Origin of the sequence: Rhizobium sp. NLR8a, from assembly GCF_019685235.1 — a bacterium.
Lineage (GTDB): Bacteria > Pseudomonadota > Alphaproteobacteria > Rhizobiales > Rhizobiaceae > Rhizobium.
In genome coordinates, this window is sequence record NZ_JABDWI010000005.1 from 342,311 (window position 1) to 398,865 (window position 56,555).

General features: G+C 61.0%; 56 protein-coding genes (2 of these 56 running past the window's edge). 27 read left to right on the plus strand and 29 right to left on the minus strand.

What is annotated here, in order from left to right; translation table 11 throughout:
• The 4 genes from mnmE to hemE all read right to left on the minus strand — a co-directional run.
• A protein-coding gene (mnmE, locus tag HJC04_RS12075) for a tRNA uridine-5-carboxymethylaminomethyl(34) synthesis GTPase MnmE (RefSeq protein WP_221146292.1) crosses the window boundary here: on the minus strand, positions 1-700 show its 5' portion. It extends 620 nt beyond the left edge of the window; 700 of the gene's 1,320 nt are visible here — the first part of the coding sequence; it begins with the start codon at positions 698-700; its stop codon lies beyond the left edge, outside the window.
• Between the two features lie 101 nt (positions 701-801).
• Positions 802-2,067, minus strand: a complete 1,266-nt coding sequence (rho, locus tag HJC04_RS12080; RefSeq protein ID WP_003589536.1) for a transcription termination factor Rho — start codon at positions 2,065-2,067, stop codon at positions 802-804.
• A 200-nt stretch (positions 2,068-2,267) separates the two neighbouring features.
• A complete protein-coding gene (gene hemJ / locus HJC04_RS12085; protein WP_210633054.1) occupies positions 2,268-2,804 on the minus strand; it encodes a protoporphyrinogen oxidase HemJ in 537 nt (178 codons plus the stop codon).
• 2 nt (positions 2,805-2,806) lie between these two features.
• Entirely contained in the window at positions 2,807-3,850 is a 1,044-nt protein-coding gene (gene hemE / locus HJC04_RS12090) for a uroporphyrinogen decarboxylase (RefSeq protein ID WP_221146294.1), read from the minus strand.
• 400 nt (positions 3,851-4,250) lie between these two features.
• Here hemE and HJC04_RS12095 point away from each other — a divergent pair, with 400 nt between their 5' ends.
• Genes HJC04_RS12095 through dnaQ form a run of 5 tightly spaced genes read left to right on the plus strand, consistent with a single transcriptional unit; the run spans position 4,251 to position 7,880 of the window.
• A complete protein-coding gene (locus tag HJC04_RS12095; RefSeq protein WP_210632793.1) occupies positions 4,251-5,072 on the plus strand; it encodes a pyruvate, water dikinase regulatory protein in 822 nt (273 codons plus the stop codon).
• A gap of 32 nt (positions 5,073-5,104) precedes the next feature.
• A complete protein-coding gene (locus HJC04_RS12100; RefSeq protein WP_221146296.1) occupies positions 5,105-5,704 on the plus strand; it encodes a Maf-like protein in 600 nt (199 codons plus the stop codon).
• On the plus strand, positions 5,697-6,554 hold the full coding sequence (locus HJC04_RS12105) for a shikimate dehydrogenase (RefSeq protein WP_210632795.1): 858 nt from the start codon (positions 5,697-5,699) through the stop codon (positions 6,552-6,554). The genes HJC04_RS12100 and HJC04_RS12105 overlap by 8 nt, the downstream gene beginning before the upstream one ends.
• The gene (coaE, locus tag HJC04_RS12110) at positions 6,554-7,165 is read left to right on the plus strand and encodes a dephospho-CoA kinase (RefSeq protein ID WP_210632796.1); all 612 of its coding nucleotides are present in this window, start codon (positions 6,554-6,556) and stop codon (positions 7,163-7,165) included. Before HJC04_RS12105 ends, coaE begins: the two co-directional genes overlap by 1 nt.
• Positions 7,158-7,880 carry a DNA polymerase III subunit epsilon gene (gene dnaQ / locus HJC04_RS12115; RefSeq protein WP_210632797.1) on the plus strand — a complete coding sequence of 241 codons (723 nt, stop codon included), beginning with the start codon at positions 7,158-7,160 and terminating at the stop codon, positions 7,878-7,880. The genes coaE and dnaQ overlap by 8 nt, the downstream gene beginning before the upstream one ends.
• 52 nt (positions 7,881-7,932) lie before the next feature.
• Here the strand turns inward: dnaQ and secB are convergent, their stop codons facing one another.
• Complete coding sequence (secB, locus tag HJC04_RS12120; RefSeq protein ID WP_011423412.1) at positions 7,933-8,415, minus strand: protein-export chaperone SecB; 483 nt, start codon at positions 8,413-8,415, stop codon at positions 7,933-7,935.
• 101 nt (positions 8,416-8,516) lie between these two features.
• Complete coding sequence (locus tag HJC04_RS12125) at positions 8,517-9,023, minus strand: FxsA family protein (RefSeq protein WP_311044464.1); 507 nt, start codon at positions 9,021-9,023, stop codon at positions 8,517-8,519.
• A gap of 131 nt (positions 9,024-9,154) precedes the next feature.
• Here HJC04_RS12125 and HJC04_RS12130 point away from each other — a divergent pair, with 131 nt between their 5' ends.
• From HJC04_RS12130 to gyrB, 5 genes are all read left to right on the plus strand, one after another.
• The gene (locus tag HJC04_RS12130) at positions 9,155-9,859 is read left to right on the plus strand and encodes a Tim44/TimA family putative adaptor protein (RefSeq protein ID WP_210632799.1); all 705 of its coding nucleotides are present in this window, start codon (positions 9,155-9,157) and stop codon (positions 9,857-9,859) included.
• Positions 9,852-10,994: a murein transglycosylase A gene (locus tag HJC04_RS12135; protein ID WP_210632800.1), complete on the plus strand. Its 1,143-nt coding sequence runs from the start codon at positions 9,852-9,854 to the stop codon at positions 10,992-10,994. Before HJC04_RS12130 ends, HJC04_RS12135 begins: the two co-directional genes overlap by 8 nt.
• The gene (locus HJC04_RS12140) at positions 10,994-11,563 is read left to right on the plus strand and encodes a Smr/MutS family protein (protein ID WP_221146300.1); all 570 of its coding nucleotides are present in this window, start codon (positions 10,994-10,996) and stop codon (positions 11,561-11,563) included. The genes HJC04_RS12135 and HJC04_RS12140 overlap by 1 nt, the downstream gene beginning before the upstream one ends.
• Positions 11,560-11,937 (plus strand): helix-turn-helix domain-containing protein, encoded by a 378-nt coding sequence (locus tag HJC04_RS12145; RefSeq protein ID WP_210632802.1) that lies wholly within the window; start codon positions 11,560-11,562, stop codon positions 11,935-11,937. Before HJC04_RS12140 ends, HJC04_RS12145 begins: the two co-directional genes overlap by 4 nt.
• A 135-nt stretch (positions 11,938-12,072) precedes the next feature.
• On the plus strand, positions 12,073-14,508 hold the full coding sequence (gyrB, locus tag HJC04_RS12150) for a DNA topoisomerase (ATP-hydrolyzing) subunit B (RefSeq protein WP_210632803.1): 2,436 nt from the start codon (positions 12,073-12,075) through the stop codon (positions 14,506-14,508).
• Positions 14,509-14,576: 68 nt separating this feature from the next.
• Here gyrB and HJC04_RS12155 read toward each other — a convergent pair whose 3' ends face one another.
• Both HJC04_RS12155 and HJC04_RS12160 read right to left on the minus strand, forming a co-directional pair.
• Positions 14,577-15,176: a nitroreductase family protein gene (locus tag HJC04_RS12155; RefSeq protein ID WP_210632804.1), complete on the minus strand. Its 600-nt coding sequence runs from the start codon at positions 15,174-15,176 to the stop codon at positions 14,577-14,579.
• 36 nt (positions 15,177-15,212) lie between these two features.
• A complete protein-coding gene (locus HJC04_RS12160; RefSeq protein ID WP_210632805.1) occupies positions 15,213-15,497 on the minus strand; it encodes a DUF2218 domain-containing protein in 285 nt (94 codons plus the stop codon).
• A gap of 278 nt (positions 15,498-15,775) precedes the next feature.
• Here HJC04_RS12160 and HJC04_RS12165 point away from each other — a divergent pair, with 278 nt between their 5' ends.
• From HJC04_RS12165 to HJC04_RS12210, 10 genes are all read left to right on the plus strand, one after another.
• Positions 15,776-16,729, plus strand: coding sequence for a glutathione S-transferase family protein (locus HJC04_RS12165; protein ID WP_210632806.1), 954 nt, complete (start codon positions 15,776-15,778; stop codon positions 16,727-16,729).
• Positions 16,730-16,824: 95 nt separating this feature from the next.
• Positions 16,825-17,667: a fumarylacetoacetate hydrolase family protein gene (locus HJC04_RS12170; protein ID WP_210632807.1), complete on the plus strand. Its 843-nt coding sequence runs from the start codon at positions 16,825-16,827 to the stop codon at positions 17,665-17,667.
• A gap of 203 nt (positions 17,668-17,870) precedes the next feature.
• Positions 17,871-19,148 (plus strand): polyhydroxyalkanoate depolymerase, encoded by a 1,278-nt coding sequence (locus tag HJC04_RS12175; protein WP_210632808.1) that lies wholly within the window; start codon positions 17,871-17,873, stop codon positions 19,146-19,148.
• Between the two features lie 144 nt (positions 19,149-19,292).
• On the plus strand, positions 19,293-19,727 hold the full coding sequence (locus HJC04_RS12180) for a DUF2852 domain-containing protein (RefSeq protein ID WP_064800136.1): 435 nt from the start codon (positions 19,293-19,295) through the stop codon (positions 19,725-19,727).
• Between the two features lie 211 nt (positions 19,728-19,938).
• Entirely contained in the window at positions 19,939-20,697 is a 759-nt protein-coding gene (locus tag HJC04_RS12185) for a M48 family metallopeptidase (RefSeq protein ID WP_210632809.1), read from the plus strand.
• Positions 20,698-20,772: 75 nt separating this feature from the next.
• Positions 20,773-21,441: a phosphoribosylanthranilate isomerase gene (locus tag HJC04_RS12190; RefSeq protein WP_210632810.1), complete on the plus strand. Its 669-nt coding sequence runs from the start codon at positions 20,773-20,775 to the stop codon at positions 21,439-21,441.
• 2 nt (positions 21,442-21,443) lie between these two features.
• A complete protein-coding gene (gene trpB, locus HJC04_RS12195; RefSeq protein ID WP_221146301.1) occupies positions 21,444-22,664 on the plus strand; it encodes a tryptophan synthase subunit beta in 1,221 nt (406 codons plus the stop codon).
• Between the two features lie 3 nt (positions 22,665-22,667).
• A complete protein-coding gene (gene trpA / locus HJC04_RS12200; protein ID WP_221122882.1) occupies positions 22,668-23,507 on the plus strand; it encodes a tryptophan synthase subunit alpha in 840 nt (279 codons plus the stop codon).
• Positions 23,508-23,546: 39 nt separating this feature from the next.
• Complete coding sequence (gene accD, locus HJC04_RS12205; protein WP_210632813.1) at positions 23,547-24,452, plus strand: acetyl-CoA carboxylase, carboxyltransferase subunit beta; 906 nt, start codon at positions 23,547-23,549, stop codon at positions 24,450-24,452.
• Between the two features lie 27 nt (positions 24,453-24,479).
• Positions 24,480-25,832, plus strand: a complete 1,353-nt coding sequence (locus HJC04_RS12210) for a folylpolyglutamate synthase/dihydrofolate synthase family protein (protein ID WP_221122881.1) — start codon at positions 24,480-24,482, stop codon at positions 25,830-25,832.
• 58 nt (positions 25,833-25,890) lie between these two features.
• Here HJC04_RS12210 and trxA read toward each other — a convergent pair whose 3' ends face one another.
• The 12 genes from trxA to HJC04_RS12270 all read right to left on the minus strand — a co-directional run bounded on the left by trxA (position 25,891) and on the right by HJC04_RS12270 (position 43,505).
• Positions 25,891-26,211 (minus strand): thioredoxin, encoded by a 321-nt coding sequence (gene trxA / locus HJC04_RS12215; protein ID WP_004672616.1) that lies wholly within the window; start codon positions 26,209-26,211, stop codon positions 25,891-25,893.
• A 75-nt stretch (positions 26,212-26,286) separates the two neighbouring features.
• Positions 26,287-29,832, minus strand: a complete 3,546-nt coding sequence (gene addA, locus HJC04_RS12220) for a double-strand break repair helicase AddA (protein ID WP_221122880.1) — start codon at positions 29,830-29,832, stop codon at positions 26,287-26,289.
• A complete protein-coding gene (gene addB / locus HJC04_RS12225; protein ID WP_210632816.1) occupies positions 29,825-33,019 on the minus strand; it encodes a double-strand break repair protein AddB in 3,195 nt (1,064 codons plus the stop codon). Before addB ends, addA begins: the two co-directional genes overlap by 8 nt.
• Positions 33,020-33,023: 4 nt before the next feature.
• A complete protein-coding gene (locus tag HJC04_RS12230; protein ID WP_210632817.1) occupies positions 33,024-33,755 on the minus strand; it encodes a nucleotidyltransferase family protein in 732 nt (243 codons plus the stop codon).
• A gap of 13 nt (positions 33,756-33,768) precedes the next feature.
• Complete coding sequence (tsaE, locus tag HJC04_RS12235; protein WP_210632818.1) at positions 33,769-35,283, minus strand: tRNA (adenosine(37)-N6)-threonylcarbamoyltransferase complex ATPase subunit type 1 TsaE; 1,515 nt, start codon at positions 35,281-35,283, stop codon at positions 33,769-33,771.
• Complete coding sequence (locus HJC04_RS12240; protein WP_210632819.1) at positions 35,280-37,865, minus strand: PAS domain-containing sensor histidine kinase; 2,586 nt, start codon at positions 37,863-37,865, stop codon at positions 35,280-35,282. The genes tsaE and HJC04_RS12240 overlap by 4 nt, the downstream gene beginning before the upstream one ends.
• A gap of 203 nt (positions 37,866-38,068) precedes the next feature.
• Positions 38,069-39,469 (minus strand): adenosylhomocysteinase, encoded by a 1,401-nt coding sequence (gene ahcY, locus HJC04_RS12245; protein ID WP_221146303.1) that lies wholly within the window; start codon positions 39,467-39,469, stop codon positions 38,069-38,071.
• A 144-nt stretch (positions 39,470-39,613) separates the two neighbouring features.
• Positions 39,614-39,889 (minus strand): HPr family phosphocarrier protein, encoded by a 276-nt coding sequence (locus HJC04_RS12250; protein ID WP_011423436.1) that lies wholly within the window; start codon positions 39,887-39,889, stop codon positions 39,614-39,616.
• A gap of 9 nt (positions 39,890-39,898) precedes the next feature.
• Positions 39,899-40,300, minus strand: a complete 402-nt coding sequence (locus HJC04_RS12255; protein WP_011423437.1) for a PTS sugar transporter subunit IIA — start codon at positions 40,298-40,300, stop codon at positions 39,899-39,901.
• Positions 40,301-40,451: 151 nt separating this feature from the next.
• Positions 40,452-40,904, minus strand: coding sequence for an HPr kinase/phosphorylase (locus HJC04_RS12260; protein ID WP_210632820.1), 453 nt, complete (start codon positions 40,902-40,904; stop codon positions 40,452-40,454).
• Positions 40,901-42,691, minus strand: coding sequence for a sensor histidine kinase (locus tag HJC04_RS12265; RefSeq protein WP_210632821.1), 1,791 nt, complete (start codon positions 42,689-42,691; stop codon positions 40,901-40,903). Before HJC04_RS12265 ends, HJC04_RS12260 begins: the two co-directional genes overlap by 4 nt.
• Positions 42,692-42,767: 76 nt before the next feature.
• Positions 42,768-43,505 (minus strand): response regulator transcription factor, encoded by a 738-nt coding sequence (locus HJC04_RS12270; protein ID WP_210633055.1) that lies wholly within the window; start codon positions 43,503-43,505, stop codon positions 42,768-42,770.
• Positions 43,506-43,844: 339 nt separating this feature from the next.
• Here HJC04_RS12270 and HJC04_RS12275 point away from each other — a divergent pair, with 339 nt between their 5' ends.
• The 3 genes from HJC04_RS12275 (at position 43,845) to HJC04_RS12285 (ending at position 46,666) form a co-directional block, all read left to right on the plus strand.
• The gene (locus HJC04_RS12275) at positions 43,845-45,455 is read left to right on the plus strand and encodes a phosphoenolpyruvate carboxykinase (RefSeq protein ID WP_210632822.1); all 1,611 of its coding nucleotides are present in this window, start codon (positions 43,845-43,847) and stop codon (positions 45,453-45,455) included.
• A gap of 160 nt (positions 45,456-45,615) precedes the next feature.
• Positions 45,616-46,053 carry an alternative ribosome rescue aminoacyl-tRNA hydrolase ArfB gene (arfB, locus tag HJC04_RS12280; protein ID WP_221146304.1) on the plus strand — a complete coding sequence of 146 codons (438 nt, stop codon included), beginning with the start codon at positions 45,616-45,618 and terminating at the stop codon, positions 46,051-46,053.
• 1 nt (position 46,054) lies between these two features.
• Positions 46,055-46,666 (plus strand): alpha-ketoglutarate-dependent dioxygenase AlkB, encoded by a 612-nt coding sequence (locus HJC04_RS12285; RefSeq protein ID WP_210632824.1) that lies wholly within the window; start codon positions 46,055-46,057, stop codon positions 46,664-46,666.
• 14 nt (positions 46,667-46,680) lie between these two features.
• Here HJC04_RS12285 and coaA read toward each other — a convergent pair whose 3' ends face one another.
• The 9 genes from coaA to hisB are packed head-to-tail and all read right to left on the minus strand — an operon-like array spanning position 46,681 to position 52,112.
• Positions 46,681-47,676: a type I pantothenate kinase gene (gene coaA, locus HJC04_RS12290; RefSeq protein ID WP_210632825.1), complete on the minus strand. Its 996-nt coding sequence runs from the start codon at positions 47,674-47,676 to the stop codon at positions 46,681-46,683.
• Positions 47,673-47,996: a phosphoribosyl-ATP diphosphatase gene (locus HJC04_RS12295; protein ID WP_085776452.1), complete on the minus strand. Its 324-nt coding sequence runs from the start codon at positions 47,994-47,996 to the stop codon at positions 47,673-47,675. The genes coaA and HJC04_RS12295 overlap by 4 nt, the downstream gene beginning before the upstream one ends.
• Positions 47,997-48,012: 16 nt before the next feature.
• A complete protein-coding gene (hisF, locus tag HJC04_RS12300; protein WP_184454375.1) occupies positions 48,013-48,801 on the minus strand; it encodes an imidazole glycerol phosphate synthase subunit HisF in 789 nt (262 codons plus the stop codon).
• Entirely contained in the window at positions 48,802-49,548 is a 747-nt protein-coding gene (gene hisA, locus HJC04_RS12305; RefSeq protein ID WP_221146306.1) for a 1-(5-phosphoribosyl)-5-[(5-phosphoribosylamino)methylideneamino]imidazole-4-carboxamide isomerase, read from the minus strand. It abuts the gene before it with no gap.
• A gap of 6 nt (positions 49,549-49,554) precedes the next feature.
• Complete coding sequence (locus tag HJC04_RS12310) at positions 49,555-50,112, minus strand: hypothetical protein (protein ID WP_210632827.1); 558 nt, start codon at positions 50,110-50,112, stop codon at positions 49,555-49,557.
• The gene (locus tag HJC04_RS12315; protein WP_210632828.1) at positions 50,109-50,291 is read right to left on the minus strand and encodes a hypothetical protein; all 183 of its coding nucleotides are present in this window, start codon (positions 50,289-50,291) and stop codon (positions 50,109-50,111) included. The genes HJC04_RS12310 and HJC04_RS12315 overlap by 4 nt, the downstream gene beginning before the upstream one ends.
• Positions 50,292-50,343: 52 nt before the next feature.
• Complete coding sequence (gene hisH / locus HJC04_RS12320; protein WP_221146308.1) at positions 50,344-50,994, minus strand: imidazole glycerol phosphate synthase subunit HisH; 651 nt, start codon at positions 50,992-50,994, stop codon at positions 50,344-50,346.
• 2 nt (positions 50,995-50,996) lie between these two features.
• Entirely contained in the window at positions 50,997-51,482 is a 486-nt protein-coding gene (locus HJC04_RS12325; RefSeq protein ID WP_221146310.1) for a DUF2628 domain-containing protein, read from the minus strand.
• A 21-nt stretch (positions 51,483-51,503) separates the two neighbouring features.
• Positions 51,504-52,112, minus strand: coding sequence for an imidazoleglycerol-phosphate dehydratase HisB (gene hisB, locus HJC04_RS12330; protein WP_210632831.1), 609 nt, complete (start codon positions 52,110-52,112; stop codon positions 51,504-51,506).
• Between the two features lie 175 nt (positions 52,113-52,287).
• On the opposite strand from hisB, the gene hslV reads away from it, so the two are divergent.
• The 4 genes from hslV to HJC04_RS12350 form a co-directional block, all read left to right on the plus strand.
• Positions 52,288-52,815, plus strand: coding sequence for an ATP-dependent protease subunit HslV (gene hslV, locus HJC04_RS12335; protein ID WP_210632832.1), 528 nt, complete (start codon positions 52,288-52,290; stop codon positions 52,813-52,815).
• 100 nt (positions 52,816-52,915) lie between these two features.
• The gene (hslU, locus tag HJC04_RS12340) at positions 52,916-54,223 is read left to right on the plus strand and encodes an ATP-dependent protease ATPase subunit HslU (RefSeq protein WP_210632833.1); all 1,308 of its coding nucleotides are present in this window, start codon (positions 52,916-52,918) and stop codon (positions 54,221-54,223) included.
• 188 nt (positions 54,224-54,411) lie between these two features.
• Entirely contained in the window at positions 54,412-55,359 is a 948-nt protein-coding gene (locus HJC04_RS12345) for a DUF1402 family protein (protein ID WP_221146312.1), read from the plus strand.
• A gap of 48 nt (positions 55,360-55,407) precedes the next feature.
• Positions 55,408-56,555, plus strand: partial view of a cytochrome P450 gene (locus HJC04_RS12350; RefSeq protein ID WP_210632835.1) — the 5' portion only. Its footprint extends 265 nt past the window's final position; 1,148 of the gene's 1,413 nt are visible here — the first part of the coding sequence; it begins with the start codon at positions 55,408-55,410; its stop codon lies off the right edge, out of view.

Here is a 56,555-nt window from a genome sequence, read left to right on the forward strand (position 1 = left end):
GGCTCGATTTTCCGGCATTCGGAGCGCCGGCGATCACCACTTTAAAGCCGTCCCTGATGATTTCGCCCGCCGAGGCCGATTTGAGATGAAGGCCAATATCGTCACGAAGCCGCTTCATGTCGGTCCAGACCATATCCGAGACGGAGCCTGGAACGTCGTCTTCGTCGGGGAAATCAAACTCAGCCTCGATCAAGGCCCGAGCCCGGGTTAATCGTTCCGCCCACGAATCGTAAATTGCCGAGACACCGCCGGCACTCTGCTCCACGGCAAGACGACGCTGCATTTCTGTTTCGGCGCCGATCAGGTCGGCGAGCCCCTCAACCTCGACAAGATCAAGCTTGCCGTTTTCAAAGGCCCGCCGCGAAAACTCGCCTTCGTTGGCCATACGAACACCTGGAATATCGCCGAGTTCGGAGAACAATGCCGCCAGCACGGCCTTACTGCCGTGGATCTGCAACTCGGCCACATCCTCGCCGGTGAAGGAGTGCGGGGCGGGAAAAAACAGCACCAAGCCGTTGTCGATCGGCTGGCTGTTACGAGTCCGAATCGTTCTGTAGGAAGCCGATCGGTCCGCCGGCACGGATCCCGCCAGCCGGGCCAATATATCTCTGGTCAGCGGACCGCTGACGCGGACGACTGAAACACCCGAGGGCGGAGCACCGCTCGAAAGCGCATAGATGGTATCATTCAACATGGCCATGCGTCCGGTTTTCAGTTCGAGTCCGAATCGATTCCCTCAAACAAAAAGCTGGCGACATCGAGACGATGCGCCAGCTCTCACAATCGGAATCCGGCTAAGGATTAGGTATTCATCGAATCGAAGAAGTCCGAATTGTTTTTCGTCTGTTTGAGTTTGTCGATCAGGAATTCGATCGCATCGGTGGTGCCCATAGGCGCAAGAATACGGCGTAGAACGAAGATCTTCTGCAGATCCTGGCGCGGAACAAGAAGGTCCTCCTTGCGTGTGCCGGACTTCAGAATATCCATCGCCGGGAAGATGCGCTTATCGGCAACCTTGCGGTCAAGGACGATTTCGGAGTTGCCGGTACCCTTGAACTCTTCAAAGATGACTTCGTCCATGCGGCTGCCCGTATCGATCAACGCGGTAGCGATGATCGTCAGAGAACCGCCTTCCTCGATGTTGCGCGCGGCGCCGAAGAAGCGCTTCGGCCGCTGCAGCGCGTTGGCATCGACGCCACCTGTCAGAACCTTGCCGGAGGAGGGAACGACCGTGTTATAGGCGCGGCCCAGACGTGTAATCGAATCGAGCAGGATGACGACATCGCGCCCGTGCTCAACCAGACGCTTTGCTTTTTCGATGACCATTTCGGCCACCTGGACGTGACGCACCGCCGGTTCGTCGAAGGTCGAGGAGATAACCTCGCCGCGGACCGAGCGCTGCATATCGGTCACTTCCTCGGGACGTTCGTCGATCAGGAGAACGATGAGATAACATTCCGGATGGTTGGCCGTGATCGAGTGCGCGATGTTCTGGAGAAGCACGGTCTTACCGGTCCGCGGCGGCGCGACGATCAGTCCGCGTTGGCCCTTGCCGAGCGGCGCCACGAGGTCGATCACACGCGGCGACAGATCCTTGGAGGTCGGGATCTCGAGTTCCATCTTGAAGCGCTCGTTCGGGTAGAGCGGCGTCAGGTTGTCGAAATGAACCTTGTGACGAATCTTTTCCGGATCGTCAAAATTGATGGTGTTGACCTTCAGCAGCGCGAAATAACGCTCGCCTTCCTTTGGCCCGCGGATCGGTCCCTCGACCGTGTCGCCGGTTTTCAGCGAGAAACGGCGGATCTGCGACGGCGAGATGTAGATGTCGTCGGGACCGGGCAGGTAGTTTGCGTTCGCCGAACGCAGAAAGCCGAAACCGTCCTGCAGCACCTCGACGACCCCTTCGCCGATGATTTCCACATCCTGGCTGGCAAGCATTTTGAGGATCGCAAACATCAGCTCCTGCTTACGCATCGTGCTTGCATTCTCGACCTCGAGCGATTCGGCGAAAGCCAGAAGATCCGTCGGGGATTTGCTCTTAAGTTCCTGAAGCTTCATTTCAGCCATGAAGTGACCAATACTCTTTTCAATTTCGAAGGGGAAAGGCGATGTTGGGTCGTATTCGGTACTGCGAAAGGGGCTCGCAGACGACTGAAATCTACACACATGCCACGTAGATGAGATGCGCGGAAAATAGCGACTCGTTATCGCCGCCGCAAGGGGGCTGCTTAAAATGAAGCAAATTTAACCTGAGAGAGGATTTCTCGTCAGAACGGCTTCACCACGACGAGGATCACGATCGCGATCATCAGCAATGTCGGCGCCTCGTTCATGAACCGCCAGTAGCGCGCAGAACGGCGATTTTCATCCCGCTCGAACGCCCGCACGGCGCTGCTGAAGAACATATGGATCGCGGTCAGCAGCACCACCAGACCGATCTTCGCATGCAGCCAGCCGCCCTGGAACCCGTAGACCGACCAGGCGAGATAGAGACCGAAGATCCAGGTCAGCATCATCGCCGGCGTCATGATGATGCGAAGCAGCCGGCGCTCCATCACCTTGAAGGTTTCCGACTGCACCGAGCCTGGTTCGGCCTCCGTATGATAGATGAACAACCGCGGCATATAGAACAGCCCTGCCATCCAGGAGATGACGGCGATGATATGAAGCGCCTTGATCCAGAGATAGAGGTTGTCGGGATTCCAGGCGAAAAGCCCGACCGCCATCAGCGCGAAGAAGGACAGGGCAAAATGCGCGCGGCGCCGGGCGTAAGCGCCAGCTCTGCGGTCCGTCTCTTTTTCCATCGTCACGCCCGGGGCATCCGTAAACCCCGCACGCGCTCGACCAGCAAACGCACCTGTTCGGGGTCGGCTTGCGGCGTGATGCCGTGGCCGAGATTGAAGATCAGCGGTCCATTGCCGAGATGATGAAGAATATCATCGATACCCTCTTCCAGCGCCAGGCCGCCGGCAACGACGCGCATCGGATCGAGATTGCCCTGAACCGGACCATCCTTCTGAAGATCGGCGGCAAAGGCCAACGGAACGGACCAGTCTAGACCGATCGCATCCGTTCCAGTCTTCTGGCGATAGGTCTTCAGCTGGTATCCCGCACCCTTGGCGAAGGCGATAATGCGCGCCTGCGGCCGTCGCGCCTTGATCGAGGCGATCATCCGTGCAACCGGCTTGACAGCGAAGGCGTCGAACTCTTTCTCACCGAGAACACCCGCCCAGGAATCGAAAATCTGCACGGCATCGGCGCCGGCATCGATCTGCGCCACCAGATAATCGGCCGAAACGTCGGCAAGCAGCATCAGCAGATGCTCGAAGGCGCGGGGATGTTTGTAGGCGAAGAGACGGGCAGGGGCCTGATCCGCGGTGCCATGGCCGGCGATCATGTACGTCGCAACCGTCCAAGGCGCGCCGCAGAAACCAAGCAGAGCCGTTTCTTCAGGCAATTCGTGCCGCAACCGCCGCACCGTTTCCAGAACCGGTCTGAGATAATCGACAACGTCGTCGCCGTTCAATCTGCCGATGCCCGCTTCATCGATTGGATCCATCTCCGGTCCGTGACCTTCAGTGAAACGAACATTCCGCTTCATCGCGTCGGGAATGACGAGGATGTCGGAAAATAGGATCGCTGCATCGAAGCCATAGCGGCGGATTGGCTGCAAGGTCACTTCGACGGCGTAATCGGGCGTGTAGCAGAGATCGAGGAAACTGCCGGCCTTTGCCCGAATCTCCCTGTATTCCGGCAGATAGCGTCCAGCCTGTCTCATCAGCCAGAGAGGAGGAGGGAAAACGCATTCGCCGTCGAGAACCCTCATGATCTTTCGCCGCGTATCGCTCAAGCGCGTCTTCCCTATAAAAAATCAAAGATATTTTAAAAGGTTTCTATTTCTTAGAGTCGGTGTCTATCAAGGATTAAAATCCATCCACTGCCGATGCCATTTGTCGCGTGTTCGAAGAGAAACTCGAAAGAATTTCTCCATTCCCGTCAATTTCCGGGGAGAATCTGAATCCGAAAGCGATTCCAGATCCTTGCCGGGAGACGTGTTTCTTCGCGCCTGTGGATAGGCTGTGGGTGGCTGGACGACAAGTTGATTTCATCCCCAGCCTCCACAGGAGCGATCGAAACCGGTTAGCAAAATTCGAAATGTGGATAAGCAGGCATGTTTTCCCTTGCTCGAGGCAGCCTAGCCGCCTTAGCTCTCCATCATCCAGTCTTTTCAACAGGCAGCGGAAAATAACGTGGAGAACAGAACGAACTTCTTTCATCTGCACCTGATTTCTGACTCGACCGGAGAGACTCTCATCTCCGCCGGCCGCGCCGCTTCGGCGCAGTTCAGATCCGCTCAGCCGATCGAGCATGTCTATCCGCTGATCCGCAATCGCAAACAACTGCTGCCGGTTCTTCAGGCGATCGATGATGCGCCCGGGATCGTGCTCTACACGATTGTCGACCGCGATCTGGCGAGCCTGATCGACGAACGCTGCGTCGAGATGGGGGTCGCTTCCGTCAATGTCTTGGAGCCGGTCATGAACGCGTTCCAGATCTATCTCGGCGCCCCGTCCCGCCGCCGGGTCGGCGCCCAGCATGTGATGAATGCCGGTTACTTCGCACGCATCGAGGCGTTGAACTTCACCATGGATCATGACGACGGCCAGATGCCGGATGACTACAATGATGCCGATGTCGTCATCATCGGGATTAGCCGGACATCGAAGACGCCGACCAGCATCTATCTCGCCAATCGCGGTATCAAGACCGCGAATATTCCGATCGTCTACGGCGTACCCTTGCCGGAGAGCCTGCTCGCAGCAACAAAACCGCTGATCGTCTGCCTGATCGCCACCACCGACCGCATTTCCCAGGTCCGGGAAAATCGCGTGCTCGGGACGACGCAAGGTTTCGACCGGGAGCACTATACCGATCGAGCCACGATCTCGGAGGAGCTGAAATATGCCCGCTCCCTCTGCGCCCGCCACGGATGGCCGCTGATCGACGTTACTCGCCGCTCAATCGAGGAAACGGCGGCCGCCATTGTTGCCCTCCGCCCGAAGCTGCGCTAAGCGCAGACGAAAAGCCGGGAGTGGGAGAATCCATGACACCGAAACTCATCCTTGCATCGTCAAGCCCTTTTCGGCGAATGCTGATGGAAAATGCCGGTCTCTCCTTTGAGGCACATCCCGCTGAGATCGACGAAAGGGCGGTTGAGGCGCCGCTGGAAAAAGCCGCTGCGAAGCCGGATACCGTCGCCTGCATCCTGGCCAAGGCTAAAGCCGAAGACGTCAGCACCCGTTTTCCCGAGAGCCTCGTCATCGGTTCGGATCAGACGATGTCGCTCGGCGACCGCGTTTTCCACAAACCGAAGGACATGGCCGACGCAGCGAACCATCTTCGCGCCCTGTCGGGCACGACCCATCGGCTGAACAGCGCCATCGCTATCGTCCGCGGCGGCGCCGTTTTGTGGGAGCATGTCGGCCATGCGGAACTGACGATGCGACCCTTGACGGAAGATTTCATCGCCAGGCACTTGGCGCGGGTCGGCGAACGCGCGCTCTCCAGCGTCGGCGCCTACCAGCTGGAAGGCGAGGGCATTCAACTCTTCGAGAAGATCGAGGGCGACTATTTCACCATACTGGGGTTGCCGATGCTTCCGCTCCTGAGAAAATTGCGAGAATTCGGAACGATCGATGGATGATTCACGTGAAACACTGGGGCCGAACGCGTTTGTCACGGGCTTTCCCGTCAAGCATTCACGCTCGCCGCTGATCCATGGATACTGGCTGAAGAGACTTGGCCTGCCGGGCAGCTACTGCGCCCACGAGGTGGCGCCGGATGCCTTTCCGTATTTCATTGCCTCGCTGAAGGACGGCAGTTCCGGTTTTATCGGAGGCAATGTCACCATCCCCCACAAGGAACTTGCCTTCCGGCTCGCCGACAAGCCGGACGATCTGGCGCATGAGCTCGGTGCCTCGAATACGCTCTGGTTGGAGAATGGCCTCCTGCACGCCACCAATACCGACGGCCGCGGCTTCACCGCCAATCTCGACGAGCGCCATCCCGGCTGGGACCGTCATGATACGGCCGTGGTCTTCGGCGCCGGCGGCGCAAGCCGGGCGATCATTCAGGCGGTCCGCGATCGTGGCTTCAGGGAAATCCATGTCGTCAACCGCACCGTCGAACGCGCGCGCGAACTGGCCGATCGCTTCGGCCCGAGAATTCGAGCCCATCCGGTGGGCGCGCTTGCCGACGTCATGCATGGCGCTGGCCTCTTCATCAACACGACCTCGCTCGGCATGGATGGCGAAGCGGCGCCGTTGATCGATTTTGCGCCGCTTGCAGCAGATGCCGTCGTCACCGATATCGTCTACGTCCCCTTGAAGACACCGATCCTGAGACAGGCGGAAGAGCAGGGACTGTCGGTCGTCGATGGTCTCGGCATGCTGCTGCACCAGGCTGTTCCCGGTTTCGAAAAATGGTTCGGCGAGCGCCCTGTGGTTGATGCGGCACTGCGAGCTCTGATCATTGCTGACATGGAAGCGCACTGATGCTGAAGATCGGACTCACGGGCTCAATCGGAATGGGCAAGTCGACGGTCGGCAAACTCTTTGCCGAAGCGGGAATCCCCTTGAACGATTCCGACGCTGTGGTCCACGATCTCTACTCCGGGGAGGCAGCGCCGTTGGTGAACGCCGCTTTTCCCGGCACGATGACGGATGGAGCAGTCGACCGGCATGAGCTAGGCCGCCAGCTCGCGCTTGATCCCGAAGGCTTTAAACGTCTCGAAGCGATCGTTCATCCGCTGGTTCGCAAACGGGAAACGGAATTTCTGGCGCGACAGCAGGCCGCCGGCGCTGAAATGGTGCTGCTCGATATTCCGCTGCTCTTCGAAACCGGCGCCTGGGAAAGAGTGGATGTCATCGTCGTCGTCAGCACCGATCCACAGATTCAGCGTCAGCGGGTGCTTGCACGCGACGACATGACCGAAGAAAAATTCGATATGATTCTCGCTCGCCAGACCCCGGATGCGGAAAAACGACGCCGCGCCGATTATCTGGTCGACACCAGCCACAGCATTGCCGAGACGCGGGCGCAGGTGCTTGAGATCATCGCCGAACTGAAAATGCGGATTGCCAAGGGAGATTTCCGGAATGCGTGAGATCATCTTCGATACGGAAACCACCGGCCTCGATAACCGCGCCGACCGTATCATCGAAATCGGCGGCATCGAGCTCTTCAACCATTTTCCGACCGGCAACACGCTGCATATCTACATCAATCCGGGAGACCAGAAGGTCCATCCGGATGCACTTGCGGTACACGGCATCACCGATGAATTCCTGAAGGACAAGAAGCCTTTCGCCGCGGTGGCCGACGAAATCCTCGCCTTCTTCGGCGACGGCAAGTGGATTGCTCATAACGCGACCTTCGATATGGGCTTCATCAACGCCGAATTCGCGCGCATTGGTTTGCCGCCAATCCTGCCGGACAAGGTGGTCGATACGCTGTCGATGGCGCGGCGCAAGCACCCGATGGGACCGAACTCGCTCGACGCCCTTTGCCGGCGTTACGGCATCGACAACTCGCACCGTACCAAACACGGCGCGCTGCTCGACTCCGAACTATTGGCCGAAGTCTATATCGAGATGATCGGCGGCAGACAGGCAGCGTTCGGCCTGAGCATATCGGGTCAACCAGGCCAGGCGGCCCGCGGTGAAATGGCGATGGAAGACGATATGGCGTTTGCTGCGGCACTCGAACGCCCTCGTCCGCTTGGCTCCCGCCTCAGTCAGTCCGAAGCACAGGCGCATGAGGCGCTGGTCGCCAAGCTCGGCGAAAAGGGCATCTGGGCGAAATACGCCAGCTCGAATTGAAAATGCCCGGGACCGGCCCGGGCATCCGCATGTCAGAATCATAAGAATTCGATCAGTTCGGAACGGCCTGAACCTTGGCGCGGGCCTGTTCTTCGGCAACGCGCTGAGCGAACATCTGCGTGAAGTCGATTGGGTCGATCATCAACGGCGGGAAGCCGCCATTGCGGGTCACGTCGGCGATGATCTGACGGGCGAAGGGGAAGAGCATGCGCGGGCACTCGATGAAGAGTACCGGCAGCATGTGCTCCTGCGGGAAGCCGGCAACGCGGAAGACGCCGCCATAGACGAGTTCGGTGTGGAACACCGTCTTGTCGCCGTCCTTGGCTTCGGCATTCAGCGACAGCACGACATCGAAATCCGTGTCGGAAAGCGGGTTGGCGTTGACGTTCACATTGATGTTGATCGTCGGCGCCTTGTCGCGGGCCTGCAGAGAACGCGGCGCACCCGGATTTTCGAAGGAGAGGTCCTTGGTATATTGCGCAAGGATCGAAAGAGTGGGGTTCGTCGCACCGTTGCTGTTGTTATCGTCTGCCATTGGCTTTTCCTCGAAGGGCATGGGAATGGTGCCGCCATCTAACATTTCGGGGAGGGGCTTACAACCCTGGGCGCAAGCCGCACCCTATCGCCGGCAAAGCCTCAGTCACCGAGATGTTTGCCGGACCATGGCGAGTTCCGGTTCGGCTCTCTATGATAGTCCTCCTCGTCGAGATCGACCACCTTTGAATTCGGGTTGCGATCGCGGAAACCAGGTTTCGGGCCAGCGCCAAAGCCGCCCTTGGCGTTGACGACGACGAAGCGTTTGGCGATCGATCGCCAGACGAAATCCCGCAGCGGCGGAATGAGAATGAGGATGGCGATGATATCCGTGAGGAAGCCGGGAATGATCAGGAGCAGCGCGGCAATGACCGTCATCGCCGGCTTCAGCAGATCGCGTCCGGGCATGACGCCGTTCCGTCCTTCGTTCGACATGCGCCGCAGGATACCGATCCCCTGCCGGCGCAGCAAGACCACGCCGAGGAGGAAGCTCGCCATGACGAGCGCAAGCGTCAGCGCCAGGCCGATCGCCCGACCGACGACGACGAAGCCGGCAATTTCGCCAAGCGGTAGCAACAGAATGAAAGCCGGCAGAATTGAAAAACGCATGGTCGTCATGTCCCGGGCTTACCGGTCTCCTCGTGGCGCCGGCGAAGATGCCAGCCATGATTTGAATCATCTGTATAGGCGGACTATATGGGAGTACAAATCAGAGATGTTAACGGCGGTTGCGACAGGATATGAGTTCGAACGACTTCATCACATTATTCTTCCTGGTGGCGGCGGTGCTGATTTTCTTTCAGCTCCGTTCCGTGCTCGGGCGCCGCACTGGCAATGAGAAGCCGCCGCGCGATCTCTATAGCCCGCGCGATGCGGCTCCGCCCGAGGCCGCTGATGCCGGTAAGGTCGTGACCCTCCCGCGCCGTGATGCGACAGCCGACGATGAGGATCGCTTCTCCGCCATCGACGCCTTTGCCGCACCGGGGACACCGCTCAACGAATCGCTGCGCGCCCTGAACAAGGCCGATCCTTCCTTCAGCCCGAAGGAGTTTCTGAACGGCGCCCGCATGGCCTACGAAATGGTCGTCATGGCCTATGCCGATGGTGACCGCAAAACGCTGAAGAGCCTTTTGTCCCGCGAGGTCTATGACGGGTTCGAGGCGGCCATCGCCGAGCGTGAAACCCGGGGCGAGAAGGTCAAGTCCACCTTCGTCGGTATCGACAAGGCCGAAATCACCCATGCCGAGACGAAGGGCAGCGAAGCACAGATCACCGTGCGCATCGTCAGCCAGCTGATATCGGCGACTTACGACAAGGCGGATGTCCTGATCGAGGGCGACGCCGAAAACGTCGCCGAGGTCAACGACCTCTGGACCTTCGCCCGCGACACCCGCTCGCGCGATCCGAACTGGAAACTTGTGGCGACCGAATCGGAACATGAGTGATCAGGCATCGGACTTCGTCCTGCAAGCCATCAGCTTCGATCGTTTGGAAGGCTGGAAGGATGATGATCCCTCCGGCCTTTTTGAAGTGATGCGACACTGCCGGCGGCAGATCACCGACGTCAAACCCTACCGCACCGGGTCGCTCGGCCTGAGCGCGGAGGACTTGCTTCCGCTTCTGATGGACGCTGAAAATTTTACGCCGTCGTCGCCGGCAGCGGCGCGCACTTTTTTCGAAACGCGTTGCCTGCCCTTTCTGATCCGCCGCAAGGACGGCAAGTCCGGTTTCGTCACCGCCTTTTACGAGCCGGAGATCGAGGTATCGGATCGGCCAAACGAGGTTTTCCGTTTTCCCTTCTACAGCCGTCCGAACGATCTGATCGATCTCGATGACGGCAATCGTCCGGCCGAATTGGATGGATCCTATGCTTTCGGCCGACTGCATGACGACGGCCGCATTGGCGCTTATCCGGATCGCCGCGAGATCGATCAGGGCTTTCTCGACGGCCGCGGCCTCGAAATCGCCTGGGCGAAATCGAAGGTCGATGTTTTCTTCGTCCACGTGCAGGGCGCCGCGCGCCTGCGTTATCGAGACGGGCGTATCGGCCGTATCACTTACGCGGCAAAAGCAGGGCATCCCTTCTCGGCAATCGGCAAGCTCTTGATCGACCGCGGTGAAATCGACCGTGGCGAGATTTCCATGCAGTCGATCCGCGCCTGGCTAGCCCGCAATTCCGAGCGGGTGGATGAGGTTCTATGGCATAACCGCTCTTATATTTTCTTCCGCGAAACGCCCTCGCGGGCTATCAGCCTGCGAACCGCTGATACTGAGGCCGGTCCGATCGCCGCCGCCAAGGTGCCGCTTCTCGCCGGGCGCTCGCTTGCGGTCGACCGGCTGATCCATACCTTCGGTTTCCCCTTTTTCATCCGCGCCGACAGCCTCACTCATCTTGATCATGGCCGCCCCTTCCGCCGGCTGATGCTGGCGCTCGATACAGGCTCGGCGATCGTCGGGCCTGCGCGCGGCGATATTTTTACCGGTTCGGGGGACTTGGCCGGAGAACGCGCCGGCACCGTCCGAAACGATGCCGATTTCGTCATCCTCATCCCCAACGCCGCCGCCGGACGTTTCAACTGATGGCCAGGGATCGCAAGCTCAGCGCCGATGAGAGGATTCTGTGGGGCAAGGTTGCCCGCAGCACGCGGCCGATGCCCGGCAAGGCGAACGAGTTGACCGAGCTTGACGCTTTTCTTGCCGAAACCGAAGCGGCAGCCGAACGGCAGACAGCCGAAAAGCAGACCTCCGTTTCGCCGACGGCGGCACAGCCGGCCCCACCGTCGACGCCGAGACAGCCGGCTAAGGTGCACCATCCGCTGGAAAGGCCGGTCAAGCGCAAGATCGCCAAGGGCCGTCTGGCGCTCGAGGCGCGCATCGATCTGCATGGCCTGGTGCAGAGCGAGGCCCATGTCATCCTCCTCGATTTTTTGATCCGCGCCCATGAGCGCGGCATGCGCCATGTGCTTGTCATCACCGGCAAGGGCAGCTCCCTGGGCAGCGAAGGTGCATTGAAGCGGGCCGTCCCCCTGTGGTTCGCGAAGCCCGAATTCCGCTACCTGATCTCCTCCTACGAGTCCGCCGCGCAGCATCATGGCGGCGACGGCGCGCTCTATATTCGCCTGTCGCGGCGGCATGGGGAAAAGCCATGACTCCCTTCGGAGAGGCGGTTCGCAGGCTGAGAGCCCGCAAGGGCGTCTCGCAGAAGGAGATGGCCGAAGCGCTGAACGTCTCCCCCGCCTATCTCTCGGCGCTCGAACATGGCAAGCGCGGCCTGCCGACATTCGACCTGCTGCAGCGCATCGCCGGCTATTTCAACATCATCTGGGACGAGGCCGAGGAACTGTTCCTGCTTGCCCGTTCCTCCAACCCCCGCGTCGTCATCGACACGTCGGGCCTGCCGCCGGAATATACCGAATTCGCCAACCGGCTGGCCCGGCGGATCCGCAGCCTTGACAGTGCAGAGATAGGCCGGCTATCGGCTGTTCTCGAAAATGACGGCAAAGGCGACGGAAAAGCGTCATAATCCCCTGTTTTATGGCTTGTTCAGGGGACTTGCCATTGGGAACCGGGCTCAAAAAACCTATATACGAGAGTGAAGAAAGCCGGTGATTCGCAGGGCGCGCCGCCGCTTTACGACAACAGGGAAAATCTCGACAGAATGAGCGATACATCCGCGACGGAAAACGGCGTAAGCAGCGAATATGGCGCAGATTCCATCAAGGTCCTGAAGGGCCTCGACGCCGTGCGCAAGCGCCCCGGCATGTATATCGGCGACACTGACGATGGCTCCGGCCTCCACCACATGGTCTATGAAGTTGTCGACAACGCGATCGACGAAGCGCTTGCCGGTCATGCCGACATCGTCACCGTCACTCTCAATCCGGATGGTTCGGTAACGGTCACCGACAACGGCCGCGGCATCCCGACCGACATCCATAGCGGCGAAGGCGTGTCGGCAGCGGAAGTCATCATGACGCAGCTGCATGCCGGCGGCAAATTCGACCAGAATTCCTACAAGGTCTCCGGCGGTCTGCACGGCGTCGGTGTTTCCGTCGTCAACGCGCTCTCGGTCTGGCTGAAGCTGAAGATCCGCCGCCATGGCAAGATCCATGAAATGAGCTTCACTCATGGCGTCGCCGATGCTCCGCTGAAGGTCACGGGCGATGCCCCCGATTCGACCGGTACGGAAGTCAGCTTCATGCCGAGCAGCGAAACCTTCACCATGACCGAATTCGATTACGGGACGCTGGAGCACCGCCTGCGTGAACTCGCATTTCTGAATTCCGGCGTCCGTATTCTCCTGGCCGACAAGCGTCATTCCGATATCAAGCAGGAGGAAATGCGCTATGACGGCGGCCTCGAGGCCTTCGTCTCTTATCTCGACCGCGCCAAGAAGCCGCTCGTCGACAAGCCGGTCGCCATCCGCGGCGAAAAGGACGGCATCACCGTCGAAGTGGCGATGTGGTGGAACGACAGCTATCACGAGAACGTGCTCTGCTTCACCAACAACATTCCCCAGCGCGACGGCGGCACCCATATGGCCGGTTTCCGCGCGGCCTTGACCCGTCAGGTGGTTTCCTATGCCGACAATTCCGGCATCACCAAAAAGGAAAAGGTGACGCTGCAGGGGGAAGACTGCCGCGAGGGTCTGACGGCAGTTCTGTCGGTCAAGGTGCCCGATCCGAAATTCTCGTCGCAGACGAAGGACAAGCTTGTTTCCTCGGAAGTCCGCCCTGTCGTCGAAAGCCTCGTCAACGAGGCGCTGAACACCTGGTTCGAAGAACATCCGAGCGAAGCCAAGATCCTCGTCGGCAAGGTCGTCGAGGCGGCAGCCGCGCGCGAAGCGGCCCGCAAGGCCCGTGAATTGACCCGCCGCAAGGGTGCGCTCGATATCGCCTCGCTACCGGGCAAGCTCGCCGACTGCTCCGAACGCGACCCGGCCAAATCCGAAGTCTTCCTGGTCGAGGGCGATTCCGCCGGCGGCTCGGCCAAGCAGGGCCGGTCGCGCGAAAACCAGGCGATCCTGCCGCTGCGCGGCAAGATCCTGAATGTGGAACGGGCCCGTTTCGACAAGATGCTCTCCAGCCAGGAAATCGGCACGCTGATTACCGCGCTCGGCACCGGTATCGGCAAGGACGAGTTCAACGCCGAAAAGCTGCGTTATCACAAGATCATCATCATGACGGACGCCGATGTCGACGGCGCCCACATCCGTACCCTGCTGCTCACCTTCTTCTTCCGCCAGATGCCGGAACTGATCGAGCGCGGCCATCTCTACATCGCCCAGCCACCGCTCTATAAGGTCGCACGCGGCAAATCGGTGCAGTATCTGAAGGATGAGAAGGCGCTCGAGGAATATCTCATCGCCCAGGGTCTCGAAGATGCAGCGTTGAGGCTCGGCAGCGGCGAGGTCCGCACCGGCCAGGACCTGCGCGAAGTTATCCTCGATGCGCTGCGCATGCGCGCTTTGCTCGACAATCTCCATTCGCGCTACAATCGCGCCGTCGTCGAACAGGCGGCGATCGCCGGCGCGCTCAATGCCGAGCTCGTCAGCGATCAGGCAAGAGCGCAGGCATTGGCGAGCGAGGTCGCAAGCCGCCTCGACATCATCGCCGAAGAGACTGAGCGCGGCTGGCAGGGCGACCTGGCGAGCGATGGCGGCCTGCGCCTCGAGCGCATGGTCCGCGGCGTCAAGGAAGTGGTCGTGCTCGACATGGCGTTGATCGGCTCCTCCGATGCCCGTCACATCGACCAGCTGACCGCGCGCCTCAAGGAAATCTACCAGACACCGCCGTCGCTGCACCGGCGCGAAGGCGACATCGAGATTTCAGGGCCGCGCGCCCTGCTCGACGCGATCTTCGCCAGCGGCCGCAAGGGTCTCAGCATGCAGCGCTACAAGGGTCTCGGTGAGATGAATGCCGAGCAACTCTGGGAAACGACGCTCGATCCGAATGTCCGTTCGCTGCTGCAGGTCAAGGTTGCCGACGCCACCGATGCCGATGGGCTCTTTGCCCGCCTGATGGGGGACGAAGTCGAGCCACGGCGCGAATTCATCCAGGACAATGCGCTAAGCGTCGCAAACCTCGATATCTGATCGATATGCCTTCAACAAAAAGCCCCGCCGTCGCAGGACGGCGGGGCTTTCGCTTATTCTGATGTCGCTCAGTTGGCTAGGAAATGGCCGTTAAAGGCGAGATCGGAGAGCGGCTTGCGCTGGCTCGGGATTTCGCGCGCCTGATTGCGTTCTGAAAGGACGCGCTTGTCGGCCAGACGGCCGACGGCAACGCCTGCTTCGACCCGGTAGCCCTCGGGGATATCGAACGTTTTTTTGATGTCCTCATGTTTGATGCCGCCCATGCCATGGGCATAGAAGCCGGAAAGGCGCGCCTGCAGCGCCAGATATCCCCAGGCTGCACCGGCGTCGAAGGAATGGGTGTAGCTCGGCTTTTCCTCGCCGGATCCGGCAACGCCGGTGAAGCTGCGTGAGACGACGAAGATCAGCGCCGATGCGTTCTTCGCCCATTCCTGATTGGCATCGACAAGCAGTGCGACGAATTTCTCCCAATGCTCCGAGCCCTTGAGGGCATAGATGAAGCGCCAGGGCTGCTGGTTGGACGAGGACGGCGCCCAATGGGCGGCTTCGAGCAGGCTGAGCAGCTGTGCCTCCTCGATGATTTCGCCGGTAAAGGCGCGCGGCGACCAACGGTCGAGAAACATCGGATCGATCGGATATTGGGATTCGCGGTTATTGCTCTGCGTCATGCTTGTTCCAGGGTTGGGACATAAAAATCGTTGAGGTCAATCGGTCCAGACGATGTCGAGTTCCTCGCGGAAGGCGAAACGCTTCAGATGAGCGTCGATCACGCTTTGCATCCCTGCCTGCTGGTCGGGATCGGCAACGGAAAGCGTCATGGTGAGCGCCGCATCGTCGGCGGCGAATATCACCTCGGCGCTATCGCTGAACGGCACCCGGCCCTTATGAGGATCGAAATCGACGCTGAACTTGTGGCTCCAGTGTTTGCAGAGCTGCTGCAGGTACCGGCTCGCATGTTCGGTGCGTACGACGGCCTTGGAGAGGTGCATGTCGAACTCCATCTCGTGTTGGACGACAGCATGTCGCACCAAAATGTGCAGCGGTTTTGCGATAACGACATGCGTAAAACAAGGACCTGAAGCGCGGGCCAAGCGAATCTGAAAGGTCGTGACGCGCTTTAGAGCCAAGTCATATTTCCTGCTTCGCCGGCTTGGCAAGCGCAGCATCGTCGCAGTTGCGTGGACGGACTGTCTCCATAAAAGCGGCCTTACGCGTGCGCCGAAGCAGGGTAATGGACTGCTTCAATCGATCGGTTGGAGAAGTGCGCATGCTGGTGAACGGAAAATGGACGGAAGACTGGCAGCCCGTTCAGGCGAAGGATGAAAAAGGCGGCTTCGTCAGGCAGGTTTCGAGTTTCCGCAATTGGGTGACGCCGGATGGCAGCGCCGGGCCGACAGGCGAGGGCGGTTTTGAAGCCAGCCTCGGCCGCTACCATCTCTATGTCGCCTATATCTGCCCCTGGGCCTCGCGCACCCTGGTCGGCCGTAAGCTCAAGGGCCTGGAAGAGGTCATTTCCGTCTCCGTCGTCGAACCGGTGCTGACGAAGCAGGGCTGGCGCTTCGGCGACTATCCCGGTGCAACGCGGGATCATGTCAATGGCATGAGCTACATGCATGAAATTTACACGAGGGCAGCGCCCGGTTTCACCGGCCGCGCCACCGTCCCGGTTCTCTGGGACAAGCAGAGGCAGACCATCGTCAACAATGAATCTGCCGATATCCTGCGCATGCTGAACAGCGGCTTCGGTGAACTGGCGAAAAATCCGATCGATCTTTATCCCATCGAAAGGCGCGCCGAGATCGACGCTTTCAACGAACGTATTTATCCCGCCCTCAACAACGGGGTCTATCGCGCCGGTTTTGCCACGACCCAGATCGCCTATGAGGAAGCCTTCGCCGATGTCTTCTCCTGCCTCGATTGGATCGAGCCGAAATTCGAATGCAGGTCTTTCCTCTTCGCGGATCACCCCACGGAAAGCGATATCCGCCTTTTCGTGACGCTGGTGCGCTTCGACGTCGCCTATCACGGCATCTTCAAATGCAATCTGCGCCGGCTTTCGGACTATGCCAATCTGCGCACCTTCTGCCGGCGCATGCTGGATTGGCCGGGCATTGCCGACACGGTGAATCTCGACCACATCAAGCGCGGGTACTACTCGGTCGAAAGCCTGAACCCGGCGAAAATCGTTCCTGCCGGTCCGGATCTCTCCGAAATTTTCTAGTAACGCCGTACCGCTTCCGGGCAAAGCCGTAATGACACCGATGAATAATTCGTTCATAGGTGGCTGCAAATTCGTTTTCGATGAGGAGGCATTCCATGAAGCTGATGCGTGTTGGCGAAGCAGGTCGGGAAAAACCGGCGCTTCTCGATGCCGATGGCAAGATCCGCGATCTCTCGGCGCATGTCGCCGACATCGGCGGCGAGGCAATCTCGCCGGCCGGCCTTGCAAGGATCGCCGCGCTCGATCCGAAGAGCCTGCCGGAACTTGCCTCCGGCCGGATCGGAGCCTGCGTAGCCGGCACGGGCAAATTCATCTGTATTGGCCTCAATTTCTCCGACCATGCCGCCGAAACCGGCGCCACCGTGCCGCCCGAGCCGGTCATCTTCATGAAGGCGACCTCGGCGATCGTTGGCCCGAACGACACCGTGCTGATCCCGCGCGGTTCCGAAAAGACCGATTGGGAAGTCGAGCTCGGCGTCGTCATCGGCAAAACGGCGAAATATGTCAGTGAAGCCGAGGCGCTCGACTACGTCGCCGGCTACTGTGTGTCCCACGACGTGTCCGAACGCGCCTTCCAGACCGAGCGCGCCGGCCAGTGGACCAAGGGCAAGTCCTGCGACACTTTCGGCCCGATCGGCCCCTGGCTGGTCACCAAGGATGAGATCGCCGATCCCCAGAACCTCGGCATGTGGTTGAAGGTTAACGGCCAGACGATGCAGAACGGTTCGTCCAAGACCATGGTTTATGGCGTCGCCCACGTCGTTTCCTATCTCAGCCAGTTCATGTCGCTGCATCCGGGCGATGTCATCTCGACGGGGACACCGCCCGGCGTCGGCATGGGCATGAAGCCGCCGCGCTTCCTCAGGGACGGCGATGTCGTCGAGCTTGGCATCGAAGGGCTCGGCAGTCAGAAGCAGAGCTTCGTTGCGGATCGTTAACGACGCTACTTCAGCGGAACCTTAAGTTTTCCGTCTACGTGATGCCGGAGATCAACTCTCCGGCATTTCCTGTGCAGCTTCGGGACGTCCATGTTGCTGTGCAACAGAAACCTGTTAGTCTGCGTTACGTGCCAGCGTGCGGAAAGAGCTCGATGTCTATCAACCGACGTCATCTTTTCGATAGATGAAAGGCAGCGCCTTCTATGTTCTATCAGCTTTATGAATTGAATCATGCCGCTATGGCGCCGTTTCGCGCCGCAGCGGACATCATGCGATTTGCCTATGCCAATCCGCTGAATCCGTTCTCTCACACACCCTTCGGCCGGGCGATGGCGGCAAGCCTCGAAATGTTCGAGCGCACGACGCGTCGCTACGGAAAGCCGGAATTCGGGTTGAAGCAGACGACGATCGGCGCGCAGACGGTTTCCGTCCGCGAAGAGGTCGTCTGGTCGAGATCCTTCTGCAATCTCCTGCATTTCGCACGGAACGTTCCGCCCGGCCGGGCCAGCGATCCCCGTATCCTGATCGTCGCGCCGATGTCCGGCCACTATGCGACGCTCTTGCGCGGTACGGTCGAGGCGCTGCTGCCGAGCGCCGATGTCTACATCACAGATTGGATCGACGCCCGCATGGTGCCGATGACGGAAGGCAGGTTCGATTTCGACGATTATGTCGATTACGTCATCGAGATGCTGCATTTCCTCGGTCACGACACCCATGTCATCGCCGTCTGTCAACCCTCCGTTCCGGTGCTCGCTGCAGCGGCGGTAATGGAGGAAGCCAACGATCCGCTCTCGCCGTCCTCGATGACGCTGATGGGCGGCCCGATCGACACGCGCATCAACCCGACGGCGGTGAACAAGCTCGCCCAGGAGCGGTCGCTGCAGTGGTTTTCCGACAATGTCATCATGGACGTTCCTTGGCCGCAGCCGGGCTTCATGCGCCCTGTCTATCCGGGCTTCCTGCAGCTGTCGGGCTTCATGTCGATGAACCTCGATCGCCACCTCGTCGCCCACAAGGAATTCTTCATGCATCTCGTGAAGAACGACGGCGAGCCGGAAAAACATCGCGATTTCTACGACGAATATCTCGCCGTCATGGATCTGACCGCCGAATTCTATCTGCAGACGGTCGAGCAGGTCTTTATGAAGCATTCGCTGCCGAAGGGCGAGTTGATGCATCGCGGCAAGCGCGTCGACCCGGCCGCGATCCGCAACGTCGCGCTGCTGACCGTCGAGGGCGAGAATGACGACATTTCAGGCGTCGGCCAGACCAGGGCGGCCCAGACCATCTGTGTCAACATTCCTGAAGACATGCGCATGCACTATCTTCAGCCGGATGTCGGCCATTACGGCGTTTTCAACGGCTCGCGCTTCCGTCGCGAGATCGCGCCGCGCATCGTCGATTTCGTCCGCCAGCATTCCCGCGCCGCCGTCAAGCCGCGGGTGCCGCGTGTGATCAAGGGCGGACGGACAGCGTGATTCAGCGACGTCTGAATTAGCAACGCCGATTCAAGGCTTTGTCCGATTTCGCCGGCAATCGTCTTGAAGGCGGTTCTTGCGGTTACCACATCGATTTCCAGCGTTCGGCATCTTGCCGGGCGCCGAAAGCGAGGATACCGCACGATGAACCAGTCAGCATTGCTTCGACCGGATTGGACTCCGGCTACCATTGCCCTGATGATTCTCGGCTTCATGGTTTTCTGGCCTCTGGGTCTGGCCATGCTTGCCTATATCATCTTCGGCGATCGTCTGCGCGGCTTCAAGCGCGACGTCAATCAGGCGACCGATGGTTTCTTTGCCTCCTGCCGCCGTTCGCATGGCCGCCACCGCCCGCATTTCTCGACCGGCAATGTCGCCTTCGACGACTGGCGTAAGGCCGAGCTCGACCGGATCGAGGAAGAGCGCCGCAAGCTCGACGAAATGCGCGAGGAATTCGACGAATATCTGCGTGAACTCCGCCGCGCCAAGGACCAGGAAGAGTTCGACCGCTTCATGCGTGACCGCAAGAACGCCAAGCGCGACGACAACGGCCCGGTCGCGGAGTTCCAGACGCCGTGAAGGCCTAAAGCATGTCGCGCAAAAGTGTGAAGCGGTTTTGCGGCAACGACATGCGTAAACGAAGACCTAAAGCGCAAGGAGCGAAGCTGGAAGATCGCGACCGCGCTTTAGGCAATGAAATGATGACCGGCATCTCGCGATGCCGGTTTTTCCATGTCCGCCTGCCCCGCAAATCGTTTAGATTCCCCGGCGAATCGTATAGAAAACCCCCATGTTTCCGCTTCTGAAGACACGGCCAAAGGCGCGAAAGCCAGCTCCGCCCGAAACGCGGACGCTCGATGTCGCCGGCCGGCTCATGCCGCTGACCATCAAGCAGCACGATCAGGCAACCCGGATCACGCTTCGCATCGAGCCGGGCGGGCGGGCCTTGAAGATGACGGTGCCGAGAGGTCTGGCGGCGCGTGAGGTGAACGCCTTCCTCGATCGGCACCAGGGATGGCTGCTCACCAAGCTTGCCAAGTTTTCGACCGATACCGGCTTACGCAACGGCGGCAAGATCCTCCTGCGCGGTGTTTCCCATCGCATCGAGCACACGGGCAGCCTGCGCGGCTTGACGGAGGTCGTCTCCGTGGATGGCAGTCCTGTGCTGCGCGTCAGCGGCATGCCCGAGCATGTCGGGCGGCGCATCGCGGCCTTCCTCAAGAAGGAGGCGCGCGCCGATCTTGAGAGGCTGGCGATGATGCATGCCGCGACAATCCGGGCGCCGATCCGCTCGATCTCGATGAAAGATACCCGCAGCCGATGGGGCTCCTGCTCGTCGGAGGGAAACTTGAGTTTCTCCTGGCGTATCGTCATGGCGCCGCCTTCGGTGATCGATTATCTCGCCGCCCATGAAGTCGCTCATCTCAAGGAGATGAATCACGGCCCCCGCTTCTGGGCGCTTTGCAAGACGCTTTGCCCCGGCATGGAGGAAGCGAAATCCTGGCTGAAGCGGCACGGCAGTCAGCTGCACGCCATCGATTTCGATTAGCCGCAAGCCCCGCTAAATACAGCTTTCCATGCAATTTGGCTCGACTCTTGCCGCATTTCGTGTCACTTCGCTGCCATGAAAACCGATATCAAGATCTGTGGCTTGAAGACGCCCGAAGCGATCGATCGTGCGCTGAAACGCGGCGCGACCCATATCGGTTTTATCTTCTTCGAAAAGAGCCCGCGTTATGTCGAGCCCGATGTGGCGGCAAAACTTGCCGAACCGGCGCGCGGCAAGGCGAAGATCGTCGCCGTCGTCGTTGATCCCACAAATGACGATCTCGACGAAATCGTGTCGCTGCTGAAGCCGGACATCCTCCAGCTCCATGGCAACGAGAGTCCCGAACATGTGCTGACCATCAAGGCGCTCTATGGTTTGCCTGTGATGAAAGTCTTTTCCGTGCGCACGGCCGACGATCTCAGGCGCGTCGAAGCCTATATCGGCATCGCCGACCGTTTTCTCTTCGATGCGAAAGCGCCGAAGGGTTCGGAACTGCCTGGCGGCAACGGGATTTCCTTCGACTGGAGCCTTCTCGGCTGGCTCGACGGCAGCATCGACTACATGCTGTCCGGCGGGCTGAACAAGGACAATGTCGCGGATGCGCTTGTGAAGACCAAGGCACGTGGTATCGACGTCTCCTCGGGTGTCGAAACCGAGCCCGGCGTAAAGAGCGTCGCGTTGATCGATGAATTTTTCGATGCGGTCGAAAAGGCGGATACGCCTGTCATGGCCTCAGGGAGTTGATAGTGAACGAAACGCCTAAACCGAATTCCTTCCGTTCCGGGCCAGATGAAGATGGCCGCTTCGGCATCTATGGGGGTCGTTTCGTTGCCGAAACGTTGATGCCTTTGATTCTCGATCTGCAGGACGAGTGGAACAAGGCGAAGAGCGATCCGGCCTTCCAGGCGGAACTGAAGCATCTTGGCGCCCACTATATCGGCCGGCCGAGCCCGCTCTATTTTGCCGAGCGGCTGACTGCCGAACTCGGCGGCGCGAAGATCTATTTCAAGCGCGAGGAACTGAACCACACCGGTTCGCACAAGATCAACAACTGCATCGGCCAGATCCTGCTCGCCAAGCGCATGGGCAAGACCCGTATCATCGCCGAAACCGGCGCCGGCCAGCACGGCGTCGCTTCGGCCACCGTTGCCGCCCGCTTCGGGCTTCCCTGCGTCGTTTACATGGGCGCCACCGACGTCGAGCGTCAGGCACCGAACGTTTTCCGCATGAAGCTGCTCGGCGCCGAAGTCAAGCCCGTGACGGCAGGCAGCGGCACGCTGAAGGACGCGATGAACGAGGCGCTCCGCGACTGGGTCACCAATGTCGAGGATACCTATTATCTGATCGGCACGGCGGCCGGCCCGCACCCCTATCCGGAGATGGTCCGGGACTTCCAGTCGGTGATCGGCGCGGAAGCGAAAGAGCAGATGCTGGCCGCCGAAGGCCGCCTGCCGGACCTCGTCGTCGCTGCCGTCGGCGGTGGCTCGAATGCGATCGGCATCTTCCACCCCTTCCTCGATGATCCCTCCGTGAAGATCGTCGGCGTCGAAGCCGGCGGCAAGGGCCTCCAGGGCGACGAACATTGCGCTTCGATCACCGCCGGGTCTCCCGGCGTGCTGCACGGCAACCGCACCTACCTGCTGCAGGATGGCGACGGCCAGATCAAGGAAGGTCATTCGATTTCGGCTGGTCTCGATTATCCCGGCATCGGCCCCGAACATTCCTGGCTGAGCGATATCGGCCGCGTCGACTACGTGCCGATCATGGACCACGAGGCGCTCGAGGCGTTCCAGACCCTGACCCGCCTCGAAGGCATCATCCCGGCGCTCGAGGCTGCGCATGCGATTGCCGAGGTCATCAAGCGCGCACCGACAATGAGCAAGGACGAGATCATCCTGATGAACCTCTCCGGCCGCGGCGACAAGGACATATTCACCGTCGGCAAGATTCTGGGAATGGGACTGTAAGACATGACTGCACGCATGGACAAACGCTTTGCCGCGCTCAAGGCCGAGGGCCGTCCGGCGCTTGTGACCTATTTCATGGGCGGTGATCCTGATTACGATACCTCTCTCGGCATCATGAAGGCACTGCCGGAAGCAGGTTCCGACATCATCGAGCTCGGCATGCCCTTTTCCGATCCGATGGCCGACGGCCCGGCCATCCAGCTGGCCGGCCAGCGGGCGCTGAAAGGCGGTCAGACGCTGAAGAAGACGCTGCAGCTGGCGGCAGACTTCCGCAAGAGCAACGACGCGACGCCGATCGTCATGATGGGCTATTACAATCCGATCTACATCTACGGCGTCGAGACGTTCCTGGACGATGCGCTGGCCGCCGGTATCGACGGCCTGATCGTCGTCGACCTGCCGCCGGAGATGGATGACGAACTCTGCATTCCGGCGATCCGCAAGGGGATCAACTTCATCCGCCTGGCGACGCCGACCACCGACGAAAAGCGCTTGCCCACCGTGTTGAAGAACACCTCCGGCTTCGTCTACTACGTCTCGATGAACGGCATCACCGGTTCGGCACTGCCCGATCCGGCGCTGGTTTCCGGCGCCGTCCAGCGTATCAAGCAGCATACGGAGCTGCCCGTCTGCGTCGGTTTTGGCGTCAAGACGGCGGAACATGCGAAGGTCATCGGCGGCTCGGCCGATGGCGTCGTCGTCGGTACCGCCATCGTCAACCAGGTCGCGACGAGCTTGACCAGCGATGGCAAGGCGACGGCGGACACGGTTCAGGCGGTCGCAACGCTGGTGCGCGGCCTTTCCTCGGGAACACGCTCGGCACGCCTTGTTGCTGCCGAATAGTTTTCCCACATTGGCGCTATTCAACCAGGAGAATTCGAGTTGAACTGGATCACCAACTACGTTCGCCCGCGGATCAATTCCATGCTGGGCCGTCGCGAAGTGCCGGAGAATCTCTGGATCAAGTGCCCGGAAACGGGCGAGATGGTCTTCCACAAGGACCTGGAAGGCAATAAGTGGGTGATCCCTGCTTCCGGCTATCACATGAAGATGCCGGCCAAGGCCCGGCTTGCCGACCTTTTCGACAATGGTGAATATGAATCGCTGCCGCAGCCGAAGGTCGCCCAGGACCCGCTGAAATTTCGCGATTCGAAGAAATACAGCGATCGTCTGCGTGACAGCCGCCTGAAGACCGAGCAGGAGGACACGATCCTCGCCGGCCTCGGAAAGGTGCAGGGTGTGAAACTCGTGGCCGTCGTGCACGAATTCAACTTCATCGGCGGTTCGCTCGGCATCGCCGCCGGCGAGGCGATCGTCAAGGCTTTCGAACGTGCGACGTCGGAAAAATGCCCGCTGGTGATGTTCCCGGCTTCCGGCGGTGCGCGCATGCAGGAAGGCATTCTCTCGCTGATGCAGCTGCCGCGCACGACCGTTGCCGTCGACTTGCTCAAGGAATCCGGCCAGCCCTACATTGTCGTGTTGACCAACCCGACAACAGGCGGCGTCACGGCCTCCTATGCCATGCTTGGCGATATTCACCTGGCCGAGCCCGGCGCCGAAATCGGCTTTGCCGGCAAGCGGGTGATCGAGCAGACGCTGCGTGAAAAGCTGCCGGAAGGCTTCCAGACCTCCGAATATCTGCTGGAACATGGTATGGTCGATATGGTTGTCAAACGTCATGACATTCCGGAAACGCTGGCGCGCATCCTGAAGATTCTGACGAAGAAGCCCGTCTCGGCAGCCAACGACGTGACTCGTGGAGCGATCGCCTTGGCGGCGAGCGCCTGATATCAGGCAAGCAGGCGGGGTGCCGAATTGATACCCAGAGGCCAAACCGCGGTGAGTGAGGCAGCGCAGGAGATCGAAAAACTCATGGGATTGCATCCCAAGGGCTTCGATCTGTCTCTCGATCGCATCACCCGTCTTCTCGACCAACTCGGCAATCCGCACCGGAAACTGCCGCCGGTCATCCATGTCGCTGGCACCAACGGCAAGGGTTCGGTCACTGCCTTCAGCCGGGCTCTGCTGGAAGCGGGGGGTTACAGCGCCCACGTCCACACCTCGCCGCATCTCGTCAATTGGCACGAGCGCTATCGCATTGGTGTCGCGGGCGGGCGCGGGCAGCTTGTCGATGACGCCGTCTTCGCCGATGCTCTGCGACGGGTGGCCGAGGCCAATGCCGGGCAGCATATCACCGTCTTCGAAATCCTGACGGCGGTCACCTTCATTCTGTTTTCCGAACACCCGGCCGATGCCGCGATCATCGAAGTCGGTCTCGGCGGCCGTTTCGACGCCACCAATGTCATTTCCGATCCGGCTGTGTCCGTCATCATGCCGATCTCGCTGGATCACCAGCCTTATCTCGGCGACAGGGTGGAACTGATCGCGGCTGAAAAGGCTGGCATCATGAAGCCCGGACGGCCCGTCGTCATCGGCCATCAGGAATATGATGCGGCGCTCGACGTGCTGATGTCGACGGCCGAGCGACTGCATTGCCCGAGCGCCGTCTTCGGGCAGGATTTCATGGCGCATGAGGAATATGGACGGCTGGTCTATCAGGACGAGTACGGGCTTGCCGACCTGCCGCTGCCGCGCCTTCCCGGTCGCCATCAATATGCCAATGCCGCCGCCGCCATCCGCGCTGTCAAGGCCGCCGGCTTCCCCGTCACCGAGACGATGATGGAAAAGGCGATGAATTTCGTGGAATGGCCGGGCCGGCTGCAGCGCCTCAGCGAGGGCCGGCTGCTATCGCATGCGCCCGCCGGCGCCGAGATCTGGGTCGATGGCGGGCACAATCCCGGAGCGGGTGAGGTGATCGCCGAAGCCATGGCTAATTTCGAGGAGCGCCAGCCGCGGCCGCTTTTCCTGATCATCGGCATGATCAACACCAAGGACCCGATCGGGTATTTCAAGGCCTTTACAGGCTTGGTCGAGAAGGTGTTCTGCGTGCCGATCCGCGGCAGCGAGGCGATGATCGACCCGGTGATATTGTCGAACGCCGCCTATGATGCCGGTTTGGTCGCCGAACCGATGTCGACGGTCGGCGAGGCGCTGGAAGCGATAAAATCGGCCCTCGACCCGACGGCACTGCCGCCCCGCATCCTCGTCGGCGGCTCTCTCTATCTCGTCGGCGATGTGCTTGCCGACAACGGCACGCCTCCGAAATAAGCAAATGAAAAAGCCCGGTCGAAGCCGGGCTTTTCATGCAATATAAAGACGATATCGATCAGGCGGCGTTCGAAATCCAGTTCGAAAGAGCTGTCTTCGGCTTGGCGCCGACCGAAATATCGGCCACTTCGCCGCCCTTGAAGATGGCGAGCGTCGGAATGGAGCGCACGCCGAACTGGGCGGCGAGTTCCGGGTTTTCATCGATATTGAGTTTGGCGACCTTTACCTTGCCTTCCATCTCGACGGAGATTTCCTCGAGGCTCGGAGCGATCATCTTGCACGGACCGCACCATTCAGCCCAGAAATCGACGACGACGGGTTCTGCGGATTCCAGAACTTCCGACTGGAAGTTATTGATATCGACTTTCACGGTAGCCATAGGCTGCTCCTTTGACCGAAGAAGATGTTGAACCACATGTGATGGTGCGGCGCCAAATTTTCAATGTCCGGTATTTCACTTTGTCTTGAGTCCTGCAAGCGCCAAACCGAGCGCCTTTTCGCTCAGCGTATAAAGCGACGCATTCTCGGTATAGACGAGCATGCAGTCGATGCGTTTGCCGGGATAGAGCGGCGCCAGGATCTCACGATAGATCGCGAGCTGAGCCTTATGTGCGAAAGGGATCGCCTCCTCGGTCGAAGGCGGCACCCGATTGGTCTTGTAATCGAGAATGACAACGCGATCGGCAAGCACGGCGAGCCGGTCGATACGGCCCGAGACCGCATAGCGGCTGTCTTCGAGCGTCAATGTTCCCATGATCGAAACTTCCGGCTGGGCCTCTGCCCCGAGAACCGGCTGCAAAGCCTGTTCGTCCATGAGTTTCAGAACCGAATCGACGAGCCGGCGGCGTTCCGCTTCCGGCCAGAACCGCGCCGCCCGTTCGGCATAACGGCATGCGGCATCGGGTCGTTCTCGAAGCGGAATTTCTGGAAGCGCCTGCAGCATGCGATGGATCAGTCTGCCCTTTTCCAGTGAACGATCGCTGCGCTCCTTCTCCCCGAACAGCGGCGAAGCGACAAACAAGCTGCCCTCGTCTTCGTCGATGATCGTCCCGATACCGGACGGGCTGAGGGGGCGGGGCAGCTCAGCCTGTGGTGGCAATGGCCGCAATAGGCCTTCCGGCAACGCCTGCTGACGGTCGCGCGCCTCGTTGCGTTCGATACGCTCGAAGCGCCGCTCCACCCGCGGCACGCGCCATCGGATACCCGGCCATTCCCCGTCAGGGCCGGAGAAGGTGGCCGCCTCCACATGCGGATGGCCTTCGCTGAGCGCAGTGGAGATCATCGTGTGCCAGGTATCGTTATTGACACGAACGCCACGATAGCCGCAGACGACCAGCCGGTCGGCAGCCCGCGTCATGGCGACATAAAGCAGCCGGCGATACTCCTCTTCCGCCAGCATCTGGATCCGCGTTGCATCGTTTTGCGTCAGCGAATTGGCGAGGTCCGAGACGGGAACCCAGGCCGGCAGCGGCGGCTCGTCGGGGTCGGTTTCGATCAGGCGAAGTTTCGGCAGATGCGTATGCGTGAAGGGCTTGGAGCCGCCGTCGACGAGGAAGACGATTGGTGCTTCAAGACCCTTGGAGGCATGCACGGTCATGATCCTGACCTCGTTGCGCCCCTTGTCCTGCTCACGCTTCACCTCCGGCGCTTCAAGCTCCAGCATTGAGATGAAGGATTGCAGCCCGGGTAGGCCGGAGTTCTCGTGGTCGAGGGTGAAGGTCAGGAATTCGTCGAGAATATCGCTGACCTCGGTGCCGAGACGGGCAAGGAATTGCCGCCGCCCGCCATGGCTGCCCAGCACCCGCGCATAGAAATCATGGACCGACAGATGTCGCGACTGCCGCAGAAACAGCTCCAGCCTTTCGACGGCGGCACGGAAACGTTCGGTGCCGTCGGCCGCAAACCTCTTGAGATGGCTCCAGACGCTCTCGTTGTCGCCCCGCAGGCCGGCGATTGCAAAGATATCGTCCTCGGAAAGATCGAAAAGCGGGCTCTTCAGCACCGCAGCGAGCGAAAGGTCGTCCTCCGGCAGAAGCAGGAAACGGCCGAGCGCCAGCAGATCCTGGACGGCGATATGGCTGGTCAGCGTCAGTCGGTCGGCGCCGGCCACGGGAATGTCGCCGCGGCGCTTCAAGGCGCGGGTCAAGGCATTGACGAAGGCGTCGCGCTTGCGCACCAGAACGAGGATGTCGCCGGCTTCGATGAGCCGCTCCCTGCCTTTGTCGACGATCGTTTCACGGCCGACGAGGGTGCCGATCGCATGGGCGATCCGCCGCGCGAGGATTGCGGCCGGCGCACTTTCCGGCGTCGCATCGAAGGGCGCCGTCCAATCCTCTTCCTTCACCACCGCCTCAGGCGCGACCATCTCCCAGAGGTCGACGGCGCCAGGATGTCCGATCCGGCTGGATCGATGCACGACCGGTTCGCCGACCGCGCTCAGACCCCGCGCATTATCCGATATCCTGAAGATCTGGTCGACGGCCTCGAGTACGTCGGCGGTTGAGCGAAAGGAGAGCGGCAGCCGTACGGAGGAAAAGCTCTGCCCGCTGTCGGAGACCCGCCGCCGCGTCCGGTCGCTCTCTTCGGAAAAACGCTCGGGCCGCGCCCCCTGAAAGGAGTAGATCGACTGCTTCTCGTCGCCGACGGCAAAGAGCGTGCGTACGACTGGCCGGGCGCTCTCGCCGGAAAAGAAATCCTCGGCGAGCGACTGGATGACGCTCCATTGGATCGGGCTGGTATCCTGTGCCTCGTCGACGAGGATATGATCGATACCCCGGTCGAGCTTGTAATGGATCCAGGGACCCACGCCACTCTTTGTCAGCAGGTCGGCGGTGCGGGTGATCAGGTCTTCGAAATCCAGTTGGCTGCGCTGCTTCTTCAACTCCTCGTAGTCATGGTTCAGCCGACCGGCGAGCACCAGCGCGGCCTGCGTGGCGCCGAACATTCGCATCGTTTTCAACCGATCACGGCTTGCCGCGACATGCGCACGGGCGACGGCGATGGCGCGCGTCAGTTGCGGTGCTTCCGCAAGCATGGCCTTGACCAGGAACTGTGAATCCGATTTCGGCTCGCCCTTCGCCGTCAGGAAGATTTTCTCCAGCATTTCGGCGCGCCTGGCGTCATCGCGCTCCCGGCCGGCGAGCCTGAGGCCATAAGCAACCTCCTGCGCCTTGGCGCCGCCTTTCTGGTCGGCAAGCGACAGATAAAGCTCCAGCATGCCGCCCGAAAGCTCCGGCAACGGCCAATATTGCGCCGCGATCCGGCTTTCCGTATCGCCGGCGGCAAGCCCGAGCCTGTTGCGCAGCACCGCCTCCACGCCGCCGCGTCGCTCGGCAGCCGCGGTGAAGCGGCGAATGGCATTGCGGTTGGCGATGATGTCGGCGAGCAGGTTCTCCAGCCCGGATTCGTCGCCGAGATTGAGCACATAGGCGAAAGCCTTGGCAAGGGCGCTGCCTTCTTCCGGCGCGGTCGCCGTCAGCAGCGCCCGGCGTGCATCGGAAAGCAGCGCCGCCGCCGCGCGATCGTCGAGGACCGAAAAATGCCCGGCAACATTGGCCTCCAGCGGGAATTGGTGCAGCAGCGCTTCGCAAAAGGCATGGATCGTCTGGATCTTCAACCCGCCCGGCGTTTCCAGCGCCTTGGCAAACAGCCGGCGCGCCTCGGCGAGCTTCAGCGCATCGGGCGCCGTCCCCTCGATCTGCATGATCCGCCGGCCGAGCTCTTCGTCGTCGAGCACCACCCAGTCCGCCAGCCGTTCGAAGACGCGATTCGACATTTCAGAGGCCGCGGCCTTGGTATAGGTCAGGCAGAGAATGGCGGAAGGCCGCGCGCCGGCAAGCAGCAGACGAATGACGCGCTGGGTCAGGACATGCGTCTTGCCGGAACCGGCATTGGCCGAAACCCATGCCGAGCGCTGGGGGTCGGAGGCGATCGCCTGTTGAATCGTGGTCCAGCCGATCCAGGCGCCGGGATCGTCGTCATTCGGAAGAGCGTCACTCATCGCCGCCGCCTTCCTCAGTCTCAGCCGTGGACCATTCGGAGACGCGGGCGAGATGATCGTAGTCGCCGCCGAAATCAAACTGCTGCGCCGGGATGAGCCGCGAGGTAAAGCCCTTTTCGCCGGACTGCAGCAAACTGACGAACTTGATCAGCTGGTCGATCGATTCTCCGGCAAGGTCCATCGCCGATTTCGCCTTGTCGCTGCGGGCCGCGTTTTCGTTGTTCACCGTATCGACCTGGAAGCGACGTCCCGGTCGCAGGCGAACATAGAGCAGATCCTGCGGCACAAGACTGCCGGCATCGCGGAAGGCGCCGGCGCTCAAAGCCGCCGCTTCCAGGGCGAGCTGCGGATCGAGAAGCGCGCGTGCCTGTGTCGGTGAGGGATTGTAGCCGGTCTTGTAGTCGATGATATCGGCCGCCCCCGGTCCTGTAATATCGATCCGGTCCGCAACGCCGTTCAGCCGGATATTGATCGCCTCCAGCTCCACGCCGCCGCGTACTTCCGTCAGCGTCCTGCGGATGCCGGGACGTCGTCCGGCCTCCCATTCGAGGAAGGCACGGGCCACTTCGCGAAAGCGCGGCCGCCAGACGGCATCGATATGCGGTGGCAGCTTCTCCATGTCGAAAAGCTCGTTAAGGATCCGCTCCATCGCCGCTGCCGCCGCCGGCGTGCCGGCCACATGGGCCCCGCGGACGAACCGGTCGATGATCGTGTGATAGAGCGTTCCGCGTTCGGCCGCTCCCGGGTCGCGGTTGAACGCGTCCACCGGATCGAGCCGCAGGATGCGGCGGGCATAGATCGCATAGGGATCGCGGCGCAGCCGTCCGACCTCGCTGAAGGAATAGGACTTCGGCTGCAGCGCCAGCGGCGGTGTCGGCGAGGGCCGCTGCGCCGGTGCCTGGGCGTCTCCCCGATCGATCAGACCAGCCCATTGCAGGTACCGGTTACCGCGCTCCCTCAATGCCGCTTGAAAGGTCCCTCCGCCGAGCGCCAGCAGCCGCTGCAGCCAGCGTGAGGCGACGGTCGGCGTCGAACCTTGGCGCAGCGCTCTCGAATAGATCAGGTGGCGGGTGCCGTTCGCCATCTCGAAATCATGCGCTAGCTGCCCGATGCGCCGCTCCGGCGGTTCGAGCCCGATCTCCGTCTTCATCATACGTGGAATGAAGGGATTGTTCGCGCTCTGCCCTGGCCAGGAGCCTTCGTTCAACCCGCCGAGAATGAGCGTGTCGACGCTCTGCAGGCGGGCTTCGAGCGTGCCGAAGATGAAGAGGCGGGGATGGCTGAGCGCCCGCGGCTTCACCGCATGGCCGGCGGCAAGTGCTGCCATGATGTCGATCCATTGCGGTCCGTCGGCCTCCATCTGGCCGTCCGTGTCTATGACTTCGCTGAGGAGTGAGGCGAGGGCGTCCCCTGCCTCGTGTGCCCAGAGATCGGCAAGATTGCCGTGCGGATCTGCCGCGACCGCTTCGAGCGAACGGCCGGTCCGCTCCGCCCATTCCGACAGCGTGAAACTTGCTGTCTTGCCGCGCTCCTCCGGCCGGTGCCGGACCAGCGCGGAAGCAAGAGGCTCGGTTGCGCGGGTGACCCGGCGCGCAAGTTCGGATGCGGTCTCGACGGCCTCGGCTGGCAGCGTCTTGCGCCATTGCGGCGCGTGTCGGTCGAGGACCTGTTCGCCGAGCTGCTGGCTCAGGAGCAATTCAAGTGCGTTGATATCCACCTCCGCCACCCCGCCGCGCAGCGCCAGCAGTTCGAGCGCTTCGGTCGCGGAAATCAAGGCGTCGCGTTCGAGGCCGAAGCGGGCCAGCGGATGTTTGAGCAGCGAAACGATCGCCACCGGATCACCCGGCCGAAGCGCCGCCTCCAGCAGCAGCTGTAGCAGCGTGCCCTGCGGGGTCGCCGAAAGCGGTGTGCCGGCCGAATCGTCGGCGAGAATCCCGAAGCGGGAGAGCTCGGCCATCACCCGACGGGCGAGATTGCGGTCTGGCGTAATCAGCGCAGCCCGGCTTTCGCCATCCTGTCCCTGCCTTTCCAGTGCAAGCCTGAGCGCGATGGCAATCGCGGTTGCTTCCTCGCGCTCATTGGCGGCTTCGATCAGCGAAACATCGCCGAAGGCCGAAGTCAGCGCTCCCTCGGGTAGCGAGCTCTTCCAGGCCCCCCAGTCGCTGGTCGCCTCTGCCGGGGCGAGCGCGCGCGACAGGATTTCGGCGCGCCGGTTAAGATCGGCCTCTGGTCTCCCCAGGAGGCTGACGTCGGCTCGTGTCAGCCTCAGCCTTTTCAGCAGCAAGGACAGGCCATATTGCGGATGGCTCCGGCTGGCCGGATTGGCATGCTGGCCTGGCGCCGGTTCCGGCGCCACCATTTGCCAGTGCCTGTCGGGCATGGACAGATCGAGGCCGGGAAGGACGATCACGCCTTCGGGCAGATTGGCAACGGCGGCGATGAGATCGGCCGTGGCAGGAACCGAACCCGTCGAACCGGCAATGATAATCGGCCCGGCCGGCTTCGCCGCCGAAATCCTGGCTGCTTCGGCCCGCAGAATTGCGTTCCTGTGCCGCGCCGGCGAGGACTTGCCGAGCTCGGAAAGCCGCTCCGGCCAAAAGGCGCTGGCGATCTGGAGGAACTCCGCCGTCAGCTGCCACCAGGCGGCGTAGTCGCCAGTGTCGAGTTTCGACAGTTCCGACCAGTCAAGATCCTCGGTTTCGATGGAATCGATCAGCTCCGCGAGGTTGCGGGCGAGCCAGATCGCATCTGCCGGGCTGGCCGGCGCAACGAGCGGCGAGTCGGAATGGATATGGCGGACGATCTCCGGCAGCTTGTTTCGCCAGGCAAGGATCAGCCGCGCCAGTTCCAGGAGCCGGGCGGTATTCGACAGCGGCTGGGCGAGATCGATCGTCGCCGGCAGCGCCTCTTCGAAATATCCGCTGTCGTCATCGGTTTCGCCGAGAGGACGGATCACCGGCAGGATCGCCGAGCGGCCGCCGAGCAGGTCGACGAATTCTGAGCGCAGCACGCGCACGGCGCGCCGGGTGGGCAGGTAGATCGTCACCCTGGCGAGCGACAGCGGATCATCGGATTCATGCCGAAAGAGCGGCGTCAGGCGTCCGTCGCAAAGCGTCGTCGCCAGCGTTTTCAGGAAGGGCAGGCCCGCCGGGATCGTCAGGATGCGTGGCTGGTGCCGGTCCGCCATGAGCTCACGCGAACGCCCGCAGTCGGCGGATTGTTTCCTCCGCTTCGCCGATCGCCTCTGGCGTTCCCACAGTCAGCCAATGGCCGTCGAGCACGATGCCGAACAGACGTCGGCGCGCGATCGCCTTGTCGAAATAGATATTGAGGTTGAAGGCATCCTTCGGCGCATCATCAAACAGCGTCGGGTTCATGGCGATCGCCCCGGCATAGACGACGGGATTGGACGGATCGTCGCGATACCGCGTCAGCCGGCCATCTGCAGCGAGGCTGAAATCATTCTTGCCGTTGTGACCGGTTGTATCTTCGATCCTGACGCAAAGCAGCGCCATGTCCATTTGCTCTGCATCGAAGAATCCAGCTAAGCGCTGCAGGTTCGTCGGCCGTCCCGGCTGTTCTCCGATCCAGAAGAGATCGGCATTCATGACGAAGATGTCGTCGCGTTCAAGCAGCGTCAGGCCCTTCGCCAGTCCTCCGCCGGAATTCATCAGTCCGTCCCGCTCGTCCGATATGATGATGTCGAGGCCGCGATATTTGCCGAGATGGTCGAGCATCTGCTCGGCATGATGATGAACGTTGACGACGGCCCGCTCGACGCCGGCCGAAACCAGCGCGTCCAGCGAATAGTCGATCATCGGCTTGCCGTCGATCTTCACCAGCGGCTTCGGAATCGTATCGGTGATCGGGCGCATGCGGGTCCCGAGACCCGCGGCCAGAACCATGGCTTGTCTGATGGTCATCTTGATCCAGAACTTATGATTCGCTCTGGCCTATTCCAGCCCTTGTGCACCAATCGCGCAAGGGGGCAAGCGCCTCGTGCTCGAGCGCGACATTCAGATAGGCAAGTGTGCGCGGCATATGTTTGAGATAGCCGGGCTTGCCGTCCCGCTGCAGCAGCCGCACCCAGAGACCGGCAAGCTTGCAATTGCGCTGCGCCGACATGATCGCCCATGCTTTCAGGAATCCGGCTTCGTCGAAGCCGCCCTGTGTGCGGCGAAGCGCCAGATAATCGTCCATCAGCTGCCGGAAAAGCTGCGGTTCGATCGTGACGCGCGCGTCCTGGACGAGCGAGGCAAGATCATAGGCTGTGGGCCCGATCATGGCGTCCTGGAAGTCGATGAGTCCGATCTTTTTGATGCCCGGCTCCTGCGGCCGCCAGATGATGTTCGGCGAGTGGAAATCGCGCAGCAGCAGGTTCTTTTCGGCCGTGGCAAGTTCATCGATCAGGGCGTCCCAGATCGCCAGATATTCCTTGCGTTCGGTATCCGAGGGGGCGGTGCCGCGCTTCCAGGCTATGTGCCAGTCGAGCACAAGCTGCACTTCCATCTTCATCGCCGTGCGATCGAAGTCCGGTATGTGATGCGTGTGCGTGGCGGAAACCGGTATGTCTGGCGGAAATTGCATGGAATGAAGATGGGCAAGACAGGCGACGCTTTGCCGGTAACGCTCGATGATCGGCCGCCCCTCGTCATCGAGCACGCCTTCGGTGCCGAGATCCTCGATCAAGAGGATCCCCTGCTGATAATCGACCTTATAGATCTCCGGCGCCGCAAAACCCCGTTCGCGCAGCGCATCGGCAATCGCAACGAAGGGATAGGCGTTCTGTGCCAGATGCGCGACTTTGGGATAAGGTTTGCCGTCATGGACCGGCGGTCCCTCGGGATGCGGCCGCCAGTCCATCAGGATGATGCGGCGCTCGGCGTTCTCGCGATAGATCGCCTCGTAAGCGCGAAGCGAGGCATCACCGGTCAGGAAGCGGCGTTTGGCATTGGAATAGCCGGCGTCTTCGAGGAAATTGCGGATCGCCAGGACGCGCCGGATGCGCAAAGCCTGTGCGCCGGCGGCGCTAATCGTCGCCCGGCGGCCGTTGCCTTCATGCGTCAGCGTCAACGTGATGCATTCGCCAGGCAACTCGCTCGCGGCCATCTCCGGCCATTCGACGAGACAGATGCCGTTCTGCAGGGCCTCGTCGAAGCCGAGCTCCGTCAATTCGCCGGGGTCACCGAGCCGATAGAGATCGAAGTGCGAAACCGGGATACGCAGATCGTAGGATTGCACCAGTGTGAAGGTGGGGCTCGGAACTTCGAGCCCATCGTCATCGGCAATGGCACGCAGGATCGCACGGGCAAGCGAGGATTTGCCGGCGCCGAGATCGCCCGACAGGGCAAGGCAATCTCCGGCCTTCAGGCCAAGCGCCAGGTCTTCGCCGAGGCGAACCGTGGCCGCTTCGTCTTTCAGGAACAGCGAGATCGTATCATCGGTCGTCATTCGGCGGCGGCGGAATGCGGTATGTTGACCGATGGGATACGGCAGACGACCGTCGTGCCTTTGCCCGGCTCGCTGTCGATCGTCACGTCGCCATGATGAAGGCTGACAAAGCTGTCGACGATCGAGAGACCGAGGCCGGCGCCGCCGCGTTTGCCGCTTTTAGCCCCCGTCGCGAACCGGTCGAACACGGTCGCGATCATGTCGGGCGAAATGCCGGGGCCGCGATCGCGGACGGAGAAGACGAAATCCGTGCCTTCGCGATGGCATTCCAGCGAGATCGACGTGCCCTCGGGCGAGAAATTCGCCGCATTGGCAAGAAGCTTCAGAAGGATCTGCTTCAGCCGCTGCGGATCGGCGACGATCGAGCCGAGATAGGCGGAGGCGGTGATTTCAAGCGCGACACCGCTTTCGTGCAGCCGGTCGGCGATCTGCATCGAGACGTCGTCGAGCAGGTCGTTGAGATCAATCTCGGCATAGTTGAGCCGCATGATGCCGGCATCGACCGTCGCAAGGTCGAGGATATCGTTGACGAGCGTCAGCAGAACCGAGGACGAGGTCGAAATGTGGTCGACATATTCGGCCTGCCGTTCATTCAGCGGCCCGACGCCCTGCGTGCGCAGCAGATCGGTAAAGCCGATGATATTGGTCAGCGGTGAGCGAAGTTCATAGGAAACATGCTGAACGAAGTCGTTTTTCAATTCGTCGGCTTTGCGCAACGCCTCGTTCTTCTCGGTCAAAGCCCGCTCGGCCCGCACGCTGTCGGTCATGTTGACGAAGGTCAGCATGGTCTGCGCGTTCGGCAGCGGGATGACGGCGTAATCGAGCACGAGGCCGGAGAAGAGTTCCAGCGTCCCCTGGCTCGAGCGGCGTTCGTCATCGAAGCTGGTGATCAGTTCCGCGAAGGTCTTCCAGCCGTCCGGCCGGTCGTAGGACGGCGCGCAGGCCTCGCCCAGCGCGCGGATATGAGTGCCGGGCTTGGCTTCGGTTTCCGTAATGCCCCACAGCGCCCGGAAGGCCGGATTCGACAGGCGGATACGTCCATCCGGTCCGAATACCGCCACCCCTTCGGAAAGGTGATCGATCGTCTCGCCCTGTACCTTGACCAATGTGTTGTAGCGCGTTTCGAGATCGACCTGCTCGGTCAGATTTTCGAATACCCAGGTGGCGCCGCCCTGCGGATGGGCGGTGGCGAAGACGCGCAGCGTCTGGCCGTTGGGCAGGTGCCAGAGATCCGATTGCGTGTCGAGCGCGCGATAGACGGAAAGGGCCGCTTCCTTCCAGCTTTTCCAGTTGAGCTGGTCCGGCAGCTTCTTGGCCGCGCGCAGCCGCTCGAGCAGCTCGCTATTATCAGGCCGGCTTTCGAGGAAGGCGATATCGAGCTCCCAGAGCGCGACGAAGGCTTGGTTGTAGAATTGCAGCCGGCGCTCGCCGTCGAAGATGGCGACGGGTGTGGCGAGATGGTCAAGTGTTTCGGCGTGGCTCTTCAGCGTCCGTTCCAGCTCGGCGCGCACGGCCTCTATATCAGACACGTCAATCGCAATCCCGGCCGAGCCACCCGGGACCTTGACGTCGACGACGTCGAAGAATGTCCGATTGCCGCGCACAACGGTCGAGATCGTGTCGTGGAAAGGCGATTCCGGCGTCGTAACCGCGCGAATGCGTTCGCGCGCCACGGTCGTCAGCATCTCGCGGCCTTCGTTGATCGCCTGCTGCGGCGAGCGTGCCTCGACCGCGTCGCCATAAGCTTGGTTGACCCAGGTGAGGCGGCCCGCCGGGTCGCGCTGCCAGGCCGGCATGTCGATCGCGTCGAGCATGGTCTGGAAGGCCGAGATCGAGGTCATCAGCCGGTCGCGCTCGATCCTGAGTTCGGCAAGCTCGGCGCGCAGATTGTTGAGCGCCACGAAGCGGACGAAGGCGCGTCCGCCGGAAACCCGGCCCTGCGCCTCGAGGATTTCATCGCGGATGGTTTCGACCACCATATCGAAGCTCTGCGCGCCGTCGCGCAGCCGGTCGATCGCCTTTTCCAGATCGGCGGCCGAATGCGATTTCAGCCAGAGGCCGAAGGCCAGGAATTCGCCGTCCTGCGGCGCGCCGGTCTCGGGCGGAAGCTGGCCGAGAAGCTCGGGGCGCGTATTGCCGTCCCAGATGACGATCCGCCGGTTCTTGTCGGCGATCAGCGCCTGATATTGCGAAATGCGCTGCTGGGCATCGGAAAGCGCCGAGCGGATTTCGCGGCTCTCGTTTTCCAGATTGCCGCGCTGGCGTACGAGCCAGAGCGTTGAAAGCAGGGCCGCCGAGATGACGCCGATGACGACGGAAACGCCGACGACCTGCGAGGAGGTGAAGAGGTGAGCCGAGGCGGCCACCTGCCGCTCGGTCTGTGCCAGAACCGGCCGCGCCAGCGCGGCAAGCGCCGTGCCGGCCGCGCACGTTTTCAGGAGGCGCGCCAATGATCCATGCTCTTGCTTTGCGGCCTCGTGTGCCGTTGCAGATTTATATTCTCGGCCCGCCGAGAGCGGGCGGCGACCGGCGCGAGCGCCGTCATCCGCCTGACCGGGCAGGCTGTTTTTCACTTCCGACATCCGCGGTATGTCTCCGTCCTTCAATGTGCCGCATTACGACAAGACATCCCATTTTCGGAGCGGTCGGACGGGGTCCGGCGTCCCGAATCAAGTCTTAAAACAATACTTCGGAAGGGAATCGGCGGGAAGAGAGCGGCCAAAAAATAAGCCGCGGCATTTGTCAATGCCGCGGCTTCTACATCTTGTGGATATTGATGGTGCCATCAATATCTGTAGTGGTCGGACTTGAACGGACCCTGAGGCTTCACGCCGATATAGGCGGCCTGCTCTTCACTGAGCTGGGTCAGCTTCACGCCGAGCTTGTCGAGGTGAAGGCGTGCGACCTTCTCATCGAGATGCTTCGGCAGGATGTACACCTTGTTCTCGTACTGGCCGGGCTTTGTGAAGAGCTCGATTTGCGCCAGCGTCTGGTTGGTGAAGGAAGCCGACATCACGAAGGACGGATGGCCGGTCGCATTGCCGAGGTTGAGCAGACGGCCTTCGGAGAGAAGGATGATGCGGTTGCCCTTGGGGAACTCAATTAGGTCGACCTGCGGCTTGACGTTGGTCCACTTGAGGTTACGCAGCGCGGCGACTTCGATTTCGTTGTCGAAATGGCCGATATTGCCGACGATCGCCATGTCCTTCATCTGCCGCATGTGGTCGATGCGGATGACGTCCTTGTTGCCTGTCGTGGTGATGAAGATATCGGCCGACGAAACGACGTCTTCGAGCAGCACGACTTCATAACCGTCCATGGCGGCCTGCAGAGCGCAGATCGGATCGGCTTCCGTAACCTTGACGCGGGCGCCGGCGCCGGAGAGCGACGCAGCGGAACCCTTGCCGACGTCACCGTAACCGCAGACGACGGCAACCTTGCCGGCCATCATCACGTCGGTGCCGCGGCGGATGCCGTCGACCAGCGATTCCTTGCAGCCGTATTTGTTGTCGAACTTCGACTTGGTGACGGAGTCGTTGACGTTGATCGCCGGGAAGGGCAGCAGGCCCTTCTGGCTGAGCTGGTAGAGGCGGTTGACGCCGGTCGTGGTTTCCTCGGTGACGCCCTTGATGGCATCGCGCTGCTTGGTGAACCAGCCCGGGGAAGCGGCAAGGCGCTTTTTGATCTGGGCGAAGAGGATTTCCTCTTCTTCGGAATGCGGGTTGGAGAGCACGTCCTCGCCGGCTTCGGCGCGGGCGCCGAGCAGGATGTACATGGTGGCGTCGCCGCCGTCATCGAGGATCATGTTGGAAAGGCCGCCATCGGGCCACTGGAAGATCTTGTCGGTATAGACCCAATAGTCTTCGAGCGACTCGCCCTTGATGGCGAAAACCGGAACGCCGGCGGCGGCGATCGCGGCTGCGGCATGGTCCTGCGTCGAGAAGATGTTGCACGAGGCCCAGCGGACTTCGGCGCCGAGCGCAACCAGGGTTTCGATCAGCACGGCCGTCTGGATGGTCATGTGCAGCGAACCGGTGATGCGTGCGCCCTTCAGCGGCTTTGCGTCGCCGAACTCGGCGCGGCACGACATCAGCCCCGGCATTTCGGTTTCGGCGATCGTAATTTCCTTGCGGCCGAAATCCGCAAGCCCGATATCGGCGACGACATAATCTTTTTCAGTGCTCATAGAGGTCTCCAGGCTGAAAAACGTCTCAAAAATTGGCGCAGGCGCAAGCAAGCGCACGGCATATCAGCCGTTTAGCAGGCTTCGCCTGGGATGGCAATAAGGATATAAAGAAGTCTTTATATGTTTATATGAACTCGGCCGAGCTCACATTTCTTCGCCGAACTTGTTCTGGATCAGCTGATCCAGGGCCTCCAAGGCTTCCTGAGCCTGGCTGCCGCTTGCCGAGACGACGACGCTGGACCCGGGGCTTGCGGCAAGCATCATGAGGCCCATGATTGAGGTGCCGCCGACCGTCATTCCATCTTTGGAAACGGTGATGGCCGCATCGAAATTCTCGACCATCTGCACGAATTTGGCGGAAGCGCGAGCGTGAAGGCCGCGCTTGTTGATGATAAGGAGTTCCCGGGAAAGCGATGTCATGAAGCGCCGTTATTTTCCGCTGAGCACGCGGCTCGCGACATTGATATATTTCCGCCCGGCTTCGGAAGCCTCCACCAGCGCCTTCTCCATGTTGTTCTCGCCGCGGACGCCGGCGAGCTTGATCAGCATCGGCAAGTTCATGCCGGCAATGACTTCGGTGTGGCCGCTACTCATGACCGAGATGGCGAGGTTAGATGGTGTGCCACCGAACATGTCGGTCAAGATGACGACGCCATGGCCGTCATCGGCGCCGGATACGGCTTGCAGAATGTCCTGCCGTCTCTGGTCCATATCGTCTTCGGGGCCAATACAGACCGTCTCGATAAATTTCTGAGGACCGACGACGTGCTCGACAGCATGACGAAACTCTTCAGCCAGCTTGCCATGAGTGACAAGCACAAGTCCGATCATGATATTACTGCTCCCATATACGCAAACGGTGGCTGAGATATCGCAATGCAGCAATTTCGTCCACCGGTGGCGGCACATCTTGGCTATGAAAAGCCGAAGTGCAAGATAAAAATGCAAACATATAAGGCGGATTGATCAATCCGGAAGCCTTTCAGCATCCGATGTCAGGCGCTTTCGCCATCAGGATCGCCAGCGGTGAGGCAACATTTGTGAGCAACCGCAATGCGGGAAGCGAAAAACCAGGGGCAAGACTGACGATTTCGCCCTCCGCAGGGACGCGGTTTTCACCGGAAGCGCTGCCCGGAAGCACGGCATAGTGCATGGTCGCCGGGGACACGTGATCCTGCCGGACGATGCCGGTGCCGCGAAGTTCGATGAGCCCGGCGATCGACGGCGGGCAGGTGGCAATCACCGACCCGGCTTTTTCCGATAGGAGGACCTGGTCGTCGGCGACCAGCGCCGTAAAAAGACCCAGCCGGCGGGCTTCGGTCATGCAGGTGAATGCCAGCATCGACTTTCCCCAGCCGGAGGGCCCGCTGAACAGCAGCCCCGTCCTGCCAACGACAATCGCCGTCGCATGGATGGTGGGAGCCGGCTCGCTCATGCGGCGGCATCGAGCGGAAGGGCGAGGATGAAGCGCGCGCCGAGCACGCGCCCGTTCTCGCCATCGGTGATGTTCTCCGCCCTCAGCGAACCGCCGTGGGCTTCGGCGATCTGGCGGCTGATCGAAAGGCCGAGGCCGGAATTCTGGCCGAAACCTTCCGATTCCGGACGGTCCGTGTAGAAACGCTCGAAGATGCGGTCGATATTTTCCGCCTGAATGCCGGGGCCGTTGTCTTCGATGGTGGTGACGCAGCGTGACCGTGTGCGTACCAGCCGCACGGTGATCTTGCCGCCCTTCTCGGGCACGAAGGAGCGGGCATTCTCGATCAGATTGGTGACGATCTGGCCGATGCGCAGATCGTGGCCGTTGACGACGAAACGGGTTTTGATGTTCGGCTTGCGTTCCACCGTATACTCGATCTCCACCTGCTTCTTGCTTCCCCTGATCTGGCGGGACACGTCGATCAGGTCGCGCAGCAGCACCTCCATGTCGACAGAGCCGGCATCGACGCGTGCGAGTTCGGCATCGAGCCGCGAGGCGTCTGATATATCGCTGATCAGGCGGTCGAGGCGGCGGACATCGTGCTGGATGACATCAAGCAGCCGTTTCTTGGAATCCTCCGACCTGGCGAGCGGCAGTGTTTCAACGGCGCTGCGCAGTGAGGTCAGCGGGTTCTTGAGCTCGTGGCTGACATCGGCGGCAAAGCTCTCGATCGCGTCGATGCGGTCATAGAGCGCCGTCGTCATCTCGCGTAAGGCGATGGAGAGGTTGCCGATTTCGTCCTGGCGGGCGGAAAAGTCCGGAATTTGCTCACGTGTCTTGGCGCCGCGGCGAACGCGGATGGCGGCGGCCGAAAGACGGCGCAGCGGATTGGCGATCGTCGACGAGAGCACCAGCGACAGCAGTACGTTGACGAGCGTCGCCACACCGAAAACCCGCATGATCGCCAGCCGTTCGGCATGAACGATGTTGTCGATGTCGCCGGCTTGCGTCGACAACAGCAGCACGCCGAGCACGGCACGGAAGCGCTGGATCGGAACGGCGACGGAAACGATGAGCTCGCCTTTCTCGGTGGTGCGCACGACTGCGCCGCGCACGCCGGTCAGCGCGTTCATCACCTCGGGATAGATCGAGCCGTCGCCGCCCGGTGCTTCCTTGTAGAGCGGCAGATTGCCCGGCTGCAGCGCCTTGTTGAACAACGTCGCAAACCAATCGCTCCAGGTCTGCTTCTCTTCTTCGACCGGCGGCAGGTCGAAGCGCAGCACCTGGCCGCGCGAATAGAGGTGGCGCGAATCGAGCAGCAGATTGGCGTCGGCATCGAAGATGCGCGCGCGTGTGCGTGTTGGCGAGATCAGTCGGCGCAGGACCGGCGCGACCTTTTCCGGATCAATCGGAAATTCCAGATCCTCGTCGTTCGGCACCGGGGTGATGCTCTGGCCGGCCTGCAGTTCGAGCAGCTTTTGCGGATCGATGGTGATCGAGTTCGTATCGACTGACGCGGAGGCCGAAACGGCGCCAGCAATGATTTCACCCTGCGTCAACAGGCTTTCGGCGCGGGCGTCGATCAAGCCTTCGCGAAACTGGTTGAGATAGAGAATGCCGCCGACGAGCACCACAAGCGCGACGAGGTTGAAGAACAGGATGCGCCGCGTCAGGCTCGAAAACACCGCATTGCCGAAGATGCGGCGGATCAGCGTGAAGGGATGCGACCAACGGCGGCCTCGGACGCGACGGGTGCTCACGCCCTCCGCATCGTCCAAATCCCTTTCCTGCACCAACTGTGCCAATGACAGGCCCTTTCGAAAGGTTGGGCCGGATAAACCGGCCGGCAACCTTCAACATTTCCAGCTGTGCCGCTCGGGCTCAGGCTGCTTCGCGGAAGCGGTATCCCACTCCGTAGAGTGTTTCAATCATATCAAAGTCGGTATCGACCATCTTGAATTTCTTGCGCAGCCGCTTGATGTGGCTGTCGATGGTCCGGTCGTCGACATAGACCTGTTCATCATAGGCTGCATCCATCAGGGCGTCGCGGCTTTTCACGACGCCGGGGCGCTGCGCCAGCGAATGCAGAATCAGGAACTCGGTCACCGTCAGCGTCACGGCCTCACCCTTCCAGGTGCAGGTATGGCGCTCCTGGTCCATGACGAGCTGCCCGCGCTCCAGCGAGCGGGCCTGCTGCACCGCGCCGGCCTTCGGCGCACCGCTGGGGCTCGTGCCGCCGGCGGCTGCGGCTTCGCGGCTCGAGGCCCGACGCAGGACGGCGCGGACGCGTTCCACCAGCAGGCGCTGCGAGAAAGGCTTGGTGATGAAATCGTCCGCCCCCATCTTCAGGCCGAACAGTTCGTCGATCTCCTCATCCTTGGAAGTGAGGAAAATGACCGGAATATCCGATTTCTGCCGCAGGCGGCGCAACAGTTCCATGCCGTCCATGCGCGGCATCTTGATATCGAAGATCGCCAGCTGTGGCGGTCGCGCCAGAAGGCCGTCGAGCGCCGAGGCACCGTCCGTATAAGTCTCGACCTTATATCCTTCGGCCTCCAGTGCGATCGACACCGAGGTGAGGATGTTGCGGTCGTCGTCAACGAGCGCGATTGTCGCCATAGCATTGGTCTCCGTCATCAGTGCGCAATCTCCCGGATTTTGGTCGTCCCCAGGCGGTCTCAATGACCGGATGCGCTTATGGAGGATAAAGGTGGAACAAATTGTGGCAAAGATAAAGGGGAAGATTGTTGTAAAATTCCCCCGGCATCTCAAAGTTGTAGGTGGAAATGTTTCAACGCGGCTCTTCAAACGATTTAAAAAGAATGAGACAAATTTAAATCGATTAATTATTTGATATTACTATATTTTCTCAATTTTTGTCTCTTGTCTTTTAAAATTTCTCCCCGTATTTTCCCGCTTGGTTTTAACGGCAACGAGCCTGAGCAAAGGGAACTAGCCATGGAAAAGTTCGGAGTTCATAACCCGGCAACGGAGCTTGCAACGGTTGGATTGGGCGGCGCAGCCAGCGTCCGCTATAACTTTTCCGCCGCAGCGCTCTATGAAGAAGCGATCCGCCGGGGTGAAGCCGAACTGACAGCTCAGGGCGCGCTTCGGGCCCTCACCGGTCAGCATACGGGCCGTTCGCCGCGCGACAAATTCGTCGTTCGCGACACCAATACCGATGGTCAAATCTGGTGGGACAACAACAAGCCCCTCTCGCCGGAGCATTTTGCCCTGCTGCGCGACGATATGCTGGCGCATGCAGCGGGCAAGGATCTGTTCGCTCAGGATCTCGTCGGCGGCGCCGAGGAAGGCCACGCCCTGCCGACCCGCGTCATCACCGAATTCGCCTGGCATTCGCTGTTCATCCGCAATCTGCTGATCCGCCCTGAGGAGGCGGCGCTGCCGACCTTCGTGCCGAAGCTGACGATCATCGATCTGCCGAGCTTCAAGGCCGATCCGGCCCGTCACGGCTGCCGTTCGGAAACGGTGATCGCCTGCGATCTCACCAACGGTCTCGTTCTCATCGGCGGCACCTCCTATGCCGGCGAAATGAAGAAGTCGGTCTTCACCGTGCTCAACTACCTGCTGCCGGCCAAGGGTGCCATGCCGATGCACTGCTCGGCAAATGTCGGTCCGGACGGTGACGCGGCTGTCTTCTTCGGTCTTTCCGGCACCGGCAAGACGACGCTTTCGGCCGATCCGGCCCGCACGCTGATCGGTGACGACGAACACGGCTGGAGCGAAAACGGCATCTTCAACTTCGAAGGCGGCTGCTACGCCAAGACCATCCGCCTTTCGGCTGAGGCCGAACCGGAAATCTACGCAACGACGCAGCGCTTCGGCACCGTGCTCGAAAACGTTGTCCTCAACGAACGGCGTGAACCCGATTTCGATGACGGTTCGCTGACTGAAAATACCCGTTGCGCCTACCCGATGCATTTCATCCCGAATGCCTCGGAAACCGGCCGGGCCGGGCATCCGAAGACGATCATCATGCTGACGGCCGATGCCTTCGGCGTCATGCCGCCGATCGCGCGCCTGACGCCCGATCAGGCGATGTATCACTTCCTCTCCGGGTACACCGCCAAGGTGGCCGGCACCGAAAAGGGTGTCGTCGAGCCGGAAGCGACCTTCTCCACCTGCTTCGGCGCGCCCTTCATGCCGCGTCATCCGGCCGAATACGGCAACCTGCTCAAGGAGCTGATCAGCCGCCACGGCGTCGAGTGCTGGCTCGTCAACACCGGCTGGACCGGCGGCGCCTACGGCACCGGAAAGCGCATGCCGATCAAGGCGACGCGTGCCCTTCTCGCTGCCGCCCTCAGCGGCAAACTCGGCCAGCTCGAATTCCGCACAGACACGAACTTCGGCTTTGCCGTGCCGGTTTCCGTCGATGGCGTCGACGGTGGCATTCTCGATCCGCGCTCGACCTGGGCCGATAAGGCAGCCTACGACGCGCAGGCCGAAAAGCTGGTCTCGATGTTCATTGCCAACTTCGCCAAGTTCGAAGGTCACGTCGACGGCGGCGTTCGCGATGCGGCCCCGGGCGTAAAGGTGGCCGCCGAATAAGAAGCGCAAGCAATTCCAGCAAAAGTGTGCAGCGGTTTTGCGCGCGGAATTGCGCTAGACAAAATCTCTGATTCACGTGAAACCCGGTATTGCAGGATTGCCGGGTTTTCTCGTTGAGGGCCAATTTTCAATTGGCGGCCGATATGAGATAGAACGCCGCATGGCCAGTGACGCGCTCTACATCGATGACAGGATCACCATCGCGGGATGGGAACTGACGGAACAATTCGTTCTGGCGGGCGGCCCCGGTGGGCAGAACGTCAACAAGGTTTCGACCGCGGTCCAGCTGTTCTTCAACATCGCCAATTCGCCTTCCCTCAATGATCGCGTCAAGGCCAACGCGATCAAGCTCTCCGGTCGGCGCATGTCGAAGGAGGGCGTGCTGATGATCGAGGCGAGCCGCTTTCGCAGCCAGGACCGCAACCGCGAGGATGCCCGCGAGCGGCTGAAGGAACTGATTCTGGAGGCAGCCAAGCCGCCGCCGCCGCCGCGCAAGAAGACCAAGCCGACCAAAGGTTCGGTCGAACGCCGCCTGAAGGAAAAATCCGGCCGCTCGGAAGTCAAAAAAATGCGCGGCCGGCCCGACGGCGGTGAATGACATGCCCGAGCTCCTGAACGGCATCCGGTATCTGCCCGGCTATCTTGACCGGGCGCGCCAGGAGGAATTGGTGGAGGTGATCCGTGCCGTGGTCACCGAGGCGCCGCTCTATGTGCCCGTCATGCCCGGCACCGGCAAACCGATGTCGGTCAGGATGACCAATTGCGGGCCGCTCGGCTGGGTGACGGACAAGGAGCGGGGCTATCGTTATCAGCCGACGCATCCGGCAACCGGCGGGCCCTGGCCTTATATGCCGCAGCAATTGCTCGATATCTGGAATGACGTTTCGGGTTATGAGAAGCCGCCGGAGGCTTGCCTCGTCAATTTCTATTCCGACGACGCCCGCATGGGCCTGCATCAGGATAAGGACGAGAGGGATTTGCAGGCGCCGGTCGTCTCGATCTCGCTCGGCAACAGCTGCCTCTTCCGGGTCGGCGGCCTCAACCGCAATGATCGCACGCTGTCCTTCAAGCTTGCGAGCGGCGATCTGGTCGTGCTGGGCGGTGAGGGGAGGCTTTGTTATCATGGCGTCGACCGGATCTACCCCGCGACATCGACGCTGTTGAAGAACGGCGGCCGCATCAATCTGACGCTGCGCCGCGTTCGTTCGTGAAAATTGATCGCCTGCTATAGTTTTCTGAGTGCGACCTGTTCGATCAGATGATCCTTGCCCTTTTTCAGGATGAGATCGGCGCGCGGCCGCGTCGGCAGGATGTTCTGGCGCAGGTTCTTCAAGTTGATGTTCCTCCAGAGATCTTCGGCGATTTCAAGCGCTTCCGCATCGGTGATCGAGGCGTAGCGATGGAAATAGGAGTTGGGATCGCGGAAGGCGGTTTCACGCAGCCGCATGAAGCGCGTCACATACCAGTTGTGGATCTGGTCTTCCGCGGCATCGATGTAGATCGAGAAGTCGAAGAAGTCGGATACCATCGGCACGATCTTGCCGTCGGCCGGCAGGTCGCGCGATTGCAGCACGTTGATGCCTTCGAAGATCAGAATGTCGGGACGGTCGACGATCTTGTATTCGTCCGGCAGCACGTCATAGACGAGATGCGAATAACACGGCGCCTTCACATCGGGCCGCCCGGCCTTGATCGCCGAGAGGAAGCGCAGGATCGCGCCCGTATCATAGCTTTCCGGGAAACCCTTGCGCTGCATCAGCTTTTCCCGCTGCAGCACCGCGTTCGGGTGGAGGAAGCCGTCTGTCGTGATGAGATCGACCTTCGGGCTGGAAGGCCAGCGCCCCAGGAGCTCCTTCAGGATACGGGCTGTGGTCGATTTTCCCACAGCGACCGAGCCGGCGATGCCGATGACGAAAGGCGTTTTCGTGACATCCGACATGCTGAGGAAGCGGTTGCGCTGGTCGAACAGCATCTGCGAGGATTCGACATGCGACGAAAGCAGGCGCGACAGCGAGAGGTAGATGCGCCGGACCTCGTCGAGATCGATCGGGTCGCCCATTGAACGCAGCCGCTTGACCTCGTCGCCGGTCAGCGTCAGCGGCGTGTCGGCGCGGAATTTCGCCCATTGCCCGGAAGAGAAGAAATGGTAGGGCGAATAGGATTCAGACTGGAAGTGATCCAATATCTCCGGCACCCCGATAATCTCAGTCGCGATACTCATGAACTCTGCCGGCTGGCCTTTTCCTTGAGACCGGACTGCGCGGTTCTGCGCTCGAGTTCGGCCATGACATTCTCTAGCGGTATTTCAGCAATCTTCAATACGACCAATAGGTGATAGAGCAGGTCGGCCGCCTCATAGGTCAGATTGTCGCGATCGCCTGTCACCGCCGCCATCACCGCTTCGATGGCCTCCTCGCCGAGCTTCTTCGCCGCCTTCGGCTGGCCGGCGGCCACGAGTTTGGCTGTCCAGGACTGCTCCGGTGAGGCTTTCGATCGCTCTTCGACGATGCGTTCGAGGTCGGAAAGGGAAAATCCGCTCATTGTCTGCTCTCAGGGTTCAGTCGAGACGCATGTCGATGCCGCACTTCGACATATAGTGTTTTGCCTCGCCGACAGTATAGGTGCCGAAGTGGAAGATCGATGCGGCCAGCACGGCATTGGCATGGCCTTCCTTCACCCCGGCGACGAGATCGTCGAGGTCGCCGACACCGCCGGACGCAATGACCGGCACACGCACCGCATCGGCGATCGTCCGCGTCAGCTCCAGGTCGTAGCCGACCTTGGTGCCGTCGCGGTCCATGGAGGTGACCAGCAGTTCGCCGGCCCCGCGCGCCACCATCTTCTGCGCGAATTCGACGGCATCGATGCCGGTCGCGTTGCGGCCTCCATGCGTATAGATTTCCCAGGCGCTGAGATTGTCGCCGCCGACCGCTTGCGTGCGCCTGCGCTTGGCGTCGATCGAGACGACGATGCACTGGTCACCGAACTTGTCGGCCGCCTCGGCGACGAAATCAGGATTGCTGACAGCTGCCGAGTTGATCGACACCTTGTCGGCGCCGCACAGCAAGAGCTTGCGGATGTCGGCGATGGTTCTGACCCCGCCTCCGACCGTCAGCGGCATGAAACATTGATCGGCCGTGCGCGACACGACATCGAAAATCGTTTCGCGATTGTCCGAGGACGCGGTGATGTCGAGGAAACAGAGCTCGTCGGCGCCGGCCGCGTCATAGGCCTTCGCCGCTTCGACCGGATCGCCGGCATCAACGAGATTGAGAAAATTGACGCCCTTGACGACGCGGCCGTCCTTGACGTCGAGGCAGGGAATGACACGAGCCTTGAGGGTCATTTACGCAGTCTCCTTGGCCCTGTTGGCCTTGATCAGCGCCAGCGCTTCCTTGGGGTCGATGCGACCGTCGTAAAGCGCCCGGCCGGAAATCGCTCCTTCCAGCTTCTGCGCGTCGGGCTGCAGCATGCGCTTGATATCGTCCATGGAGGCCAGGCCGCCCGAAGCGATGACGGGAATGGAGACGGCATCGGCGAGTTCCAGCGTCGAGCTCCAGTTGATGCCGGTCAGGATGCCGTCGCGGTCGATATCAGTGTAGATGATCGCGGCAACGCCGGCGCCCTCGAATTTCCTGGCAAGCTCGATAATGCCGAGTTCGGAAGCTTCAGCCCAACCCTCGACCGCCACCTTGCCGCCCTTGGCATCGATGCCGACGGCGACGCGGTCGGGAAACTTCCGGCAGGCCTCGATGACCAGCTGAGGATTTCTGACGGCGACGGTGCCGAGGATGACCCGCCGCAACCCCCGCGACAGCCAGGCTTCGATGTGGTCGAGCGTGCGGATGCCGCCACCGAGCTGCACCGGATTTTTCGTCGCCTTCAGGATCGTCTCGACGGCGTCGCCATTGGCCGAATGTCCCGCGAAGGCGCCATCGAGATCGACCACATGCAACCATTCGAAGCCCTGGTCTTCGAAGGATTTCGCCTGGGCGGCCGGATCGGTGTTGTAAACCGTCGCCTGCTGCATGTCGCCGAGCTTCAGGCGAACGCATTGGCCACCCTTCAGATCGATCGCGGGAAAAAGAATCATGTCGTCTTACGTCCGTAGAGTGATCGCCGCCATCAGCGCATTCCACGCATCTACGATATCCGAGCGGAAAAAGACAGCGGCAATGGCGGCCGCGCTCAAAAGCAGCAGAAGCAGCAGGATGACGATGAAGCCGGCACGCACCTGGCGCCAGAAACCGAGGCGCTTCTTCACCGATTTCTCGATCTCGCGCACCCGCCGCAGGGCGTCGCTGTTGACGGCGGCGAGCCGGATATCTGGCTCCATCGCCTCCACATAGGTCTCGGCATAGCTCGAAAGAATCTGCGAGGCGCGATCGCGCAGAGTGTTGCGCAGGTCGGTGGAGAGATAGTTGCTGGAAACTGCGGCAAGCTCGGCCTCATTGGGCGAACGACCGGCATTCCGCTTGCGATAGCTGACGACGAAATCGCGCTTCTGCCGCTCGTAAAGGGCGTAGGCAAGCAGGCCGATCAGATCGTCTTCGCCTTCGATATAGAATTCCAGCACGGCTTCGGTGATATCCCCGGCGTTGATCCCATTGGCGCGCAGCTGCGAATTCTCGTTGCCGGCAAGGAATTCGTGGATCATCGGTCCAGCCTTTCTTTCAATGCCTTGGCCGCGTTGGAAAGCGCTCTTTTATGGAGGGCTTCGTCGACACGACGAATGATCGTCCCGTCGGGAAGCCGGATGTCCGAGAAGGGAGGCAGACCCTCCCTGGAGGGCCGCAGCATATAGAACACCTTGCCTGATTTCTGCGAAGCCGGCATCGAGCGCACTCCTGTTCCTCCCTTTCCATAAAGAGGAAATAAGGCGCAGGTATTACGGATTCCAGCGCAGGAAATTGGCGATCAGGGCGAGGCCGAGCTTCTGGCTCTTTTCCGGGTGAAACTGGGCGCCCACCATGTTGTCGCGCCCGACGAGGGCGGTCATCGGCCCGCCGTAATCGACGGTCGCAATGACATCCTCGGGGTTTTTGGCGGCAAGATGGTAGGAATGCACGAAATAGGCGTGCAACCCCTGCGTCCCGGTGGGAATGCCGTCGAACAGCGGATGTTCGCGCTTCAGGTCGAGCGTGTTCCAGCCGATTTGCGGAATCTTCAACGAGGGATCGTCAGGCGTCATCTCGATGACGTCGCCTGGGATCCAGCCGAAGCCGTGTGTTACGGTTTTCTCGAGGCCACGCGACGACATGAGCTGCATGCCGACGCAGATGCCGAGGAAAGGCCGCGCCTTATTCTCGACAGCCTCGATCAGCACCTCGCTCATCCCGGGCACGGCATCCAGGCCGCGCCGGCAATCGGCGTATGCGCCGACGCCGGGCAACACGATACGATCGGCCGCAGCAACGTCCTCCGCCTTATTAGTGAGATCGATATGGGCATCGATGCCCGCCTCGCGCGCGGCCCGCTCGAAAGCCTTGGTCGCCGAACGAAGGTTGCCGGAACCGTAGTCGATAATCGCGACGCGCATCGTCAGCGTCCTCCATCAAAACCAAAGAGACCAAGAGATGTCGCTTGGCCACGCAGCCTGTTTGCACCGGGCTTGTTCTGCCAATCCGGTGCGACCGTATCGTCACTGCCAGCAGGCACCGTCTTGTCCGCAAAATAGACCTGCTCGGCAATATCGAGCTTATCGGCTGCAATGAGGGCGTCCTCGTTCCAGCCCTTGGCGGCAAGATTGCGGATGCGAAAGTTCTGGCCTTCGAGACCGACCACTATATTCACGCCCAGCATGATCGCCGCACCCGCCGGCCCCAGACCGGGTTCGTCCATCAGTGCGGCGCCGATTCCCTGTAAGAAAAACGCCGCAGCCGCATGCAGCCATAGCCGGTGCACCAGAAGCCAAGCCCATGGAAACAGGAGGCCGAGCCAGGTGAAACCGTCGCGAATCGTGCGCACCTCATCGGTCGCTACGCTCGCGCCGCCCGGCGGTGTCAGGAAAATATAGCTGGAGGTCATTGTCGCCGCTCCCTGAGGGGCTCAGACGAGTGTGCCCTTCGTCGAGGGAACACGGCCCGCCTGTCTCGGATCGATCTCTGTCGCCGTGCGCAATGCGCGGGCGACCGCCTTGAAGCATGTCTCGGCAATATGGTGGTTGTTGGCGCCATAATGGTTGAGAATATGCAAGGTGATGCCGGCGTTCTGGGCGAGCGCCTGGAAGAATTCGCGCACGAGTTCCGTGTCGAAGGTGCCGATCTTCGGCGCGCTGAAGGCGACATTCCAGACGAGGAACGGGCGACCCGAAAGATCGACCGCCGCCTTGGTCATCGTCTCGTCCATGGCGAGATCGATCGAAGCATAGCGTGTGATGCCTCGCCGATCGCCGAGCGCTTTCGAGATCGCCTGGCCGATCGCAATGCCGGTATCTTCGACCGTATGATGATCGTCGATATGCAGGTCGCCCTTGGCTTCGATGTCCATGTCGATGAGCGAATGCCGCGAAAGTTGGTCGAGCATATGGTCGAAGAAGCCGACGCCGGTCGAAATCTTCGATTTGCCGGTGCCGTCCAGGTTGACGGAAACGGAAATCGACGTCTCGTTGGTCTTGCGGGCAACGCTGCCCGTTCGGCTTGCTTCGGTCTCGGCCATGTGGCCCTCCATCGGAATAAGGCCGTTCCTTATCAGGCGCATCAGCAAATATCCAGAAGCCGCGGAGGAGAAAAGCCCCCATTTGCAATCGGCTCAGGCCTGCTTACATAGGGTTCAACAAGGACCGGCATGCGGTCTCGCGTAAAGGCCCGCCTCATGGGCAGACAGGTGTTTTATGACAACAATCATTACAGTTCGAAAAGGCGGCAAGGTGGTGATGGCGGGCGATGGCCAGGTGAGCCTCGGCCAGACCGTCATGAAGGGCAATGCCCGCAAGGTGCGGCGCATCGGCAAGGGCGAAGTCATCGCCGGTTTCGCCGGCGCCACGGCTGACGCCTTCACCCTGCTCGAAAGGCTTGAAAAGAAGCTGGAACAATATCCCGGTCAGCTGATGCGCGCCGCCGTCGAACTCGCCAAGGACTGGCGTACCGACAAATACCTGCGTAATCTCGAAGCCATGATGCTCGTCGCCGACAAGTCGATCACGCTGGCAATCACCGGCAACGGCGATGTTCTGGAGCCCGAACACGGCACGACGGCGATCGGTTCTGGTGGCAATTTTGCCTTCGCCGCCGCCCGTGCACTGATGGATAGCGACAAATCGGCCGAAGAGGTCGCCCGGCGCGCCCTCGAGATCGCCGCCGACATCTGCGTCTACACCAACCACAATATTGTGGTGGAATCGCTGGATGTCGAAGGCTGAATACCAGGCCTTTCGGCTGCCGCCGCGGCTGACCTGCCGCGGCGAAACAACGAATTGCGGCCGGGCCGATGGCTCCGGACCGCCAGGAGAATGATACGCAATGACGACCTTTTCCCCCCGCGAGATCGTTTCCGAGCTCGATCGCTACATCATCGGCCAGCATGATGCCAAACGCGCCGTCGCGATCGCGCTGCGCAACCGCTGGCGTCGCCAGCAGCTCGACCCGAGCCTGCGCGACGAGGTCATGCCGAAAAACATCCTGATGATCGGCCCAACCGGTGTCGGTAAGACGGAGATCTCCCGGCGTCTGGCAAAACTCGCCGGCGCCCCTTTCATCAAGGTCGAAGCCACCAAGTTCACCGAAGTCGGTTATGTCGGCCGTGATGTCGAGCAGATCATCCGCGATCTGGTCGAGGTCGGCATCGGCCTAGTGCGCGAGAAGAAGCGGGCCGAGGTGCAGGCCAAGGCCCATGTCAGCGCCGAGGAGCGTGTGCTCGATGCGCTGGTCGGCACCACCGCTTCGCCCGCCACCCGCGAAAGTTTCCGCAAGAAGCTCAGGGACGGCGAGCTCGATGACAAGGAAATCGATATCGAGGTGGCCGATGCCGGTTCTGGCATGGGCGGCTTCGAAATACCCGGCATGCCGGGCGGCAATATCGGCGTGCTCAACCTGTCGGAAATGTTCGGCAAGGCGATGGGCGGACGCACCAAGAAGGTGCGCACGACGGTCAAGGCCTCCTATACCGATCTGATCCGCGATGAATCCGACAAGCTGATCGACAACGAGGTGATCCAGCGCGAGGCCGTCCGTTCCACCGAGAACGACGGCATCGTCTTCCTTGACGAGATCGACAAGATCGCCGCCCGCGACGGCGGCATGGGCGCCGGCGTTTCACGCGAAGGTGTCCAGCGCGACCTGCTGCCGCTCGTCGAAGGCACGACGGTTTCGACCAAATACGGCCCTGTGAAGACGGACCATATCCTCTTCATCGCCTCCGGCGCCTTCCATGTCTCCAAACCCTCGGATCTTCTGCCGGAGCTGCAGGGCCGCCTGCCGATCCGCGTCGAGCTGCGTCCGCTGAACAAGGAAGACTTCCGCCGGATCCTGACGGAGACCGAAGCAAGCCTCATCCGCCAGTATCGAGCGCTGATGGAAACCGAAAATCTGAACCTCGATTTCACCGAGGACGCGATCGACGCGCTGGCCGATGTCGCCGTTCACTTGAACTCCTCGGTCGAGAATATCGGCGCACGCCGGTTGCAGACGGTGATGGAGCGGGTGTTGGACGATATTTCCTACAATGCGCCCGATCGGGCCGGGGCAGCCATCACGATCGATGCAGCCTATGTGCGAGAACATGTCGGCGATCTCGCGCAGAATACCGATCTGTCCCGCTTCATTCTGTGATATCGCCGCACCGGTGCATGGCTTTACCGATGTGAATGCCGCATTCTGTTGACCTCGACTATCGACAGCGGGCCTTTTCCTTTTTAGTGAAGGCCCGTTTTGTTTTCCGCTACGGCATTATTCGGCCAAGATTCTGGTCCAGTCAGCCGCATCGCGAACAGGACGATGAACGGACGGGATAGCGGATCGTGCGACGCCTTTTGACAAGCCTTTTGATTGCCGTTGCCCTGGTGAATTCGAAGCCGGCTTTCGCCATGCAGACGGTGCCGGCGGGCAATCGCCATGCCGAGCAGCCCGATATTCCCGGAGCGTCCGTCCGCCGCACCAAGGGCACCAAGAGCAGCTTCGATCTGAAATATGAGAAGGTCCATGAGCTTCTCGCGACCGATCACGAACTGATGGCAAAGATCCGCAAGGTCTCCAGCGCTTATGGCATCAATCCCATCCATGTCATCGGCGCGATCGTCGGTGAACATACCTATAATGTCGACGCCTATGACCGGCTGCAGGCCTATTACGTCAAGGCCGCCTCCTATGCCGGTGAAAGTTTCCGTTTCGCCTATGACGGCGAGAGCGTCGACGATTTCGTCGCTCGGCCCCAATTTGCCGGGTGCAAGGGCAAGAGTGATTCCTACACGCTCTGGTCCTGCCGGGAAGATGTCTGGGAAAGCGATTTCCGCGGCAAGACCGTCGGCGGCGAGAGCTTCCCCAACAATCGCTTCAGTGCGGTCTTCTTTCAGCCCTTTTACGCCGGCCAGACCTTCGGCCTTGGCCAGGTCAATCCCCTGACGGCGCTGATGCTTTCCGATCTCGTCAGCCGCGTCTCCGGCTATCCGAAGCTGAACGAGAAGAATGCCAGCGCCGTCTACAGGGCAATCATGGATCCCGACATCTCGCTCGCTTTCGTCGCCGCCTCGATCCGCAGATCGATCGACGATTACAAAGAGATTGCCGGCATGGACATCTCCGGCAATCCCGGCCTGACGGCGACGCTTTACAATGTCGGCAATTCCCGTCAGCGTGCCGCGGCGCTGGCCGCGAAAAACCGCTCTTCCGGCGCGACCGTTTGGCCCGAAGAGAATTATTACGGCTGGCTGATCAACGACAAGCTGGACGAACTCAAGGGCCTGCTCTAGCTTCAAGCTTGCCGGGAAGGCGTCGCTCTTCCCCGAAAGGCTTTGACGATGGACATGCGTCCGGATCCCTTCGTTCCGCCGGCACCGCTGCCGCGCACCGTGCCGCCGAGCCGGCTTGATATCATCCGCATCATTCTGCGCAACCCGCTCGAACTCTGGGGCGAGCCCTCCTACACGCTGCCCTGGATCAAGACGAGCTTCTTCGGGCAACACACCCTGATCGTCAACGATCCCGGCTTGATCAAGCACATACTGGTCGACAATGCCGCCAATTACCGAATGTCCGACATTCGCCAGCTGGTGCTGCGGCCAATCCTGCGTGACGGGTTGTTGACGGCGGAAGGCCAGGTCTGGAAGCGATCGAGAAAGGCGGTCGCGCCGGTCTTCACGCCGCGCCACGCCAAAGGTTTTGCCGGCCAGATGCTGCGGCAATCGGAAGATTTTGTCCGCAAATACGCGAACGTCGATGCGGATGGCCAGGACTTCGACATTGCCACCGATATGACTGATCTGACCTTTGCGATTCTTGCCGAGACGCTCTTTTCCGGCGAAATCATTTCGTCGAGCGGCCATTTCGCCGACGACGTCAACCAGCTTCTCCACCGCATGGGCCGCGTCGACCCGATGGACCTGCTGCGCGCGCCCTCCTGGGTGCCGCGTCTCACCCGCATTGGCGGCCAGAAGGTGCTCGAGAAATTCAGGGCGATCGTTCGCGACACCATGGATATGCGTCTGGCGAAGATGAAGGCCGATCGCGCCGCCGCACCGGAAGATTTTCTGACGCTGCTCCTGGAACAGGCCGGTCCGGATGGCCTCACCAAGGAGGAGATCGAGGACAATATCCTGACTTTCATCGGAGCCGGTCACGAGACGACCGCGCGTGCGCTTGCCTGGACGCTCTATTGTGTCGCCAACAGCCCGCATATTCGCGAGGCGATGGAGACGGAGATCGATGCCGTCCTGGCGACTGGAGCCGAACCTGTGGAATGGCTGGATCTGATGCCAGTGACACGGGCGGCCTTCGAAGAGGCTCTCAGGCTCTATCCGCCCGCACCTTCCATCAACCGCGCCGCGATCGCTGATGATCTCTGGATAAACGCCAAGGGCGAAAGGATCGAAATACCGGCCGACATCACCGTGCTCATCATGCCCTGGACGCTGCATCGCCACGAACTTTATTGGGAAAAGCCGCGCGC

Bases quoted from the DNA above. Each gene is read 5' to 3' on its own strand.
- HJC04_RS12100 (WP_221146296.1), top strand. From the start codon at position 5,105: ATGACACCGAAACTCATCCTTGCATCGTCAAGCCCTTTTCGGCGAATG.
- trpA (WP_221122882.1), top strand. From the start codon at position 22,668: ATGACTGCACGCATGGACAAACGCTTTGCCGCGCTCAAGGCCGAGGGC.
- HJC04_RS12240 (WP_210632819.1), bottom strand. From the start codon at position 37,865: ATGTCGGAAGTGAAAAACAGCCTGCCCGGTCAGGCGGATGACGGCGCT.
- HJC04_RS12255 (WP_011423437.1), bottom strand. From the start codon at position 40,300: ATGATCGGACTTGTGCTTGTCACTCATGGCAAGCTGGCTGAAGAGTTT.
- HJC04_RS12130 (WP_210632799.1), top strand. From the start codon at position 9,155: ATGAGTTCGAACGACTTCATCACATTATTCTTCCTGGTGGCGGCGGTG.
- HJC04_RS12160 (WP_210632805.1), bottom strand. From the start codon at position 15,497: ATGCACCTCTCCAAGGCCGTCGTACGCACCGAACATGCGAGCCGGTAC.
- gyrB (WP_210632803.1), top strand. From the start codon at position 12,073: ATGAGCGATACATCCGCGACGGAAAACGGCGTAAGCAGCGAATATGGC.
- coaA (WP_210632825.1), bottom strand. From the start codon at position 47,676: ATGAGTATCGCGACTGAGATTATCGGGGTGCCGGAGATATTGGATCAC.
- hisF (WP_184454375.1), bottom strand. From the start codon at position 48,801: ATGACCCTCAAGGCTCGTGTCATTCCCTGCCTCGACGTCAAGGACGGC.
- hisB (WP_210632831.1), bottom strand. From the start codon at position 52,112: ATGGCCGAGACCGAAGCAAGCCGAACGGGCAGCGTTGCCCGCAAGACC.
- HJC04_RS12185 (WP_210632809.1), top strand. From the start codon at position 19,939: ATGTTTCCGCTTCTGAAGACACGGCCAAAGGCGCGAAAGCCAGCTCCG.
- HJC04_RS12310 (WP_210632827.1), bottom strand. From the start codon at position 50,112: ATGATCCACGAATTCCTTGCCGGCAACGAGAATTCGCAGCTGCGCGCC.
- HJC04_RS12125 (WP_311044464.1), bottom strand. From the start codon at position 9,023: ATGCGTTTTTCAATTCTGCCGGCTTTCATTCTGTTGCTACCGCTTGGC.
- coaE (WP_210632796.1), top strand. From the start codon at position 6,554: ATGCTGAAGATCGGACTCACGGGCTCAATCGGAATGGGCAAGTCGACG.
- HJC04_RS12260 (WP_210632820.1), bottom strand. From the start codon at position 40,904: ATGAGCGAGCCGGCTCCCACCATCCATGCGACGGCGATTGTCGTTGGC.
- hslU (WP_210632833.1), top strand. From the start codon at position 52,916: ATGACGACCTTTTCCCCCCGCGAGATCGTTTCCGAGCTCGATCGCTAC.
- HJC04_RS12270 (WP_210633055.1), bottom strand. From the start codon at position 43,505: ATGGCGACAATCGCGCTCGTTGACGACGACCGCAACATCCTCACCTCG.
- addA (WP_221122880.1), bottom strand. From the start codon at position 29,832: ATGAGTGACGCTCTTCCGAATGACGACGATCCCGGCGCCTGGATCGGC.
- HJC04_RS12155 (WP_210632804.1), bottom strand. From the start codon at position 15,176: ATGACGCAGAGCAATAACCGCGAATCCCAATATCCGATCGATCCGATG.
- hisH (WP_221146308.1), bottom strand. From the start codon at position 50,994: ATGCGCGTCGCGATTATCGACTACGGTTCCGGCAACCTTCGTTCGGCG.
- secB (WP_011423412.1), bottom strand. From the start codon at position 8,415: ATGGCAGACGATAACAACAGCAACGGTGCGACGAACCCCACTCTTTCG.
- HJC04_RS12140 (WP_221146300.1), top strand. From the start codon at position 10,994: ATGGCCAGGGATCGCAAGCTCAGCGCCGATGAGAGGATTCTGTGGGGC.
- trxA (WP_004672616.1), bottom strand. From the start codon at position 26,211: ATGGCTACCGTGAAAGTCGATATCAATAACTTCCAGTCGGAAGTTCTG.
- HJC04_RS12165 (WP_210632806.1), top strand. From the start codon at position 15,776: ATGCTGGTGAACGGAAAATGGACGGAAGACTGGCAGCCCGTTCAGGCG.
- HJC04_RS12325 (WP_221146310.1), bottom strand. From the start codon at position 51,482: ATGACCTCCAGCTATATTTTCCTGACACCGCCGGGCGGCGCGAGCGTA.
- hisA (WP_221146306.1), bottom strand. From the start codon at position 49,548: ATGATTCTTTTTCCCGCGATCGATCTGAAGGGTGGCCAATGCGTTCGC.
- hemJ (WP_210633054.1), bottom strand. From the start codon at position 2,804: ATGGAAAAAGAGACGGACCGCAGAGCTGGCGCTTACGCCCGGCGCCGC.
- HJC04_RS12175 (WP_210632808.1), top strand. From the start codon at position 17,871: ATGTTCTATCAGCTTTATGAATTGAATCATGCCGCTATGGCGCCGTTT.
- HJC04_RS12275 (WP_210632822.1), top strand. From the start codon at position 43,845: ATGGAAAAGTTCGGAGTTCATAACCCGGCAACGGAGCTTGCAACGGTT.
- HJC04_RS12230 (WP_210632817.1), bottom strand. From the start codon at position 33,755: ATGACCATCAGACAAGCCATGGTTCTGGCCGCGGGTCTCGGGACCCGC.
- arfB (WP_221146304.1), top strand. From the start codon at position 45,616: ATGGCCAGTGACGCGCTCTACATCGATGACAGGATCACCATCGCGGGA.
- HJC04_RS12170 (WP_210632807.1), top strand. From the start codon at position 16,825: ATGAAGCTGATGCGTGTTGGCGAAGCAGGTCGGGAAAAACCGGCGCTT.
- HJC04_RS12250 (WP_011423436.1), bottom strand. From the start codon at position 39,889: ATGACATCGCTTTCCCGGGAACTCCTTATCATCAACAAGCGCGGCCTT.
- ahcY (WP_221146303.1), bottom strand. From the start codon at position 39,469: ATGAGCACTGAAAAAGATTATGTCGTCGCCGATATCGGGCTTGCGGAT.
- rho (WP_003589536.1), bottom strand. From the start codon at position 2,067: ATGGCTGAAATGAAGCTTCAGGAACTTAAGAGCAAATCCCCGACGGAT.
- tsaE (WP_210632818.1), bottom strand. From the start codon at position 35,283: ATGACGACCGATGATACGATCTCGCTGTTCCTGAAAGACGAAGCGGCC.
- HJC04_RS12105 (WP_210632795.1), top strand. From the start codon at position 5,697: ATGGATGATTCACGTGAAACACTGGGGCCGAACGCGTTTGTCACGGGC.
- hslV (WP_210632832.1), top strand. From the start codon at position 52,288: ATGACAACAATCATTACAGTTCGAAAAGGCGGCAAGGTGGTGATGGCG.
- HJC04_RS12190 (WP_210632810.1), top strand. From the start codon at position 20,773: ATGAAAACCGATATCAAGATCTGTGGCTTGAAGACGCCCGAAGCGATC.
- HJC04_RS12145 (WP_210632802.1), top strand. From the start codon at position 11,560: ATGACTCCCTTCGGAGAGGCGGTTCGCAGGCTGAGAGCCCGCAAGGGC.
- HJC04_RS12135 (WP_210632800.1), top strand. From the start codon at position 9,852: ATGAGTGATCAGGCATCGGACTTCGTCCTGCAAGCCATCAGCTTCGAT.
- HJC04_RS12180 (WP_064800136.1), top strand. From the start codon at position 19,293: ATGAACCAGTCAGCATTGCTTCGACCGGATTGGACTCCGGCTACCATT.
- HJC04_RS12295 (WP_085776452.1), bottom strand. From the start codon at position 47,996: ATGAGCGGATTTTCCCTTTCCGACCTCGAACGCATCGTCGAAGAGCGA.
- dnaQ (WP_210632797.1), top strand. From the start codon at position 7,158: ATGCGTGAGATCATCTTCGATACGGAAACCACCGGCCTCGATAACCGC.
- HJC04_RS12285 (WP_210632824.1), top strand. From the start codon at position 46,055: ATGCCCGAGCTCCTGAACGGCATCCGGTATCTGCCCGGCTATCTTGAC.
- addB (WP_210632816.1), bottom strand. From the start codon at position 33,019: ATGGCGGACCGGCACCAGCCACGCATCCTGACGATCCCGGCGGGCCTG.
- HJC04_RS12315 (WP_210632828.1), bottom strand. From the start codon at position 50,291: ATGCCGGCTTCGCAGAAATCAGGCAAGGTGTTCTATATGCTGCGGCCC.